Origin of the sequence: Parabacteroides sp. AF17-3, assembly GCF_003635445.1 — a bacterium.
In the GTDB taxonomy this organism is placed as follows: Bacteria; Bacteroidota; Bacteroidia; order Bacteroidales; family Tannerellaceae; genus Parabacteroides; species Parabacteroides goldsteinii.
The window spans coordinates 57,672-115,342 of the sequence record NZ_QTMM01000020.1 but is presented as its reverse complement, the minus strand read 5'-3'; the positions used below and the strand labels follow the sequence as shown (position 1 = coordinate 115,342).

General features: G+C 41.4%; 33 protein-coding genes (2 of these 33 cut by a window edge). 29 read left to right on the top strand and 4 right to left on the bottom strand.

Going from position 1 to position 57,671, the window contains the following annotated elements; genetic code table 11:
- Positions 1-199, bottom strand: the 5' portion of a protein-coding gene (locus DWW91_RS23315; protein WP_122329065.1) for a S41 family peptidase. It extends 3,092 nt beyond the left edge of the window; only the first 199 of its 3,291 coding nucleotides appear in the window; its start codon is at positions 197-199; its stop codon lies off the left edge, out of view.
- A gap of 1,440 nt (positions 200-1,639) precedes the next feature.
- Between DWW91_RS23315 and DWW91_RS23310 the strand changes: the two genes are divergently transcribed.
- The 23 genes from DWW91_RS23310 (at position 1,640) to DWW91_RS23200 (ending at position 43,568) form a co-directional block, all read left to right on the top strand.
- Complete coding sequence (locus DWW91_RS23310) at positions 1,640-4,990, top strand: TonB-dependent receptor (protein ID WP_233584562.1); 3,351 nt, start codon at positions 1,640-1,642, stop codon at positions 4,988-4,990.
- Positions 4,991-5,009: 19 nt separating this feature from the next.
- A complete protein-coding gene (locus DWW91_RS23305; RefSeq protein ID WP_010801412.1) occupies positions 5,010-6,947 on the top strand; it encodes a RagB/SusD family nutrient uptake outer membrane protein in 1,938 nt (645 codons plus the stop codon).
- 246 nt (positions 6,948-7,193) lie between these two features.
- Positions 7,194-10,436, top strand: coding sequence for a S41 family peptidase (locus DWW91_RS23300; protein WP_122329063.1), 3,243 nt, complete (start codon positions 7,194-7,196; stop codon positions 10,434-10,436).
- Between the two features lie 174 nt (positions 10,437-10,610).
- Entirely contained in the window at positions 10,611-11,183 is a 573-nt protein-coding gene (locus tag DWW91_RS23295) for an RNA polymerase sigma factor (protein WP_122329062.1), read from the top strand.
- A gap of 85 nt (positions 11,184-11,268) precedes the next feature.
- Complete coding sequence (locus tag DWW91_RS23290; protein WP_046145662.1) at positions 11,269-12,276, top strand: FecR family protein; 1,008 nt, start codon at positions 11,269-11,271, stop codon at positions 12,274-12,276.
- Between the two features lie 512 nt (positions 12,277-12,788).
- The gene (locus DWW91_RS23285; protein WP_233584561.1) at positions 12,789-15,920 is read left to right on the top strand and encodes a TonB-dependent receptor; all 3,132 of its coding nucleotides are present in this window, start codon (positions 12,789-12,791) and stop codon (positions 15,918-15,920) included.
- 12 nt (positions 15,921-15,932) lie between these two features.
- The gene (locus DWW91_RS23280) at positions 15,933-17,435 is read left to right on the top strand and encodes a RagB/SusD family nutrient uptake outer membrane protein (RefSeq protein ID WP_046145660.1); all 1,503 of its coding nucleotides are present in this window, start codon (positions 15,933-15,935) and stop codon (positions 17,433-17,435) included.
- Between the two features lie 83 nt (positions 17,436-17,518).
- On the top strand, positions 17,519-18,697 hold the full coding sequence (locus tag DWW91_RS23275; RefSeq protein WP_122329060.1) for a sialidase family protein: 1,179 nt from the start codon (positions 17,519-17,521) through the stop codon (positions 18,695-18,697).
- Between the two features lie 90 nt (positions 18,698-18,787).
- Positions 18,788-21,073 carry a family 20 glycosylhydrolase gene (locus tag DWW91_RS23270; RefSeq protein WP_122329059.1) on the top strand — a complete coding sequence of 762 codons (2,286 nt, stop codon included), beginning with the start codon at positions 18,788-18,790 and terminating at the stop codon, positions 21,071-21,073.
- Positions 21,074-21,088: 15 nt separating this feature from the next.
- Entirely contained in the window at positions 21,089-22,111 is a 1,023-nt protein-coding gene (locus DWW91_RS23265; RefSeq protein WP_122329058.1) for a hypothetical protein, read from the top strand.
- 58 nt (positions 22,112-22,169) lie between these two features.
- On the top strand, positions 22,170-23,375 hold the full coding sequence (locus DWW91_RS23260) for a Gfo/Idh/MocA family protein (protein WP_122329057.1): 1,206 nt from the start codon (positions 22,170-22,172) through the stop codon (positions 23,373-23,375).
- 285 nt (positions 23,376-23,660) lie between these two features.
- Entirely contained in the window at positions 23,661-24,215 is a 555-nt protein-coding gene (locus DWW91_RS23255) for an RNA polymerase sigma factor (protein ID WP_044215198.1), read from the top strand.
- A gap of 24 nt (positions 24,216-24,239) precedes the next feature.
- Positions 24,240-25,493 carry a FecR family protein gene (locus DWW91_RS23250; RefSeq protein WP_122329056.1) on the top strand — a complete coding sequence of 418 codons (1,254 nt, stop codon included), beginning with the start codon at positions 24,240-24,242 and terminating at the stop codon, positions 25,491-25,493.
- Positions 25,494-25,647: 154 nt separating this feature from the next.
- Positions 25,648-29,121, top strand: coding sequence for a TonB-dependent receptor (locus tag DWW91_RS23245; RefSeq protein ID WP_233584560.1), 3,474 nt, complete (start codon positions 25,648-25,650; stop codon positions 29,119-29,121).
- A gap of 26 nt (positions 29,122-29,147) precedes the next feature.
- Entirely contained in the window at positions 29,148-30,614 is a 1,467-nt protein-coding gene (locus DWW91_RS23240; protein WP_122329054.1) for a RagB/SusD family nutrient uptake outer membrane protein, read from the top strand.
- A 25-nt stretch (positions 30,615-30,639) separates the two neighbouring features.
- Positions 30,640-32,754 (top strand): nucleoside hydrolase, encoded by a 2,115-nt coding sequence (locus DWW91_RS23235; protein ID WP_122329053.1) that lies wholly within the window; start codon positions 30,640-30,642, stop codon positions 32,752-32,754.
- 169 nt (positions 32,755-32,923) lie between these two features.
- Complete coding sequence (locus tag DWW91_RS23230) at positions 32,924-33,934, top strand: hypothetical protein (RefSeq protein WP_010801427.1); 1,011 nt, start codon at positions 32,924-32,926, stop codon at positions 33,932-33,934.
- A gap of 57 nt (positions 33,935-33,991) precedes the next feature.
- Positions 33,992-34,666, top strand: a complete 675-nt coding sequence (locus DWW91_RS23225; protein WP_122329052.1) for an SGNH/GDSL hydrolase family protein — start codon at positions 33,992-33,994, stop codon at positions 34,664-34,666.
- 145 nt (positions 34,667-34,811) lie between these two features.
- Positions 34,812-35,390, top strand: a complete 579-nt coding sequence (locus DWW91_RS23220; protein ID WP_046146445.1) for an RNA polymerase sigma-70 factor — start codon at positions 34,812-34,814, stop codon at positions 35,388-35,390.
- Positions 35,391-35,461: 71 nt separating this feature from the next.
- Entirely contained in the window at positions 35,462-36,499 is a 1,038-nt protein-coding gene (locus DWW91_RS23215; protein WP_122329051.1) for a FecR family protein, read from the top strand.
- 180 nt (positions 36,500-36,679) lie between these two features.
- Positions 36,680-40,033, top strand: coding sequence for a SusC/RagA family TonB-linked outer membrane protein (locus DWW91_RS23210; RefSeq protein WP_122329050.1), 3,354 nt, complete (start codon positions 36,680-36,682; stop codon positions 40,031-40,033).
- 24 nt (positions 40,034-40,057) lie between these two features.
- Positions 40,058-41,593 carry a RagB/SusD family nutrient uptake outer membrane protein gene (locus DWW91_RS23205; protein WP_122329049.1) on the top strand — a complete coding sequence of 512 codons (1,536 nt, stop codon included), beginning with the start codon at positions 40,058-40,060 and terminating at the stop codon, positions 41,591-41,593.
- Between the two features lie 25 nt (positions 41,594-41,618).
- Positions 41,619-43,568 carry a DUF6259 domain-containing protein gene (locus DWW91_RS23200; RefSeq protein ID WP_122329048.1) on the top strand — a complete coding sequence of 650 codons (1,950 nt, stop codon included), beginning with the start codon at positions 41,619-41,621 and terminating at the stop codon, positions 43,566-43,568.
- Positions 43,569-43,628: 60 nt separating this feature from the next.
- Here DWW91_RS23200 and DWW91_RS23195 read toward each other — a convergent pair whose 3' ends face one another.
- Entirely contained in the window at positions 43,629-44,000 is a 372-nt protein-coding gene (locus DWW91_RS23195) for a hypothetical protein (RefSeq protein WP_122329047.1), read from the bottom strand.
- Between the two features lie 99 nt (positions 44,001-44,099).
- Here DWW91_RS23195 and DWW91_RS23190 point away from each other — a divergent pair, with 99 nt between their 5' ends.
- Positions 44,100-44,627 (top strand): 3'-5' exonuclease, encoded by a 528-nt coding sequence (locus tag DWW91_RS23190; protein WP_007655844.1) that lies wholly within the window; start codon positions 44,100-44,102, stop codon positions 44,625-44,627.
- A gap of 146 nt (positions 44,628-44,773) precedes the next feature.
- Here DWW91_RS23190 and DWW91_RS23185 read toward each other — a convergent pair whose 3' ends face one another.
- Positions 44,774-45,964, bottom strand: a complete 1,191-nt coding sequence (locus tag DWW91_RS23185; RefSeq protein WP_007655843.1) for a dicarboxylate/amino acid:cation symporter — start codon at positions 45,962-45,964, stop codon at positions 44,774-44,776.
- Positions 45,933-47,399: a Na+/H+ antiporter NhaC gene (gene nhaC, locus DWW91_RS23180; RefSeq protein ID WP_122329046.1), complete on the bottom strand. Its 1,467-nt coding sequence runs from the start codon at positions 47,397-47,399 to the stop codon at positions 45,933-45,935. The genes DWW91_RS23185 and nhaC overlap by 32 nt, the downstream gene beginning before the upstream one ends.
- Positions 47,400-47,737: 338 nt before the next feature.
- On the opposite strand from nhaC, the gene DWW91_RS23175 reads away from it, so the two are divergent.
- From DWW91_RS23175 to DWW91_RS23155, 5 genes are all read left to right on the top strand, one after another.
- Positions 47,738-48,736: a FecR family protein gene (locus DWW91_RS23175; protein ID WP_122329045.1), complete on the top strand. Its 999-nt coding sequence runs from the start codon at positions 47,738-47,740 to the stop codon at positions 48,734-48,736.
- A gap of 122 nt (positions 48,737-48,858) precedes the next feature.
- Complete coding sequence (locus tag DWW91_RS23170) at positions 48,859-52,254, top strand: TonB-dependent receptor (RefSeq protein ID WP_122329044.1); 3,396 nt, start codon at positions 48,859-48,861, stop codon at positions 52,252-52,254.
- A 12-nt stretch (positions 52,255-52,266) separates the two neighbouring features.
- Positions 52,267-53,889, top strand: coding sequence for a RagB/SusD family nutrient uptake outer membrane protein (locus DWW91_RS23165; protein WP_122329043.1), 1,623 nt, complete (start codon positions 52,267-52,269; stop codon positions 53,887-53,889).
- 356 nt (positions 53,890-54,245) lie between these two features.
- Entirely contained in the window at positions 54,246-54,809 is a 564-nt protein-coding gene (locus tag DWW91_RS23160; RefSeq protein ID WP_122329042.1) for an RNA polymerase sigma-70 factor, read from the top strand.
- Positions 54,810-54,985: 176 nt separating this feature from the next.
- Positions 54,986-57,671, top strand: the 5' portion of a protein-coding gene (locus DWW91_RS23155; protein ID WP_122329041.1) for a sugar phosphate isomerase/epimerase. It continues 200 nt past the right edge of the window; only the first 2,686 of its 2,886 coding nucleotides appear in the window; its start codon is at positions 54,986-54,988; its stop codon lies off the right edge, out of view.

Here is a 57,671-nt window from a genome sequence, read left to right as displayed (position 1 = left end):
TGTCGTGGGCCGGATGGGTTGTTAACTGGGTAGCTTTACCACCTGTTGTCGGAACGGTATAGATATCCCCCTTGTAAGTAAAGGCGATCATTTCCCCGTTCGGAGATATTGCCGGATAGCGCATCCATAGCGGATCGTTCTCTGCAAATGCCGACCCAGTCAGTAAAAGGGCCGATGTTAAGATCAGTAATTTTTTCATGCGTTTATTAATTTCCGTAAAAATACGAGATTATTTTTATACAAATGTCATATTTAATAATACTTCGGTAAATTTTTACTGAAACTTTAAAGCTGAACCCTGAAAAATGAGAATAAAAGGTGCAATTGGTAGCATTATAGTGTCACCCACCTTCACACAGTAGAGCTAATGGTACTGACACTACTATGCTAGCAAGATGACATAGTAGTACTGGTATAATGGCACAACTAAGTCGTCCATATCGGGTGAACACCTATTAAAGGTCTATCCTCATGGATTTGTCTACTATACCCTATAATGTACATACCGATACAATATAGGATATCGGTATGTACATTATAGGGTATGATCTGCCGGGGTATAGAGAAAAGCCGTATGTATTCCTGGAAAAACATTGCGCTTTTTTCCAACGGATAGGCAGGGAATGGTGAACGGGTAGGCATCCGTTTACCATTCCCTGCTAATTTATATCAATCTATGTTTTTATGAATTTTGGTGTCACTCTTCACTATTTTGATTATTACCCTTTGATTATCTTTGTATAGAGGGGGGCGCTACCTTTTTTCCCGGCGTCACCTTGGCTTTGGAGAGGTGAAGTCGCTTTTTATATTCGGCGTCACCCAAGTGTGTATTGAATATCATACTGTAAAATCATTTAAATGAAGACGTGACTCCGAAAGTTGTAAAAACTTTTATGAGCCTGTTTTTTACTCTTGGCTTTCTATCGGTGAGTCTATTTCTGATATTGTATTTGGTTGACGCATTTAATTTTTTTATTATTTGCAAACAATAAGATAGAGTATTGTTTGCAGCTCATGAGATCTGAAAGTTATGTTAATGGTTGAAGTTTTGTTATTTATTGATAATGAGGATTTTGCTTTTTTAATATAAAGCATGAGAAATAAGGTTAATAACCGCCATAGTTCTAGAAGAACTCTGTCTTTATTTTGGAACAAAACAGAACAGTTGCAAAAATAACGTACAGCATGATATGTCAACATACATTTTTGTCTAATATTGGTGCATTTATTGTCCATGAATAAAAAATTAACAGAATACTAAGAGGCTGTATATTAACAAAGTTCATGAATTATGGTGAATTGTTATCTTATATTAGAACATTGTATACGAAAGAACCAGATGAGCATTTTTTCAAAATTTAGATACACGAATTACTATATTTCTATTAATATTAAATAATAAAGCCTCACAATTTCCTTAAACATACTATAGCTTCAGTGTTGAAATTAATAGGAATAATAATGTTTTGAATTTCAATATTTTATATATTATAAAAATCTTATAGTAAGCCTCATTCTATTATGTACTAATGAATAAACAGACAGAGTTCTTCTAGAACTTAGTAACTTTATATATATTAATATTAAACTTAAAAAACACATGAATTACAAATCTATTTTAAAGCAAAATCGATTTTCTTTGCTTTTAATTGCATTTGCTTTTCCTGTTTCAACAATTACACCTTTTGTGCGCGCGAATACATCAGAGGTATCTATTACGCAACAGAAAAAATCCATTAGCGGTGTAGTTTTTGACGGAGGGATGAATGAACCTTTGATCGGCGCCAATGTGATTGTGAAAGGATCCACAAACGGTACGGTTACAGACATTGACGGGAAATTCTCCCTTGAAGCAAATCCCAATGACATCCTGGTCATTAGTAGCATTGGTTTTAAAACGGTTGAGATCAAAGCATCCGAAGTTGCCAAAGGGAAAGTTACACTACAAGAAGACTCACAAGCACTGGATGAAGTAGTAGTGGTAGGTTATGGTGTGCAGAAGAAAGTTAATCTGACGGGAGCGGTAGCTACCGTGCAGGCAGAAAAATTAGAGAGCCGTGCGACGACCAACTTGTCGAATGCTTTATCTGGTTTGGCAGCCGGTGTGTCCGTAAGTCAAAGTTCCGGAAAACCGGGTAGTGACGGTTCCAGTATTCGTATGCGTGGTATCGGAACTTTCAACAGTAGTTACCTTTCTCCGTTGGTGATAGTAGACGGTTCCGAGGCTAGTATGTCATCTGTAAACAGTGATGATGTTGAATCTATTTCTTTTTTGAAAGATGCAGCCAGCGCTTCTATTTACGGATCACGTGGTGCCAACGGGGTTATTTTGATCACGACCAAGAAAGGGAAAAAAGGTCAGGCTCCTAAAATAACTTATTCGGGTCTTGTCACTAATTCAAAGATGAGCGGTAAGGCATTTCGTTTCGAGGATAATTTTGCTGAGTATATGGAAATGGCGAATCGTTGGAATACGAACCGCAACTATGAGGCCGGTACCAAATATACACAAGCTGATATCGATGAGTGGAGAGAAGGTTTAGTAAAGGCCGCCAGTGATCCGTATGGAACGGATAATCCTTATGGCGTAGCTAATATGTTAGCTTATCCGAGTACGCAGTGGGTGGATGAGATGTTTTTGCCCAGTACGTCGCAAAAACATAATGTGTCGGTTGTCGGTAGCAGCAGTAATACAAACTATTTGCTTTCGTTTGGTTTCCTGGATAACCCCGGTACATTGGATAATACCGGCTTGAAGAATTATTCCGGACGTGTCAACGTGGAGACTGAAATCACGAAGTTCTTGACCGTAGGTACTCAGACGTATGCCACATTCCAGAGTCGCGAACCGGGTAATACGAGCTTCTCGTATATGTTCCAGAATACACCGAACATGACTCCTTATTATAATGGTAAGTATGGCGTTTCTGTTGACGGATCTTCTAGCAACAACTTGCTGGCTACCGTGATGAGTCGTGGAGGTTCTTATGATGATACCCGATTGAACACGACATGGTTTGCGCGTGTGAAGATTATTGACGGGTTAACTGCCGAAGGACGCTATAACTATCAAACGTTGTTTAATGAAGAAGCTACTTGGAGCAATTGTATCGATAAAATGAACTTCCGTAATGGTGAATTGTATCCGGGGACTAGTAGCTCGCAGGCTACAACTAAACGTTCTACTACTCGTTATTGGAATCGTACGATAACCGGAACGGTGAATTATAATAAGACGTTTGGCGACCATGATTTGGGAGTTCTCCTTGGTACAGAACAATACTATTGGAATGTGAAGGGATTTAATGCGACTCGTACCGGTTTGCTGGATCTCTCATTACCTGATTTTACGGCTGCTATGGATTTGCTGGAACCGACAGTGGGAGGAACTGCTCAACAAGATTATGGCGTTATCTCATATTTTGGTCGTTTGAATTATGCCTATAAGAATCGTTATTTGTTCGAAGCCAATTTCCGTCGTGATGGTTCGTCTCGTTTTGGTCCGGACTCTCGCTGGGGTACTTTCCCTTCATTTTCTGCTGCATGGCGTATCAGCGAAGAGCCGTTCATGGAAAGCGTAAAGAGTACGATTTCCAACTTGAAGTTGCGTGGTTCTTGGGGTAAACTGGGGAATACGACTTCCGGTTACTATGAATGGCAAGCCACGTATGGCGGTGTGAATTATTCTTTCGGAGAGAATGTATTCGACGGTTTGCGTCAGGGTAAGATCGCTAATCCGAATCTTCGTTGGGAAGCCAGCGAATCTACAGACATAGGACTTGATGTAGGCGTATTAAACAACCGTTTGACATTGGAAGCAGACTGGTATTCGCGTACCACAAAAGGTATTCTGGCTTCTCCTTCCGTTTATATGACGATGGGTACAGTGAGTGCACCTACTACCAATACGTCGGATATGAGAAACCGAGGCGTGGAATTTACTTTGCGTTGGGCTGACCGTATCAAAGATTTTGAATATAGTGTCAGTGCCAATTTAACGTATAATAAAAATAAGATCGTAAAATACAAAGGTAAATATCAGGAAGGTTGGGAAACAGATGCCGACGGTAATCGTTCGTTTGTGACTAATCGTGGAGATGTTGCTGATATCAGCGGCAATACGATTCGTGTAGAAGACCATATGTTTGATGAGTATTATATTTGGGAACGTCATCAGGGAAATGGTAATATTTATTTGGCAGACGGTGTGACTCCTGATCCTAACGGAGGGCCTCGTGACGGTATGATTCGTACTAAAGCTGATTTGGACTGGGTAAAGGCAATGTTGGCTTATCGGGATGCAGATGGCAATAAAGTCTACGATTTTAACGGACAAAGCGTAGGTGCAAACAACGGCTTGTGGTATGGTGAATTGGTGTATGCCGATATAAATGGAGATGGTTATTATGGTTCAAATGCTAATGACCGTGTCTTTACTGGAAAATCTTCAACTCCGAAATTCACTTATGGTATCAATCTTTCGGCTGCATGGAAAGGATTCGATTTAAATATGACTTGGGCAGGTAATGCCGGTATGTATTATTACATTTACGAACGTGGTTTTAACTCCATGAGTAGCAGTAGTTGGCAAGAAGGAACAATTGTTGCTCGTAATGCCCGTAATATTTTCTACTATTGCGATCCTATGTTGGCTGCAACTGACCCGAATTATGATCCGGCTGCTGACCCGAATGCGAACGTCAATGCTATGTATCCGCGTATAGGTAATGAAAATGGTGCTTATCGTGCCAATACCGGTAATCTTTATAATGCGTCTTATATCAAATTGAAAACATTGCAGATCGGTTATACTTTGCCGAAATCATGGGTTCAGAAGGCTTATATCAGTAATTTGCGTGTGTTTGCTTCTTTTGAAAACTTATTGACGATTACAGATTTTCCGGGTGTTGATCCGGAAATAGGTGGAAGCGGTTTCACTGCTTATCCTATTCCCCGTATGATTTCCGGCGGTATAAATCTTACATTCTAATCATTTAATGAATACAAAAATGAAAAAAATAATATATTCTTTATTAGGGTTTGCGTTTTGTGGGTTACTGGGATGTGTTGACTTAGATATGGCACCCTATAACCAAATAGCATCCGGTAATATGTGGACAAATTCAGCGTTGACCAATCAGGGGGTTGCCGGAGTGTATAATAAATTGCGCAATTGGGGTGTTTATAATACTTCTTATGATATGAACACAACCCCGTTTGAAGCCATGTCTATGACAACAGATGCTTATCGTACGATTCCCTATACAAAAGGTACGGCAGGAGCTGATAATGGTTTTTTCTCTACGGTGTGGAAAAACTTATATGAGGGAATTCATCGTGCCAATGACGCTATTGTGAATTTGTCTGTCGAAGGCGGAGGCGGTGTAGATGAAGACGTTCGACTGCGTTTATTGTCGGAATGCAAATTTTTGCGCGCTTATTATTATATGCGTTTGAATGAACTTTTCGGACGAAACGGATTAGGGGTTCCTGTTTATACTGAGCCATTGGAATCGGTAGAAGATTGTACTAAAGGACAGTCGCCTGAGTCGGAAGTTTGGGATCTGGTCGTAAAAGATTTGACCGATTGTATCAATGAACCTAATTTCCCGAATCATTATACGGAATCCGGCCGTGCTTGTAAAGGGGCTGCTTATGCTTTACGTGGTAGGGCTTATTTGATGCAGGGTGCTAAATATAATTATGACAATAAAGCAGGAAAAGTAACGGAGACTATAATCAACCAAAACTTGTTGAAATTAGCTGTGTCTGATTTTGAAAAAGTACAGGGATGTGGTTTCGGTCTTTTCCAGGGTGGTTATGATAAATTATTTACGCAAGAAAATGAAACATGTGAAGAGATGATTTTCTCTTTGACGAACATTTTTAAAGACGGATATGGGTCTTCTATGCATCGGTATTGTGGCACACGTTCTATGATTGATATGGAAGGTACTACCGGATATTCTTATTACCAACCATCTAATGCTTTGGTTGATCTATATGAATATAAGGATGGTACTCCTTTTGACTGGAATGACATCATTCCCGGTTATTTTGATGTACCGGCCAAAGACCGATTGGTATATTTTCTCCGTGATACCTTAAATGACGGAAAAATACTTGGTGGTCCGGAATTGAGAAAAATGGTCAGAAATAAGTTATCGGGTTCTGTTGTCGATCAATATTTGCCGCAAGGGAATGAAGCTCGTTTGAAAAAAGCTTGGGAAAATAGAGATCCGCGTTTGGGTTATAATGTAATTCTCCCGTATGGAGAACCTTATATGGGTGGTGATCCGAATCGTATGAAAGTGGGTGATTACAGTGATATTCCTTATGTATTCCGTTGGCCGGTAAAACAATCAAGCCACCATGTAGATTCACAAGAAGCCGATGATTGGCAAGTAACGGCTCCTTATGATTTGAAACAAGACGGAAACGGCGAAGCAGAATTTGCATATCGTTATCGTAAGTTTGTCATGACCGGTTATCCCCAGTTCGCTTTACAGGGAGATATTGATGAACCGATTATCCGTTATGCTTATGTTCTTTTGATGTGGTCGGAAGCATTGGTCCAATTGGGGGATTTGCCAGGTGCAGCTGAAAAGGTGAATCAGGTTCGCGGGCGTACATCCGTTGAAATGCCACCTTATACGTTTACGAGTAAACAAGATGGTTTGGAAAAACTACGTAATGAATCTCGTCGGGAATTATGTAATGAAGGTGTAAACTTTTACGAGGAGTTGCGTTGGGGTACACTGCGTGAAACAAAATATTCTAAATACATGAACTATGATGCCGGTTCCCTTACTTGCAATGGTATACAGAGTAGCGGTAATGGTGGTGTAAAATGGTCTGAAACGAATGATTACAGTATTTTTCCTGTTCCCAGTGATGAAATAGAGAAGAATCCAAATCTGACTAAAACCCCGGGATGGCTTTATTAAGTATGTTCATTTCGCGATAATTTCTGTCTAAGGGAAAAGCTTAGATAATAGAAAAATAAAGGGGTTGTCTAAAAAGTATTTTTGACTTTATTTTATTCGGATACCTATCTGAGATTGATTTTAAATATTCAATTCTCAAGGTCGAATGAGTCACTTTTTAGACAACCTCATTTTTCTTTTGAGAAAATAATATAGTCGTACCATAGTAATTTTTTTACCTTTGCCCGTAGACTAAACAAATATAACATGAACAAGAAACTTATTCTTTCTTTGCTAGCTTTAGCCGGTGTCCCTGCCTTGATGATGGCGGCGGACGATGCACGCCTGTTGCGTTTCCCGGCAACGAATGGTAATGAGATTGTTTTCTCGTATGCCGGCGATCTTTATAAAGTTCCTGCAAAAGGAGGTGAAGCTCAACGTCTGACTTCGCATGTCGGCTATGAGATGTTTCCTCGCTTTTCTCCTGATGGTAAAACAATTGCTTTTACAGGACAGTATGATGGAAATACGGAAGTGTTCACTATTCCTTCTACCGGAGGCGAACCTTTGCGTGTAACCTATACGGCGACTAATGCACGTGATGACCTGGGTGACCGCATGGGACCGAACAATATCGTGATAGCCTGGACACCCGACGGCAGTCGTATTGTTTACCGCAACCGCATCAGCAGCGGCTTCGACGGTAAATTATATACAGTAGATAAAGAAGGAGGCCTTTCAGAAGTTATACCTTTGCCTGAAGGCGGTTTCTGTAGTTATTCTCCGGATGGAAAACAGTTGGCTTACAATCGTGTAATGCGTGAATTCCGTACCTGGAAATATTATAAGGGAGGTATGGCTGACGATATCTGGATTTATAATCCGGAAAAGAAGTCTGTCGAAAATATAACGGACAATGTGGCTCAGGATATTATTCCGATGTGGATCGATGATGAAATATTTTTCCTTTCTGACCGAGACCGGACAATGAATATCTTTGTTTATAACACAAAAACGAAACAAACGAGTAAAGTCACTGATTTTACAGAATATGATGTAAAGTTCCCGAGTGCAAATGGTCATACTATCGTATTCGAGAACGGTGGTTATATTTATAAAATGGATGCTACGGCGAAAAAGCCGGAAAAAGTAGAGATCAAACTGACTTCCGATAATATCTATGCCCGTAGTGAAATAAAGAACGGTTCGTCATACCTTACCAATGCTAGTATTTCTCCTGATGGGGAACGTGTGGTAGTAACTACTCGTGGTGAAGTTTTCAACCTGCCTGTAGAAAAAGGCGTGACAAAGAATATTACCCGTTCGCCCGGACAACATGACCGTGAAGCCCAATGGTCGCCTGATGGAAAATATATTGTTTATATTTCGGATGGCACGGGCGAAACAGAACTTTACCTTCAGGATGCCACTGGTGGTGAACCTGTTCAACTGACAAAAGATAACGATACTTATATCCGTTCTTTTGAATGGAGTCCCGATTCAAAATCAATTGTTTATACCGATCGTAAGAACCGGGTAAACCTGCTTGATGTGGTCGGAAAGAAAACAACCGTATTGTTTCAGAACCCGATGGCGGAGATACGCGACGTAACCTTCTCTCCGGATAGTAAATGGCTGACTTATAGCCGTCCGGCGGAAAATCAGGTGAGTATTGTGTATGTTTATGATATTGCTGCACGTAAGGAATATCCTGTTACGGATAAATGGTACGACTCTCATTCTCCGGCCTTCAGTACAGACGGAAAATACTTGATCTTCGCCTCTTCACGTGACTTTAATCCGACTTATGGCTCTTTGGAATGGAACCATGTTTATAATAATATGGGAGGTGTTTATCTGGCGTTGCTTCAAAAAGATACTCCTTCTCCATTCCTTCAGAAAGATGCCGAAGTAAAAGTTGCTAAAGAAGAAACGGCTAAGAAAGAGGATAAAAAGAAAGAAGATAAAGATAAGAAAGATGTTTCGACAGAAACCGGTGTAAAGATTGATCTGGAAGGTATAACCGACCGTATTATCAAACTTCCTTTACCGGGCTCTTATTATGGCAATTTTTATTCGGATGGCGAAAAAGTCTGGTATTATGGTCGCGGCGGAACAAAAGTGTACGATTTGAAAAAACAAAAAGAAGATACTGTTGCTGACGGAGCTTCCATGTCTGTTACTCCGGGAAGTAAAAAAGCCCTTTTCTATAAAGGAAGACAGATCTATGTGACCGACATACCTTCCGGCAGTGTTGATTTGAGTAATGCAGTCGATCTTTCCAATATGAAGATTACGGTGGATTATCCGAAAGAATGGGCACAGATATTCGATGAGGCATGGCGTGCTTACCGTGATGGTTTCTATGTAGAAAACATGCATGGTGTGGACTGGAAAGCGATCAAAGAAAAATATGCCGTTCTTCTTCCTTACGTGAAGACTCGTCTGGATCTGAATTATGTGATCGGTGAAATGATCGGCGAACTGAACTGCGGCCATGCCTACGTGAATCCTGGTGAAACAGATCGTCCGAAACGTGTACAGACCGGTCTGTTGGGTGCTGAGATTTCACGTGACAAGAGTGGATTCTTCCGTCTGGAAAAGATATTACCGGGAGCATCCTGGAGTAAAGACCTGCGTTCTCCATTGACAGAACCGGGTATCGAGGCGAAAGCCGGAGAGTTTATCGTTGCAATCGACGGGATTCCGACTAACAGTGTAAAGGATATGTATTCCTTATTAGTCGGTAAAGCCGGTATCCCGACAGAACTTTCATTGAACAGCAAGCCTGAATTGGGGGGAGCTCGTAAAATAGTGATCTGTCCGTTGGCTGAAGAATATTCGTTGTATCATTACAACTGGATACAGGATAATATCAAGAAAGTGGATAAAGCGACTAACGGCCGTGTAGGATATATCTATATTCCGGATATGGGCGTAGACGGATTAAATGAATTTGCCCGTTATTTCTATCCTCAGCTGGATAAGGAAGGTCTGATCATCGACGATCGTGCCAATGGTGGTGGAAATGTATCTCCGATGATTCTGGAACGTCTTTCCCGCGAACCGTATCGTCTGACCATGCGTCGTGGTTCGAACCATATCGGTACTGTTCCGGATGCCGTACAGGTAGGTCCGAAGGTTTGTTTGATCAATAAATATTCTGCATCGGATGGCGACCTGTTCCCCTGGGGATTCCGTGCTTTGGGACTGGGTAAGCTGATCGGAACCCGTACCTGGGGGGGAATCGTCGGCATTAGCGGCCCACTGCCTTACATGGACGGAACAGATATCCGTGTACCTTTCTTCACCAGCTATGATCCGAAGACGGGCCAGTGGATTATCGAAAACCATGGTGTCGACCCGGATATCCTGATCGACAATGATCCTATTAAGGAATGGAATGGCGAAGACCAGCAACTGAACAAGGCTATCGAAGAAGTAATGAAAGACCTTCAGAACCGTAAACCGTTGGCTCCGGTTCCGGCTCCGAGGGATTTCAGCAAATAATGTTGAAGTAAAATATGGAAGAAAGGATATCTCACAGCATGGGGTATCCTTTTTTCATTTACATGCTTAAATTACTTTTTTACTGCCAGAAGAACATGCAATAAATTGATTTGCCGATGAATGAAGTTTATTATTTTATATATTTGTGACCGTTAATATGGAAATGGAGAAAGCATGCTAGAGGAAAGGAGATTATTAAAAGAGTTAACCGAAGGATCAGAGTTTAGTTTTAATGCTCTGTACAACCTATGGGCCTCCAGACTTTACCATTTTGCGTTCTCTTATTTGAAATCAGACAGTGCGGCGAAAGATGTCGTGCAGGAAACATTTGTAAAGATCTGGTCTAATAGAACGAGTATTAATCCGGATGCCTCTTTTAAGGCTTATTTATTTACTATCTCCTATCATTTTTTATTGAAAGAACTTCGTCGTCAGTTGAATCATCCCCAGATGGAGGATTACCTGGACTTTAAAAAAGAACTTATTTCGACTGATGATGTAGAAGCTAAATATGATTTCGACCTTTTTCTAAAAGAGTTGGAAGCTGCCAAACAAAAACTGACACCCCGGCAAAGGGAGATATTTGTTTTGAATAAGGAATATAATCTTTCCGTTACAGAAATCGCTTCCCGGCTATCTATAACGGAGCAAGTGGTGCGTAACCAACTTTCAGCTGCATTGAAAGTGTTGCGCAACGAATTATCCAACTATTCCTATTTATTTATACTTTTCACGATTTATTTCTGAAAATATGTTTTATAGCATGCAGAAGCGTATGTTATAAATTTAACCTTTCAGGATATTACTCATAAACGAACGAAATTTCCAGCTTATGAGTACATCATTATATAGAAATTTGAAAGATTGGTTAACGAAATATCAGACTGAACAAATTAGTCGGAAAGAATTTCGTGAACTCAGGAAAGAAATCAATAATCATTCGGATGAGGAACTTTTCCCTGTATTGCTTGATAGTTGGAATAGTTGGGATAATAACGGAAGTTTATCGTCTGAAGATGCCCAAAGTTTATTGGTTCGTATCCGGCAGGAGATGAACATAATACCAGCTCCTAAAATTAGAAAATTTAACTGGCGACAAATTGCTGCGGCTATAGCATTTCTGATTATGGGAAGCTTGTCAGTTTATTTATATGTAGATAACCGTGAAATTACTCAGTTGGCGGACCGAATCATGGAAGTTAAAGTCGGAAAAGGAGAGCGGGTTTCAATTACTTTACCGGATGGAACAGCTGTAAAGCTTAATTCAGAGTCTATACTTTCTTATAAACAGGATTTTGGGAAAAAAGACCGGCGTGTATCTCTTTCTGGTGAAGGATATTTTGATGTACAAAAAGACGTGCAAAAGAAATTTGTAGTGAATACCGAATTTATGGATATTGAAGTAACGGGTACTTCGTTCAATGTATATGCTTATTCAAATAAGGATATATTGGAAATGGCATTAGTGCAGGGGAGTGTTACTGTTTCTTCTGTTCGTCCACCTTTTGAGAGGCTGAATGTAGTTCCTAACGAGAAAGTCATTTATGATAAAAAAACGGGGACAATGAAGAAAATAACGACTTCGAATGTATTGGAAACTGCTTGGGTAAGTAAAGAACTGGTGTTCAGGTCTGAATCGATGGATGCAGTATTAAAGAGAATAGGGCGGAAATATGGTGTCTCTTTTGAAATTATGGATTCCTCACTTGTTAAGGATACCTATACCGGTGTGTTTGATAAGGAAGAGATTGAAGAGGTTATAGATATATTGAAAGTGCACTATGGTTTTGATTACAAAATAAAAGGGAATGAAGTTCAACTTTTTGCGACAAATAAATAGAGTGTTAACCTTAAAAAAATAAGCATTATGAAAACATAAGAAAGAGAAAAAATATCCGGAAAGCGGGCAGGCTCTCCGGATAAATCGTCGAATTCAGTTTCGCGAAGCTATGTGATGGCATAGCAGTAAAAAAACTAAAAGTCAACTTTAAATTTTTTATTATGAATGTTATTCAACACTTAATTAAGTTAAGATGTAAAAGTACGAATTTTTGTGTAACAAACTTGTTACTTGTACTAAGTTTTATCTTTTTAACAACTATACCAGCGAATGCGCAAACAGGTAATGTTAACCTGAAACTAAAGAATGTCACATTGCCTCGTCTTTTTCAAGAAATAGAAAAGCAATCAACTTACCGTTTTTCTTATCGGGATGCTGATCTTGTGGGAAAAGCCCCCGTTACAGTATCAGTGAAAGAACGGTCACTGAAAAGTGTTTTGACTGATATACTATCGAAACGAAATCTTCAATATCAGATATCGGGTAATAAAATTTTGATAACTGTTTCTTCTGTGCAAACTCCGAAATCGACAGGAAAAAAAGAAGTTAGCGGAGTTGTTGTTGATGAAAGAGGCGAACCTGTTATCGGTGTCAATATTTCAGAGAAAGGAACGACTAACGGAACTATTACGGATATGGATGGTCGATTTTCTTTCAAAGTAGGCAATAACAGTAGTTTGCTAGTTTCCTATATCGGATATGACGGTCAGGAAATATCCGTTAGAGGGAAAAACCAGTTTAATATTACTCTAAAGGAAAATTCGCAGGCTTTGGATGAAGTAGTCGTGATCGGATATGGTACGCAATCACGTGAATTGTTGACGACATCTGTTTCAAAGGTTGATAATAAGGTGTTGGAAAGCGTGCCTTATGGTAATCTGGCGTCTGCTTTGCAAGGATCGGTTTCCGGTGTGAGGGTGCAAAGTACTTCCGGACAACCCGGTGAAGCTCCCCGTATTGTTGTACGTGGCGGTACTTCTATTCAGAACCCGGACGGGGCTGCTCCTTTATATGTGGTCGACGGTATTACGCGCGACGACATCAATCATTTGTCGAGTAATGACATCGAGTCTATACAAGTATTGAAAGATGCTGCGTCTACTTCCATTTACGGAGCGAAAGGTTCGAACGGTGTTGTTATCGTAACGACTAAGTCGGCTAAGGCTGGTAAGGCTTCGGTTTCTTATTCATATGACTTTACCATATCAACGATAGGGAAGAAATATAAGATGGCGAATGCTAAAGATTATCTGACTATGCATCGTACGGGTATGATCATGCAGGATAAATTCCCGGATGCAAGCAGCGAATTAGGGATGGCACATGGTTATGGTACGGGAAATGATTTAACCAATCAAACAGCATTCACCACACAGTATCTGAATGATTCGAACCGACATAAACTGAATGAGGGTTGGCAAAGCATGCCGGATCCTGTAGATCCTTCTCAGACATTGATATTCCAGGATAATAAGACGTCGGATTTGGCTTATCGCACTGGCTTTTCACATAACCATCACGCCGAAGTGAGTGGTAGTTCCGAACGGGCAAAATTCCTGGCCGGTATAGGTTATCTGAAAAACGAAGGTACATTGCGTGCAACGGATTATAATCGTTTTTCTTTCAATATTAATGGCGAAGTAAAGGTTTTGGATAATTTGAACGTTACGGGAAGAGTGTATTATTCCAATACAAGAACGCATTCATCGCCTTTCGGCACCGATGTTTCATTTTTCAGAAATGCTAGTTTAGCCCCGACTGCCAAGATTTATTTTGAGGATGGCTCGTATGCTCCCGGTGCGCAATGGGGGATGAGTAACCCGTTATATTCTATGTCGATTGCGAAATATACGGATAAATCGGAGAACTATACGTTGTCGTTGGGTGCGGACTGGACGATCTTGCCGGGACTTTCTTTCAAACCTCAAATCGCCTTGTATAAAACGAATACCGATAAAAACCGTTTTATGCCGGCGTATTGGAATGGACCGAGTCAACAGATAAAAACGAGAGAGGCTTCTGCCTATCATACCGAATGGTCGCATTATCAGGCAGACGCTGTACTGGACTATACGAAGACGTTTTGGGAAGATCATAATTTTTCTGCCATGTTAGGATTGAATTATACGGAACGTATTATCGATTCGATCGAAGCTGCCGGTAGAGGCGGGGCTACGGATAATATTACGACTGTGAACGGTATTGCGGAAAGAACCAAGGCTTCAAGTTCGAGTACTACGCATAAGATGATGGGATATTTCGGACGAATTAATTACAATTACAAAAACAAATATCTGTTGACCTTTAGCGCCCGTTATGATGGCGCCTCTAACTTAGGACGTAATAACAGATACGGATTTTTCCCGGGAGTTTCGGGAGGTTGGCATATTGACCAGGAAAATTTCTATCCGGACGGACTGAAGAAAATCGTGAAAGCCAAATTGCGTGCCAGCTATGGTGTGAACGGTAATATCAACGGACTTGCCGATTGGGCCGCTGACGGTAATTATAGTGTGGGACAGACATTTTTCGGAAATCCTGCTATCCGTATCAGTATCCCGGCAAATAATGATGTGAAATGGGAACGCTCGAAGACATTCGATATCGGTGGTGATTTTAAATTCTTGAATGGCCGACTGAATATTACGGCTGATTATTTTAGAAGAAAGACCGATCATTTGATTACAATGCTTACGTTGCCGCCATCTACAGGTCTGGGGGAGGTTTATACTAATCTGGGAAGCCTCGAGAATAAAGGTGTAGAACTGGAAATCAATGCTGAAGTACTCCGTTTTGGGAAAGATGGCAGTTGGACGATCGGGTTTAACGCATCGAGGGTAAAGAACAAGATTTTGGAATTACCGGAAAACGGTGTGGAAAACAATCGTATTGGAGGTGAATATGTATGGGATGCATCCAAAAAACAACATACCTGGCAAGGTGGCTTGCAGGAGGGAGGAACTATGGGAGATATGTTCGGATATAAACAATTGGGTGTTTATTCAACCGATGAAGAGGCAGCCAAAGCTCCGCAAGACATGCTTATAACTATTGAAGACAGAACAAAGTTTGGAGGTGATGTAAATTGGTTGGATGCAGACGGTGACGGTAAGATCGATTCGAAAGACCGGATATATATAGGAAATCAATATCCGAAATGGACGGGCGGTGTTTCCAGTAATTTGTCGTTCAGTGGTTTCGACTTCTATGTAAGGGCAGACTATACAGCCGGACATACGATTTATAACTGGGCGAGGATGTTTATGGATTATACTTTGTTCGGAAGCAATAATATGACGCAGGATGTTGTAAAATACTCCTGGAAAAAGCAAGGAGATGTGACGGATTATCCTCGTTTTTACAGAGGTAATTTTACTCAGTGTAATGCAACGGGAGCAAGACCCGGATCAATGTATTACGAAAAGGGTAATTTCCTGTGTTTCCGTGAGGTGACTCTTTCTTATTCTTTCTTGCCTGAGATATTTAAAAAAGCGAGAATCAGTAATGTACGTGTATCCGTAACAGGTAGCAACCTTTTGTATATTACAAGTTATAAGGGGCTGAACCCTGAAGATGGAGGAACCGATAACGGGCGCTATGCAATGCCTAGAAACGTGACTTTTTCAGCTAATCTTACATTTTAAAAACATGACGTTATGAAAAATAGAATCAGAATAATTAGAAACGCAATAATAGCCGTCTTGTTTACTTCGTTAGTAAGTTGTGATGTGCTGGATGTAGAACTACCGAGTGTAATCAGTGGCAATTCGTTTTGGAAAACAGAAGAAGATATCAAGGCTGCAATTCAGGGAATGTATACTCACTTGAGAGAAGTTGACGAAGAATTGTTTTTATTGGGCGAATCCCGTGCCGAGACAACTGGTTTGAATGCAGCAGGTAGTGCCGGTGGGTATGATATTTATTTTAATAATACGCTTACCTCCGCAACGGTCGGGGCTGAGTGGAAAACCTTCTATTCGTTAATCAATTCGTGTAACTTGATTATCAAATATGCGGAAGGTGTCAATTTTAATTCCCAGGCAGATAAAAACTATTATTTGGCACAAGCTTATGTGATGAGAGCCTGGGCCTACTATGTAATGGTCCGCTCTTGGGGAGACTTGATTATCCGTACCGAACCGGTTGAGGGTACAGACCCTAAAGTGCTTTACAAAGAGAGATCGTCTGTCGCAGAAGTATTCACACTTATCAAAAGTGATATCGATAAATCGATTGAACTCTTTGCCGACCATCCGAATAGCGGCGCGCCTGCCAGTGGAAGAATCTATTGGAATAAACCAGCGGCAAATGCTTTAAAAGGTGATGTTTATCTTTGGACGGGAAAACGGCTGAATGGAGGGGAAAAGGATTTCACAATTGCTTTGAATGCTTTGAAGGAAGTTAAGCAACCGGGAGTTGATTTGATCGCTGATTTCGGTAAAATATTTGATGTAAGCAATAAGTTCAACTCGGAACTTCTATTTTGTGCTCATTATCAGAAAGACGAAAGAAATCATAACTTCTATTGGCATACTTGGATCATCCAGGCAGGCGTTCCGGGAAATATCGATGATGAAACCAGAAATATGCTTTTCCCGACAGGCGGCGGTCAGGCGCTTACTTGCCCCACGAAATTGTTGGTCGACTCGTATGATCCCGATGATACCCGAAAGGCAGGCACATTGTATGAAATATATACCTATGACGAAGCTGGCAACCGGGAATATTATCAAAGCGTGTGTATGAAGGGGAAAGGACTGGTTGAATCCGGACACAGATACTTTATGAGCCATGTTATTCTTTACCGCTATGCTGATGTTCTCCTGATGATGGCAGAAGCGAAAAATGCCTTAGACATGGATCCTTCCGATGAAATCAACCAGATAAGAAAAAGAGCATATGGAGAAAACTTCGACAAACATGTCTTTGTCAACGGTTCAAAAGAATATAATGATGAAGTGATTCTGAAAGAACGCTTGTTGGAGTTTGCCTTTGAATGTAAAAGATGGTGGGATTTATTACGTTTTGACAAAGCGTTCGATTTGGTTCCGTCTCTTCAGAATAAAAAAGGAAAAGATTATCTGAAATTATTCCCTATCAGCGATAATTTGATGAGTAAAGAACCCATGGTAAAACAAAACCCGGGATACGATAACTGACCAATAATAGTAAAATTCTCAAAGAAAAATTGAGTACAAAATTTTATTATTGAAGTCTATAATACAAAACAAATACTAAAAAAATGAGAATATTTTTGATAATACTCTTTGCTTTCTCCTGCTTTTCAGGCAATATACTGGCAAAAGAGTTGAACAAACAGCCGGGAGTACGAAAAATAAAAGATGTGGTTGTATACGACGACCCGCAGTTTTACGTAGCATTTCCTTCTGTTGTAAAAAGCGGTGATGATTATTTGGTCGCCTTCCGCCGTGCCCCTAACAGGGTCATGTTGAAAGAGCCGTACCCGACACATACCGATTTGAATAGTTACTTAGTAATGGTCCGTTCCAAAGATGGTGAAACTTGGACAAAAAATCCCGAATTAATTTATGCACATCCTTTTGGCGGATCCCAGGATCCCTGTCTGTTGAAGTTGAGAGACGGAACGTTGCTTTGTACGAGTTACGGTTGGACACACCTCAGAGAGGATGCGATTGCGAAGTTGAAACAACCTGTTTATCACGAAGGAGGATGGGTAGCCATGGGCGGATATATTATGCGTTCCTTTGATAATGGCAAGACATGGGAAGGACCGATCTATCCTACCGCAGTGAAAGATGGAATCTATAAAGACCCGATGGGAAACCCGTTATCTGCCTATAACAGAGGAGCCTTGTATGAAGGTAAAAGCGGAAGAATTTTTTGGGTAGTGGCTGCCATGGATGACTATCCGCTTACAAAAACATCCAATCACCTGCTTTATTCGGACGACAAAGGGCTGACCTGGCAATACGCAAGTATCGTGGCAACTCATGAGAAATTCATATTCAATGAAGCTTCTGTTTATGAGACACCTAAAGGAGATATAGTCGCATTCATACGTACCGAGAACCCGGAAACACGCGCCTGCATCGCTCGTTCTACAGACGGTGGAAAAACGTTTAAATGGCAACCGATGGGTTTTTACGGACACCCGCTGGCGGCTGTAAGGCTACCGGACCACCGCGTGTTTCTGACATACGGTTACCGGGAGAAACCCTGTGGCGTACGGGCCCGGATTTTAAATGCAGAATGTACAGACTTTGCAACCGCAGAGGAAATCATACTTCGTGATGATAACGGACCCGGTACAGACGTGGGCTATTCATGGCCGGTTGTGCTAGATAATAACAAAGTACTGGTCGTTTACTATATAACCAAAGACGACGGTCAGCGCTATATCGGGGGTACGATCCTGGAAGTAGACCCAAAGAAAAAATAGCATATTGATTTTCTGCTTAAAATAAGAGGGGGAGAGGTCGACAGACCTCCCTCCGCTTTATAACTCCTAACATGTAAGATATAACTCAAAATGAAAAGATACTTCGTATATCTGTTTTTTTATTCTTTCATATCCTGCCATCTTTCTGTGGAAGATAAAGTGTACAATTCCGGAATACATATCATACCGGACCCCTTACAGCTGGAAGTTCGACAAGGCGTCTTTCCTGTCAGCAACTCGACCACTTTATCATTGGAAAATGGTGATTGGGAAAAAGAAGCCTCTGTATTAATGAATAAGCTGGAAGAAGCAAGCGGATATAAACTCTCTTTTTCGGATAACTCTTCCAATAATTGCATTAGGTTCAAAACGAATGAAAACCTGGGAGAAGAAGGATACGAAATAGAAGTAGACGACCGGCAAATATCACTTTCGGCCGCCACAGAAAAGGGTATGTTTTATGCCATACAAACATTCTTCCAACTCTTACCGGCAGAAATCGAAAGTGCGAAACCTTTGAAAATGAAACTATCTGTTCCTGCTGTTAGAATTGCAGACCATCCACGGTTCAGTTACAGAGGAGTGATGATAGACGTGAGCCGCCATTTCTTTACCGTGGAAGAACTGAAAAAACAGATATCCGTGATGGCCATGCTTAAACTGAACCGCCTGCATTTGCATCTGACGGATAATCAGGGATGGCGTATCGCTATCGATAAGTATCCGCAACTGGTTGAATATTCTGCCGTACAGGAAACATATAATGAAGAGTTATACGGTCCTTGCTATTATACAAAAGAAGATATAAAAGAACTGGTAGCCTATGCCGACCGTCATCATATAGAGGTGATACCCGAGATAGAGTTCCCGGGACACAGTTTGTCGGCCCTGGTTCCTTTCCCCGGATTGTCATGTAGCGGCGGACCTTTTAAAAGTGAACAGGTCTTTGGCTATGAAGAGAATGTCTTTTGTGTAGGCAACGACTCCGTATTCACTTTTATGGAAAATGTATTGACGGAAATAGCCGAACTATTTCCAGCCCGCTATTTACACATCGGGGGAGACGAATGTGTTAAGAGATATTGGCAAACATGTCCCCGTTGCCAGGCATTAGCCAAAAGGCTGAACCTCCGCCCAACTCCGGAGCACTCGGTGGAAGAACAATTGCAAAGCTATGCCATCAAACGGATGGAGCGTTTTATCTCCGGTACGTTGGGTAAACGCATGATCGGTTGGGAAGAAATTCTGGAAGGCGGATTGCCTGAAGATGCAACCGTAATGAGCTGGAAAGGCACCGAATGCGGAGCCAAGGCAGCAGCCACAGGCCACGACGTTGTTATGGCTTCCATGGCCGACGGTCTCTACCTATGTGCTGCACAAGGCGCCGATGAAGTAGAACCGGCTGCTATGGGCGGACAATCTTACCTGAAAGACGTATACGATTTCGAGCCGCTTCCAAAAGAGTTGGTTCCCGACAAAAGAAAACATGTAATCGGTACCCAAGCATGCTTATGGAGCGAATGGACACCCTCCGGAGAACTGTTGGAATACATGCTCTATCCCCGAACCATGGCTTTGGCGGAAACAGCCTGGACAACACCCGAAAAGAAAAACTGGGACGACTTCCTGCGCCGTCTGGAAAACATGCAGGTCCGTTTGGATTTGAAAGGCATCAATTACCACATTCCGCTTCCGGAAGGAGAATTGACGACCAACAAAGTCTTTACCGGAGATTCTGTCGTGCTGGAATTTAAAAACAGCCGTTCCTTGCCTATGATCTATACGACAGACGGATCAACTCCCGACATGCATGCTCTCTCTTTGCCGGAGCGGTTAGTACTGCACCAGCCGTGTACACTCAAAGTCTGTACAAAGACTGCAAGCGGCAAACTCAGTCCGATACGTACCATAAACGTTGACAAGCAAACACCCAGACCCGCAGTCGACGGTATCTGCAACGGACGAATCCACCTCCGGCTGGCAAACGGCCTTTTTAAGGATCATAACGACTTTGCAAAAGCAGTATACGAAACAGATACGATAATAAACTCTTTTGCTGCATATAATAACAATAAATTCGATTTCAAAACCCCCGGACTGGCATGCTATTCCGGCGAAATCGAAGTACCGGAGACGGGTATTTACACTTTTAAATCGAACGCGGATGAGTTGTGGATTGCAGAAAGACTAGTAATCTGTAATCCCACCTCTTCCCGCTTTTATGAGCAGAAGACGCAGATCGCCCTCGAAAAAGGTGTTCATTCTTTCGACCTCGTGTTTTCCAACCGCTTGAAAGAAGGATTTGCCACCTGCTGGTACCCAATCGATTTTCAATACCTTCCGCCTTCCGGTGGCGAGTGGATAAAAAGCAATTAAAATTTTGTATAAACCATGAAGCACATATATAAACTATTGTTGGCAACTATCCTGTTGGGTAGTTGCCAAACCGACGGAAGCCAGACGGATTTGAATATAAACAGAAATCCGGACGAACTCTTCCTGAATACGACTCCCCATAAAAAAATGATCGTCGACGTCGATATGTGTACCGATGTAGACGACGCTTGTGCCCTGCGGATCGCAACAGCACTCGACGACGACGGCATCATTGACCTGCAAGGAGTAGCCTTTTCCGTAAACGGCCCCAATAACCTCGATGCCCTGCGCGGTTTTCTCCTTCACGAAGGCAAGCCCGATGTATTGATAGGAAAAAGCGCGGTAGCCAACCCGCCTGAAGAATCACCCTACTGGGATCTGATGGCCGAATATAGCGATGGCAAGGTGGATGCTTACGAAGCTGTAAAAATGTACCGCAAAATACTCGCCGAAAGCGATACCCCGGTCGATATCGTTACAACCGGCTACACCACCAACATCGAGTGCCTGCTGAAAAGTGAACCAGACGAATACTCCGAGCTTACGGGCCAGGAACTCGTCAAAAGAAAATGCGGACAACTCTACGTCGTAGGCGCAACCTATCCGGAAGGGCGTTGCAACAACATCTGGTTTGCCCCCGCAGCCCGTACGGCGGCAGATTATATCAGCAAGCATTGGCCCTATCCGATACTCTTTTTCACCAACAATGTAGGCGGATTGCTCGTATGCGGCGCCGGCTTGCAACAGGTAGACACCGAACGCAAAGACATCGTAACCCGTGCCTTATACGCCTTCGGAACCGATACCGGACGGCTTGCCTGGGACCCTTTCGGCGTATGGTGTGCCGGATATGCCTGTGGTAAAATCAACCGGCTGGGCTTCAAACGAGTAAATATATTCATTGATACCGAAACGGGTCGCAATACATTTACCGATGCAACCGATGGAAAGCATTACGTCATCTATCCGCTATGCAATAACAAAAACTATTATAATGCCATGATGGATCACCTGTTAATTAAAAAAGCCAAACTTTAATTGCTGACCGAATTATTTAATACCCATTTAAAACACATTTTTTAATACATAAAAGAATATGGAAAAGATAAACAGACGACAGTTCATAAGCCAGTTCGGACTGGCCACAGCAGCCATGTGCGTTTCGCCACGCTTCGCATTTGCCAAGCCACTCGCTTCGGATAAGAAAATCCGTCTGGGCGTAGTTGGCGGCAACTTCGGTTTAGGTTTTTTCTTCCACGAACATCCCAACTGCATCGTTGAAGCTGTGAGCGATCTGGACACCCAACGGAGAAACAAACTGATGGAAGTCTACCAATGTAAAAAATCATACGAATCGCTGGAGAAACTGCTCCGTGATCCCAAAATCGAAGCCGTAGCCCTCTTCACCCCGGCACCCGACCATGTGCGCCACACGATCCAGTGCCTCAAGGCCGGCAAACACGTGCTCTGCGCCGTTCCGGCCGCCATGAACGAAGAAGAATGCCATCAGTTGCTTGAAGCCGTGAAGCGTTCAGGGCTCACCTACATGATGGCCGAAACAACCACCTACCGCGAAGAAACCATGATGGCACAGGAATACTATCGCGCAGGCAAGTTCGGAAACATCTTCAGCAGTGCGGCCCACTACTACCATCCCGGCCTGGAAACCTTGTATTTCGACGAAAACAAGAAACCGACCTGGCGACACGGCCTCCCGCCGATGCTATACCCTACGCATGTTACCTCTTTCCTGATCGCCGTCACCGGCGAAAGACTCGTAAGCGTAGCCTGCAACGGTTGGGGCGATGGAAGCCCGCTGTTGAACAACAACCCTTATGGTAACCCCTTCTGGAATGAGACGGCACTCTTCCGTACCGACAAGGGCAACTCCTTCATGGGCGAAGTATGCTGGCGAGGTGCGCTGGTAGGTGTTGAAAGAGGCCAGTGGCATGGCGACAAAATGAGCTACTATTCCGAATACAAAGGCCTGGGCTCGCATCAGGTAGTCGCCAGCGAAATGCAAGGCAAAGACGAAGGCGGCTTCGTTGTCGACGAACCCGAAATGCACTTTGTCGAAATGAAGCCCTTCTGGAAGACCGGTCTGCCCGGAAAGATCAGCCATATCAGCGGACACGGCAACTCGCATTGTTTCATTACCCACGAGTTCATCAGCTCGCTTGTGGAAAACCGCAAGCCCGGGGTCGATGTACATGAAGCGCTGGCTTACACCATCCCTGGTATCATTGCCCACAAATCGGCCATGCACGACGGCGAGTTATTGAAGATACCGGTATTCGATTAAACATTTATACATGTATAAAATATACCATGACTAATACATTTTTACATTTTTTTTCATGCTATAGAATTGTGTGATAACCAATGCAGCCGGTCTGTGACAGATCGGTTGCATTCTTGTATGTTCTGCCTTCAGTGATGTTCCACTTGTAAGGAATGGCGTAATATAGGTAGTTCCCCGACTAATTCTCCTTCTTGGAAATAAAATTTGAAAAATTTCAGTAAGAAATTGAGTACAATTTTTTAATATTAAAGTCTGTATAATAAATAAAGGAAAATGAGCGACCAGATGCACATAGATAGTCTATGGAAGCGCTTTCTTAAAGGCGACGACCGAGCATATACAGAGTTGTACAACCTGTATATAGACGACTTGTTCGCCTACGGCATGCACTTTACCACCAACCGCGAGTCGGTTAAAGATTGTATTCAGGAGGTTTTTATCTCTCTATATAAAGATCGTTCCAAACAAAGGAAAGTAAATAATATAAAAAGTTACCTTTTTGTATCGTTGAAAAATGAACTGTTCGATCTGTTCAAAAAAAGTGTTGAATATTATCAGATAGAGACAATAGAACCTGTTTTTCAAACGGAATATTCCGTAGAAGACCAGTTTCTGAAAAATGAGACTGCTAGTAATAATGTTGCCAGGGTGAAAAAACTTTTGCAGGTCTTGTCGCCCAAGCAAAACGAAGTGATCTATTATCGCTATGTAGAAGAGATGTCGTACGATGAAATAGGAGAACTGATGCACATGAACAATCAATCTGTACGTAACCTGGTTCATCGCTCTATCCTGAAGATAAGAGAACTCATGCATAATGATATATTTGTTCGTTTTTGATAAATTGATTATTGGATTAACAAGATGGAGAAGAAATATAAGAAATATACAGTAGATGAATTATTGCAGGATGATTATTTCATATCATCTATCTTGCATCCTACACAGGAGAGCCGCGAGTTTTGGGATTTTCTGATACAAAGAGGCAACTTGTCGGCACAGGATTTTGAAGAAGCGGCTTTTTTTATCGAGGTAGTACACTCTCCTAAAGAAAAACTCCTTCGTAAAGAAAAAGAAGCATTGTGGAGTAAAATAGAAATAGAAAATAAAAGTTCTCTGAAGAAAAAAATACGGACGCTTTATGCCGCCTGCTTCTCGGCCGTGGCATGTGTATTCATTTTGTTGGGTGTATCGTTCTATTTCTTTTATGAAAGCAACCGGCAGGGAGATAATATGATTGATATGATTGCCGCTTTCAAAAAGGAGAAGAATGTACAGCCCGGATCAGACATTTGCCTGGTGTTGTCGGACAACAAACAAATGAGATTTGAAGAAGACAATACAGATGTCAAATACGACGATAAAGGACAAATCAAGGTCAATTCCCAAACGGTAATGGAGGGAAATAAGGATAAAAAGGCAGTTGGCGATAAAAAAGAAAAAGAGGCGACAGTTACCTATAACCAGTTAATCGTGCCTAAAGGCAAACATTCCACCTTGTTGCTGTCCGACGGCACCAAACTTTGGGTTAATGCCGGGTCGCATGTCATATTTCCCGTCTCGTTCAAAGGCGATAAGAGGGAGATCTATGTAGATGGCGAAGTCTTTCTCGACGTAACCCGCAACGAAGGCAATCCCTTTGTTGTGAAAACAGACCGGATGGCTGTCGAGGTGTTGGGAACCTCCTTTAATGTCAAGTCGTATGGTCATGAAGAGACGGATGATGTCGTATTGGTGACAGGTTCCGTACATGTCCGCACGGAAGCAGGCCGGAAAGCCGAGTTGATTCCCAATCAACGGTTCCGGTGTACATCGGCCGGCGATGTGGATATTCAGACTGTAGATGTATATGATTATATATCCTGGAAAGATGGTTTGTTGCAATATAAAAAAGAACGTCTATCCGTCATATTGCAGCGATTGTCGGATTATTATGGAAAACCGATCCAATGGGAGCCGGAATTGGAACGCCTGACTTGCTCGGGTAAACTGGATTTGAAGGATGATATGGAAAAAGTCTTGAACGGATTAACCAAGATGATTCCCGTAAAGTTCGTGAAACAAGATGATTGCTATTATTTTAGCGTAACCCCCTTAAACAGCAAGCCTATGGAGTAATGAGTATAAAAAACCGGATAACATACCCCTACATTATCCGGCATAATTCAAATTGAAAATTTCACAGAGTATCAACTTAAATCAATACAAATGTATGATAAATAATTTAAAAGGCAGCCATACGCATGCCGTTTTTAGTAGATTCATTCGGATTATGAAACTGATAAACCTATTCTTCATAGCAGGTATATGTTTCGCGAATGCTGCAAGCAGTTATTCGCAGTCCACTTTGTTAACCTTGGAAGCAGACAACAATACCCTGGAAGAAGTATTCAAAATGATAGAAAAAAATAGCGAATATGTTTTTTTCTATAGTGACAAAGCTGTTAACCTAAAGAAAAAGGTCAGTATTAATGTGAAAGATCAGACGATCGACAAAATACTCGATCAAGTGTTGCTGCAAACCGGAAACGCTTATTCGATCGACGACCGCCAGGTGTTCATCGGCGTTGTAGCGAAAAACAAGTCGAATTCCGTCCAACTGCCCGCGGTTGCGCAGGTAGAGCGCATCGATGTGACAGGCGTTGTTCAGGATAAAGCAGGAGAACCTGTTATCGGAGCAACTGTTGTGGAGAAGGATAATCCGACGCATGGTACCATTACCGACCTGGACGGCCGTTTTGAGTTGCGTGGTGTACCTAAGAATGCTGTATTGCAGTTCTCTTTTGTAGGTATGCAAGCAAAGGATGTGGCTGTGAACGGAAAGAAAATATTCAATGTCATTTTGGAGCCAAATACAGTCCTGGATGAAGTCGTTGTCGTTGGATATGGCACACAGTCAAGGGCTACATTGACTACCTCTGTCTCCAAGATGGATACGAAAGCGCTTGAGAGCGTACCTTATTCAAACCTTGTTACAGCGTTGCAAGGAACCGTATCCGGTGTCAGAGTACAGTCTACTACCGGACAGCCGGGTGCAAACCCCCGTATCATCGTGCGTGGCGGTACTTCAATCAACAGCCCCGATGGTGCTGATCCGATCTATATCGTGGACGGTGTGATCCGTAACGACATCGATGGTATTAATTCGGATGATATCGAGTCTATGCAGGTATTGAAAGATGCCGCATCCACTGCCATCTATGGTGCACGCGGATCAAACGGTGTCGTTCTGATTACAACAAAAACAGGTAAAGCCGGAAAAACCAGTGTCACTTATAAATACGACCTTACACTTTCCCAGGTAGGAAAAAGATATGATATGGCATCTGCCCGCGACTATATCTATTATAGCCGTATCGGACATCAGATTGCCGATCAGCGCTGGGGATTCGGCCTGAATGATCTTTATACGGCCACAGGTGCCGGTACGGGTAACGACCTGACAGCGAATACAACTTATACAACACAATATCTGACTCCGGAAAACAAACATAAATTGAACGAAGGATGGGAAAGTATGCCCGACCCGATCGATCCGTCGAAAACCATCATCTTCAAAGGGACAGACTGGCAGGACGTGTTGTTCCGTACAGCCGTTTCACATAATCATAATGTCAACGTTTCGGGTGGTTCCGAAACAGCTACTTTCAATGCCAGTGCAGGCTATATGAAGAATGAGGGTACCGTTATCACTACATACTATGATCGTTTGACATTCAACCTGGGTGGAGAAGTGAAGCTGCGTCCTAACCTGAAGATCGGCGGACGTGCTTCCTATAGTAAGTATACCAATAACGGTGTGAATGAAACAAGTATCTTTGCTCGTGCCATCGGACAGGCGCCGACAACGAAATATACTTTCGAAGACGGTACGCTTTCTCCCGGTATCAAAGGGAACGGAAACCCGGCTTATCATTTGCATCGGAATACCAATAAGAATAGCGATGAGAATATCACGTTCATCTTCGATGGAAACTGGGAGATTATTCCGGGCCTGACATTCGCGCCGTCATTCTCTATTTGGAAAGAAGCTTTGGATACATATTCCTTTACCCCTTCTTACAAGGATGGTGTGAACAACGTGAATACAGTACGCCCGGCTAGTGCCAGTTATTCTAAATGGTGGCAGACACAGGCGGATGCCGTATTAACATACAATAAAGATTTTACGGATCATCATCTGAATGTCATGGCCGGTTATTCCTACTATTTCAAGTCGAGCTATGGCATGTCGGCCAGTGGAGATGGTGCGTTGACCGACTTGATTCCGACGTTGAACGCGGTTTCCAATTACAAGCATATGACCAGCAATTTGTCGAAACAGATTATGTTGGGTTATTTCGGAAGAATCAATTACAACTACAAACAGCGCTATTTGTTGTCGGTGAATGCCCGCTACGATGCTTCTTCTATGCTGGGTAGAGAGCATAAATGGGGGTTCTTCCCCGGTGCTTCTATCGGATGGAATGTGCATGAAGAAGATTTCTGGAAAGATATGGATGCGGATGCTTTCCGTTTAAAACTGAGAGGTAGTTATGGTGTCAATGGTAATATTACCGGCATGGGACCGTATACGGCACAGGGCGAATACTCTGTTGGCCAGGGAAGGTATATGTGGGTAAACGGAATTGCGAATACGGTTTTGCCGAATGAAGATTTGCAATGGGAAGAATCTAAAACGTTCGATGTCGGTGTGGATGTCGGTTTGTTCGATCAACGCGTGGATGTTATTTTCGATTATTTCAGTCGTAGGACCGATAATTTGATTACACAGCTGCCTATGCCTTTGTCGTCCGGTTTTGATGTGATTACCACTAACTACGGTAGTCTGGACAACCGTGGTATCGAAGTAGAGGTAAAGGTGCAGGTAATGCCGAAAAGATCCGAATTGCAGTGGGAGTTAGGTTTCAACGCCTCTCATGTGAAAACCAAGATTCGTAAACTTCCGGAAAACGGTGTGGAAAGAAACCGGGTAGGAGGTTATTATGCCTGGAATCCGGAAATCAATGACTACGACTGGGTAGGTGGTCTTCAGGAAGGTGGCCGGATCGGTGATCTTTTTGCCTGGAAGTCGTTGGGAATCTATGCTACCGATGAGGAAGCGAAGGCCGACCCCGTGGTTGATATGATGGACCCGTATGAAGATAAGACCAAATACGGTGGTGATACCCGCTGGTATGATGCCGATGGTAATGGCGAAATCAATGAGAAAGATATTTGTTACATGGGTAATACCTATCCGAAGTGGACAGGCGGTATTTCAAGCTCCTGGAGTTGGAAGAATTTCGATTTGTACCTGCGTATGGACTATATGACCGGACATACTATCTTTAACGAACAGAAGATTTTCCTTTGTGGACGCTGGGCAGGTAACCTCAATATACCGCAGGAAATGATCGACAAGAGCTGGAAAAAGCAAGGTGACGTGGCAGCACTGCCGGTGTATATACCGAATGAAGATTATAACTTGTGGAGAGGTGGCGATTGGTATGGATTGGGTATGATGAACTCTGAATTTTATGAATCGGGTAATTACCTTTGCATCAGAGAGCTTACGTTGGGTTATAAACTGCCGCTTACAGGTATGATGAGTAGAATTTTTCAGAACCTGAAAGTGAATGTAACCGGAAACAACCTTCATTATTTCACGAAATATTCGGGTGCGAATCCCGAGTTCGGAGGAAAAGATTCAGGGCGTTATCCTCTTCCCAGAAATGTGATTTTCGGCGTATCTGCTACATTTTAATTTAATTTCGTAAAACTCGATAAGTTATGAATAAGTATAGTAATTTATTTATATGCCTGTTTGTTCTGTTATTTTGCTCATCATGTGGGGATCTTTTGAACCAGAAGCCTGAGAGTGCTATTACAAACGAGTCTTTTTGGACGAATCAAGATGATGCAACAGGGGTCTTGACGCATTCGTATGTACAACTCAGGTCGATGTCGTGCGGTGAGTTGTTTACGTTGGGAGAATCCAGAAGTGATGTGATTACGAGGGCAGTCACAGGGGATATCTATGAGCGGTATTATAAAAATACGTTGAGCCAGGAATTACCGGGTCCCGACTGGACTTCACTCTATAAGATTGTCAATGAGGCGAATCTGCTTATTAAATATATACCTCGTATCGATGCGGTTGAGGCCACAAAAAATAACTTGTTAGCAGAGGCTTATTCATTGCGGGCTTATCTGTATTTTGTGTTGGTTAAAACCTGGGGCGGTGTTCCGCTCCGGGTAGAGCCCACCGAAGGTTACAATCCGGAAACCGTACATAAAGGCCGGGCTACAGTGGAAGAGGTTTTCAAAGTGATAAAAGAGGATTTGGATAATGCGATCGCTTTGTTCCAGGACAATACTTTCTGGGCCTCCAGAAACCGTTTCTCCCAGCCGTTTGCCAATGCCTTGAAGGCCGATGTTTATTTGTGGACAGCCAAACGGTGCGGCGGAGGGAATGCCGATCTGGAGACTGCTTTGGCGGCTTGCAATGAAGTGCTGAAGGCTGATGTGGCGTTGCTTCCGAACTTTGCCGATCTGTTTGAATTTGGTAATAAAAGCAATGAGGAGATAATCATGTCTATTGCAAACACTATTTATGATGGTGGGGAGAATTATTTTAAGGATAACTATTCCGGAGCAGACGGCGGTATGATAGATCCGATTAGCGGAGAGGTGATAGGTACTACCGGGAATGGTATGGCTTGGACTGTAAGCGATTTGGTTAAAAATCAATTTACAGATGACGATAGCCGGAAAGAGGCTTCTTTTGTCGATGGGTTGAGATATGGTGAAGATAATGAGATGGAGTATCCGGCTTTGATTCGTAAAGGGCGGGGTGTCGTACAAAATGGTCAGAGGTATTTCAGGAGTGATTTCGTTTTATATCGCCTGGCAGACGTGCTGCTTATGAAGGCTGAAGCCAAGAATGCATTGGGACAGGATCCGTCTGAAGAGATGAACCTGATCAGAAAGAGAGCGTATGGTGATAATTTTGACAAACACATCTTTGTGAACCGGTCTAAAGAATTGAATGACGACGAGATTCTGAAAGAAAGATTGCTGGAATTGGTGTTCGAAGGAAAAAGATGGTGGGATCTCATACGATTCGGAAAAGCATTTGATATAGTGCCTTCATTGAATAATAAGAAAGGGCAGGATCACATGTTGTTATGGCCGCTTAGCTTGACTGTATTGACTCGTGAACCGCAAGTCGGACAGACTCCTGGTTGGGGAGACTGATTCTCTTGAAATATAGAATATAGGGATGAGATATTTACTTGTTAGTGTAATAATAAGTATTGGTATTGGTCTGTTTGGTTGTAAACAAGAACAGAATGCTGGGGAAAATACATCACTTCCCCAGCATGTTCAAGTACGAAACGTGATTATTGATGCCGATACGGATAATGAGCTGGATGACTTGCTTGCAATCGCTGCTGCTTTGAAGTCGCCTAAGCTGGAAGTCATCGGAATGACTGCTGCGCAATGGGATGGAAGGAATAATACGGTGCGGGAAGGACATGATCCTTGGTGGAATGATAATTCTGCCTATACCAGTTGGCTGATGAATGCCGTATTGGTGCAGTTATTAGACCGGACAGACCTCCCCTTACCCGTGGGAAGTGAGAGGAAGATCGTTTATAAAAAAGGGAGTCCTGAAAACAACCCTCGCAGAAGTGAGGCAACGGATTTTATTATCCGCAAAGCATCAGACTTGCCTCCGGGAGAAAAGTTGACAATCATCAGTACCGGAGCCCTAACGAATGTGGCATCTGCTGTAATGGTGAAGCCTGAAATAGCTAAAAAGATAGCGCTTTACTGGCTTGGGCAAACCTATGATTTTGAAAAGGATGTATGGATAGGCGAACATGAATTTAATGTGGCTAATGACTTGGAGGCCTTTGATCTTCTTTGCGATGCAGAAGATTTGGAATTTCATATTATGCCTAATAACGTAAGCGGATTACTGCGTTTTCATAATGCCCATTCGATCAATAAGCTTGAAAAGGTGGAAGGTATAGGAACTTTTATAGCGGATCGGTGGAGAAAGAGGATTGGAGACAATATGACTTCTTCCTGGACCATGTGGGATGTAGCTCTTGTTTATGCGATCACAAATCCGAAATGGGCGGAAGAAAAGATGGTAGATACGCCTCCGGGCACAACCAAAAGAAAGGTCGATATATACACGAATATCGATGCGGAGAAAATGGAGAATGAGTTTTGGAATGCTTTAGGTTGTAATGTCCCTCAGGGACAGCAAGCGGCAGCACAGCCACAGATACGAAAAGTAAAAGATGTGGTTATTTATGAAGATCCTAAATTTCATGCAACATTTCCTTCGGCTGTAAAGCTGGGGCCCAATGAGTATACGGTGGCATTCCGGCGTGCACCGGACAGAAGAGTTTTTGGTGAACCAGGGAATGCGCATGTCGATCCTAACAGCTATTTGGTGCAGGTTCATTCGAATGATGGTGAAAACTGGACGAAAGATCCGGAGTTAATCTACGCCCATCCTTTTGGTGGTTCACAGGACCCTTGTTTATTGCAATTAAAGGATGGAACTTTGCTTTGTGCCAGTTACGGCTGGGCTTTTTCCTCTCAGGAGGGTATAGACAATTTAGGAAAACCTGTTTTGCATGAGAGTTGGCATGGTGGTGAAATTGCATTTTTAGGAGGATATATCTTGCGGTCTTTTGACAAGGGGAAAACATGGGAAGATCCGATTGTTCCTCCAACGCTGGATTCGGAAATTTATATCAGCGCAACGGGAGAGCCTCTGCCGACTTATAACAGAGGGGCCATGTGCGAAGGTAAAAACGGCAAGATTTATTGGATTGTGGCTGGTCATGATCCTGCCCCGTTAGGAAAAACCAGTAATCATTTGCTTGTATCTGAGGACAAAGGCGAAACCTGGCAGTATTCCGGACTGGTTGCTACCGATGATAGTGTTGCATTCAATGAAGCTTCCGTTTATGAAACACCGAAGGGAGATATAGTCGGTTTTCTACGGACTACTTTGTATGATCATGCATGTATTGCCAGGTCGACCGATGGAGGAAAGACTTTCGAATGGAAATCAATGCAATTCCAGGGGCATCCTTTGGCGGCTCTGAGGCTTCCTGATAATCGTGTGTTGTTGACATATGGCTATCGTCACAAGCCTTTTGGCATCCGGGCAAGAATTTTGAATGCAGAATGTACGGATTATGCCATTTCCGAAGAATTTATACTTCGTGATGATGGTGATGGACCGGATTTAGGTTATCCTTGGCCGATTATGCTGGAAGATAATAGAGTTCTTGTAGTTTATTATTATAATAAAAATGGCCATCGTAATATTGAAGGTACCATTTTGGATATAGACTGTAAAAAATAAAGAAATATATACCTTTAAATTCTAAGATCATGTAAAAGAACGCAGACAGAACAGATGACGCGGATAAACGCAAATTTATTTTATTAAATAACTTTGCCGTAATCTGCGTTCTGTCTGCCTTAATATCAATTATCTTCCGGCAGTGAGTGGATAAAAAATGAAATATGAGATGAAAGATAAATTTAAAATAATTTTGTTGGTCATCTTTTTGACCGGTTGTAAGACATACGAGAACCGGCAGGAAGACAGAAACGTGGATGAGCTGTATCTGAATACCACTCCCGGAAAGGAAATGATATTGGATGTCGATATGTGTACGGATGTGGATGATGTATGTGCGGTAAGGATTGCAACGGCACTTGATGATGATGGGACTATCGATTTAAAGGGTGTCGCATATTCAATAGTCGGAAAGAATAATCTGGAAGCATTGAGAGGTTTCCTGTTATATGAAAATAAACCGGATGTATTGATCGGAAAAAGTATGGCAAACAATCCGGATGAATCCCCTTATTGGGATTTGATGGCAGCATATAACGATGGTAATGTAAATGCGTATGAAGCTGTAAAAATGTATAGAAAGATATTGTCAGAAAGTAATACGCCTGTGGATATTGTCACTACCGGGTATACGACAAATATAGAAGCCCTGTTGAAAAGCCAACCGGATGAATATTCTGATTTGTCGGGGCTTGAGTTAGTAAAACAAAAATGCGGACAGTTGTATATCGTCGGTGGAACTTATCCCGAAGGGCGTTGTAATAATTTTTTCTTTACTAAGGAAGCCCGATTGGCTATTGATTATGTAAGTAAGACCTGGCCTTATCCGATACTATTTTTTACAAATGAAGTGGGGGGAATGCTCAGGTGCGGTGGTCAATTACAGGCTGTGGATATAGATAAGAGGGATATTGTAACTCGTTCATTGGTCGCGTTCGGGACTCAAAACGGTCGTCATGCTTGGGACCCTTTTGGAGTATGGTGTGCCGGGTATGCTTGCGGAAAAATTAACCGGTTAGGTTTCAAACGTGTAAATATAGCCATAGATACTGAAACGGGACGTAATACATTTACAGATGCCGCCGATGGAAAACATTTCGTGATATATCGGTTATGTGATGATGATAATTATTATAATATAATGATGGATCATTTACTAATAAAAAAAGCCAAACTTTAATTGTTAACACATCAAGGATTGAATTTAGTAATAACGTAACTTAATAAAAATAGTAGTATGAAAAACGTAAAAAAATGGTTGATACTAAGTATTTGTGTATTGGCCACAACTTCATTATTTGGCCAACAGGCAGTCGACTGGGCCAATTTCGAACGGTATGCAGAACAGAACAAGACTGTAAAAACACCTTCGAAAGTCGTGTTTATAGGAAATTCGATTACCGAAGGTTGGTGGTATGCTGATTCGTTGTTCTTTAAGAAGAATGAGTTTATAGCTAGAGGAATCAGCGGACAGGTCACATCTCAAATGTTGGTTCGCTTCCGCAAAGATGTGATCGACCTTAAACCTAAAGCGGTAGTAATCCTTGCCGGAGCTAACGACATTGCGGAGAATAACGGTTATATCTCTTTGGAGAATATCAAGGGAAATATTGTTTCTATGATTGAATTGGCGAAACTTCATAAGATAGATGTGATTCTGTGTTCTGTTTTACCTGCTTATGATTTTAGTTGGCATAAGGGACTGAAGCCGGCGGAAAAAATTATCGAGCTGAATAAAATGCTTAAAGCATATGCAGACCGTAATAGAATTACCTATGTAGATTATCACTCTAAAATGGCAGACGAACGGAATGGATTACCTGAAAAGTATTCCGGAGATGGGGTACATCCTAATGCGGAAGGATATAAGGTCATGGAAAATATACTTCTGCCGGTGTTAAAACGGTACTAGCGTTGATTCTTTGATCAAAAAACAGTTTTTTTAATCCATAACTACTAAAATGAAAGATGAGGGTATCCGACGGATACCCTTTTTTCTGTTTTTTGTTTTGTCATTTGATAATTCTTTTACCTTTGCACAGGTAACTGCATACGTTATGGATAAGGAATCACAACACATCTGTAATCTTAGGAAAGGAGACACTACATCTTTTGAATATCTTTATACTGTTTGGAGCGGTAAACTCTATAACTTTGTTATGCGTATTTCGAAAGGGGATAGTTATTTGGCGGAGGAAATTGTACAAGCTGTATTTATCAAGGTTTGGGAAGGGAAGGAGTCTCTTGATCCCGGAAAATCGTTTGGAGCTTACCTTTGTACAATAGCCAAAAACCAACTCGTAAATATTTATCAGCACAGAATGCTGGAACAGCTTTATCAGGAAAAAGTAATAGCCTCCGAACCAACAGAAAACACAACTGAAAAAGAAGTCGATTATCACTTACTGGAAGAATACATTGACTCATTGATAGACCAACTGCCCCCTGCCCGTAGGGAGATATTTGTACTAAGCCGCCGGAATATGCTGACTAATAAGGAAATTGCAGAAAAACTCAATCTTTCTGAAAATACGGTAGAATCACAGTTAACCAAGGCTATTTCATTCATGCGTAGCCGGATAAATCAACACTACGGTTTATCTGTTTCTTTACTCCTTTATTTATTAATTGATTAATAAAAGTTAAATACACGAGGGCGGGTAACGGATTTGTATCTGTTGCCTGTATACCTAATAGACACAATAAAATGGAAAAGACTGATTACATACAATTATTTGATAAGTTCCTGTTAAAGCAGGCTTCTGCAGAAGAAATTCAGGTTCTCATCCAATGGCTGAAAAGCGAAGGCTCTTTTCAGGACTGGGCGGAAGAGGAATGGAATATGGCTTCTTCGGAAATAGATGTTGAATTACAACGAAAGCTCTTGGGAGAGATTAAACTGAAAATTTCTGATACAAATTTTTCAACACCGATAAATCAGACGAAAAGATTTACTCTATCCCGAGCAAGATATCGTAGATGGTTTAGCCAGATTGCAGCCGTAGTATTGCTACTTATTATGACCGCGTATGGAGTTTATTCGTATACAAAGAATAAAATGACTATGTCGGATATGATTGTAGCGGTAGAAAAAGGGCAAAAAGCCAATATAACATTGCCGGATGGTTCTTTAGTTTGGATAAATTCTGATAGTAAATTAATATATGGTAGTGGTTTTAATGATCGTGAGCGGGTCCTTCTTTTAGAAGGAGAGGCCTATTTTGAGGTGTCTCCGGATAAAGACCGACCGTTTATTGTTAAGACAAATGATTTGTCTGTTAAGGCTCTTGGAACAAGTTTTGACGTGAAATCGTATACGGATGAATCTGAAATCTCTACGGTTCTGATGACTGGAAAAGTTGAAGTCTGTTCTTTTTCGGATAGGCAGATTTTATTGCCGAATGAGAGGATTGTATTTAATAGGCAGACGGGAAAGTTGAAAAAAAATACAGTATATGATGCAAAAGATTATGCTAGTTGGAAAGATAATATATTGAATTTTGAAGCGGAATCTTTTGAAAATATAGTGCGTGTTTTGGAACGATATTATAATACAAGGATTGTTTTTGAAACGGAATCTCTCAAGCAATATCGTTTTACTGGAACCCTTGGAAATACAAGTTTGGAAAGTATTTTACAGATTCTGTCTTTAACATCACCTCTTGATTATGAAGTAAAGGATAGTGTAATCATATTGCGGGAAAATATAAAAGAAAAAGCTTATTACGAAAAGGCTTTAAAGTGAGAATGTCTGAATTGTTGAACCTTAAAATGTAGAATAGATGAAAAATACATCATAGAATCACGTAAACAAAAATAGGACAGTGAAAGACACTGCCCTATCTGCAACATGTTAATAAAACTGCGCTTTCGTATCTTGCAAATATCAAGCGCAATTCATAAACAATTTTAAATCTACAAAAATATGAAAAAAGTATTTGTAGTGGCAATGCAATTGATTAAAAAACTGCAAATTAAACGTAGTGGATTGTTATTGCTGTTTTTATTTCTATCGGCATCTCTTTATTCACAGATAACAGTTAGTGTACAAAATCAGTCGATTCGGCAAATATTGAAAACAATAGAGCGGAATAGTGACTATCAGTTCTTTTATAATGATGATTTAACAAGTCTTGATGTTATAACTTCTTTGGTTGTAACAAATTCTTCTATAGAATCAGTTATGTCTAAGTTGTTGAATAATACAGATATAACATATAAAAAAGAAAAGGAGAACCTGATTGTCTTAACATTGAAAGCTAAAGCACAGGAAAAGAAAAAAGAAGAACGGGTGATCTCCGGTACGATCACTGATGAAAATGATGAACCTGTGATTGGGGCGAATGTAGTGATAGATGGTACAACACAAGGGACTATAACTGATTTTAATGGTAAATTTTCATTTGAGGTTCCAGTTAATGCTACTCTCCGGGTTACTTATATCGGATACCTGGATCAATATATTAAGATTGGAAATAAATCTGTTGTGTCGATTGTAATGAAAGAAGACTCCCAGAAACTGGATGAAGTAGTTGTCGTGGGTTATGGTACCCAGAAAAAGGTGAATCTGACAGGTTCCGTAGCCAGTGTTAATGTCGAAGAAAAGTTACAAGGACGTCCGATATCTAATATATCAAGTGGACTCTCCGGTTTGGTGGCAGGCTTAGATGTCAGACAATCTTCAGGACAACCGGGTAAAGATGATGCCAGTATCAATATTCGCGGGGTCGGTACGTTGAATAATTCGTCTCCAATGATTCTGATAGATGGAATTATTGGTAGTTTGAATGATGTAAATCCGAATGATATTGAGTCTGTTTCTGTTTTGAAAGATGCCTCTTCTGCTTCTATATATGGTTCCCGTGCAGCAAATGGGGTTATACTTATTACAACAAAAAAGGGGAATAAGGGTAGAATCAAAGTTTCTTATAGCGGTTTGTTTTCCCGTCAGGAAGCAACCAACTTATTCGATGTGGTAAGTGATTATCCGACAACGGCTAGACTGACAAATGAAGGATATAATAATATCTCCCCAGGTAGCATACCTGTTATCCCGGAAGCAACTATAGCAGAATGGGAAGCACATCGAAACGAACCGCTTTTATATCCGAATACAAACTGGTTGGAAGCAATATATAATCCTACCTGGAGAAAGGAAAACAATGTATCGATCAATGGAGGAAATGATGCTTTCCTGTTTAATGTGGGACTCGGATTTTTGAATAATGAAGGGATTCTGAAAGGAACTGGCTATGACCGCTATAATATTAAAGTGAATCTTGAATCGCAGATTAATAAATGGATTAAAGTCGGGTTGAATTCAAATATTCAATATAATGTATTGCGTGAAGCTTATGAGAGTGGCTATATTATGGCTTGTTTGGCAAATTCATCTCCTAGTGCTCTGCCTGTTCATCCGGACGGACGATTTGGTGCCACAATGGCCCAGGGAGAAGATAATCAGGGTAACAACATGTTAGCTTTTAATGATGGTCGTTCTATAAAGACAAATGGAAATAAGTATATGGGGAAAATTTACATTGTGTATGAACCGATCAAAAATCTGGTTTTCGAAGGTAATTATGCATTGAATAATAATGCTTCTTTTACTAAAACACAGCTACACTATACCCCCATGTGGAATTTTCAGACAGAATCTATCATCAGAAGTCCATTCCCTGAAAACATACTTAATCAGATAACCAATAGAGATCTCTGGCAATCATTTTATGCTTCAGTCAAGTATGATTTTTCACTTTGGGATAAGCATAATGTAAAAGTTCTAACCGGATTTAACACGGAGAAGTTTCGTCAGGATTATTCTTTGATAGGAAGAGGAGGCATGCCTGATTTTGATGAATTCCAGATCAATCTTTCTACATCTTCTCCATGGGGAAGTGGTTGGGCAGAAGAATGGTCTTTGGTTTCCTGGTTTGCCCGTTTGAATTATGATTATATGGGTAAATATTTGTTGGAAGTAAATGTACGAAGTGATGGTTCATCCCGTTTTTCGGAAGATTATAGGTGGGGTACATTCCCTTCATTCTCTTTGGGTTGGAGAGCCTCAGAAGAAAAATTTCTGAAAGATAACGCTCGTTTTATCGATAATCTTAAGTTTCGTGTTTCTTATGGAACCCTGGGCAATAATAATATAGGAAATAACTATACGTTCGCGAATGTGTATGGAATGGGAAATGGAGAGTCTTATGTATTCGGACAGAATGTTTCACAGGGTGCTGCACCCTCCGGTGTCCCTAATAAATCTATCACATGGGAAAAAACAAAAATCACGAATTTCGGTATTGATTTTGGTTTCCTGAAAGATTTTGATGTCACCTTTGATGTGTTTAAACGAAACACTGAAGGAATCTTGATCACAGCCCCTCTTCCTGGTGTTTTAGGTGGATTAAGTGCTCCGTATCAGAATTTGGCAAATGTGAAGAATAAAGGGTGGGAGTTATCTCTTAATTATCATAAGAATATCAACCCAAAGGTTTCTGTTGGAGCAAATTTCAATATTTCTCATGTCTCAAATATCGTTACTAAGTATAGAGGAGGAGAACCTATTATTGGCGATAATACTATTATTGGTGACGGATATGAATATGGCGCTTATTATGGGTTTATTTGTGACGGTATATTTCGTACTCAGGAAGATATTGATAATCATGCAAAACAGAAATATGGCAATGAATTGGGAGATTTGATTTATCGTGATTTGGATAATAATGGAACTGTTGATGATAATGACCGTACAGTGATTGGAAAATCTACCCCTGATTATGTATTGGGACTGAATTTAACTGCTTCTTATCGGAATTTTGATTTCTCTGCCTTATTCCAGTCGTTATTAGGATATCAAGTATGGGGACAGGATAACTGGGATAATCCCAATGTGGGAAGAGGTCGTTCATATCGTACGAAGTGGCTGGGACGGTGGACTCCGGAAAATATAAATGCAGAGCTACCCCGTTTGACAGCCGATTATCAGGGAAATACAATTGCTTCTGATTTTTGGCTACAAAATGCAAATTATGTACGATTGAAAAATGTACAAATTGGCTATACTTTCCCGAAATATACTTTATTTCAGCGGTGGGGAGTCGAACATCTGCGTCTGTTTGTCAGTGGTGAGAATTTGTTGACTTTTACAAAATATGACGGATTGGATCCTGAAACGGCATCGACAAGTGCCCAGCGCTATGATACTGAAATTCGTATGGCTAATAACCATCCTAATGTTAGACAGTTTACTTTCGGATTGAATCTGACGTTTTAATTAATATGCTTAATAGAGATAGTTATGAAAAAGATATTATTGTTTTTATCATTATTTGCCGGGTTGTTTTTTTCCTGTGATGATTATTTGACTAAATATCCCTTGAATTATGTAGACGAGTCGAATTTTTGGAAAACTAAAGAGCATGCCGTTCAAGGTGTAACAGCTGTCTATGCATCTTTACAATCTGTATATGGTAATTATGTACTGAACGATATGTATAGTCCGATTGCAGATGAAACTTCCAACGGAGATGTGAATTTGGGACTTCATACTGCACGAAATAGTTCATTTAAAGATAAATGGGAAATTCTTTATCGGGGTATTAACCGGGCAAATGTGGCCATGGAAAAGATAGTGGATATCGATATGGATCAGACTTTGAAAGAACGTTTGATTGGAGAATGTAAATTCCTTCGTGCATTGTACTATTTTAATCTGATAGATTTTTGGGGCGATGTTCCATTATATCTGGAAGAAATTACTGTACAGAATGCAAATAAAGGGCGTACACCTGTAGAAGAAATTAGAAGTGCTATTATAAAAGATCTTGATGATGCGATTAAGGTTTTAGATATTAAATATGAGACATCAGAAACCGGACGCGCTACTAAAGGGGCTGCAATTGCACTAAAAGGTAAAGTCTATTTGTATGCAGGGGATTATCAGAAAGCTGTTGAAATGTTTGAAGAGTTAGTTAACAACTCTGATACTTATCAGTATGGTATATTGGATAATTATGCAGATGTTTTTGATTATCATAATAAGAATAACAAGGAGGTTGTATTTGATGTGCAATATTTGGGACCAAAGACTGGTGAAGGAGGTTCTTTAGATTATTGGTTGGGAAATTTATCCTGTAATGGGACAGGTAGTACCAATACTTCTTGTCCTACCGTAGAACTTCTGGACTCATATCTTTGTACAAATGGGTTACCTATAACCGATTCCGCTTCGGGTTATGATCCTGCAAATCGCTATGCAAATCGTGACAAACGTATGGATATAACAGTAATGCGTCCGGGTACCAAATTTAAGGGACTAGACTATGTTTTTCCGTTACAGGCAGGCGATTATGTAAAAGGTAGAACGCGTACAGGTTTAATGTGGAGAAAATATGTAGTCGAAGATGACGGTTCGGCCTGGGGAGATGATAATCAAAATTATATTGTTATCAGATATGCAGACGTTTTATTAATGTATGCAGAAGCAAAAAATGAATTATTAGGTACTCCGGATGTCAGTATTTATAATGCATTGAATTGTCTCAGGGAAAGAGCAGGAGTCAAAGCGATAGATATTTCATCTAAATCGAAAGATGAAATGCGGCAATTAATCAGAAATGAGAGAATGATAGAATTGGCAGGAGAGGGTATTTATTATTCGGATATTCGTAGATGGAAGGTTGCAGCTTCAATGCTAAATGGACGTTCATTTAAAAATTTATTGGGCGAAGTCTATACGACTCGAGTGTTTGATGAGAAAAAACACTATTTGTGGCCTATTCCTCAGACGGAAATGGAAATGAATAAAGCTTTGATACAGAATCCAGGTTTTTGATGTTTGAAATAGATTTTTGAATGGTATGAAAAAAACAACTTTGAGTTTATTTGTACTGGTAATATGTTTGTGCGTTTTTGTACAATGTAATAACATACCGAAGGAATGTTTTATATTGGAATGTAACGAACAGGGCGCTATTACAAATTTTGTAGAAAATACCTCAAAGATGAAGTGGAAACCCTCTTCTTTTCCTTTATTTGATATTGGAAAAGGAGAGGGGATATCCCCTTCTTTATCGGTTGAGAGTGTAGATAACGGTTGCTATCGTTTGTTATTGGTGCTCACGAATAATGGAAATGATTCTGTTTGGGTTGAACCTCGATTTCCGGTGTTAAAGGATTGGGAAATTACGGAAGTCGAATCTGATGAAATCTACCAGCTCTTTCCCCGTCAGGGAGAGATGGCTAATAACACGGATAGTATTTCTTATGCTGAAGTTTATAGTGGTAATTTCCCTTTCCAATTTATAGATGTTTATCGGATTGGGCATGGAGGTATTATGTTACAGACATTGGATGATTCTAATTATCCGAAGAAATATTATCTGGATAGAAACAAAAATATTTTAAGTATGGGAGTGATATACCGGGCCAAAATGTTGGCTCCCGGTGAGTCATGGTCTCTACCTTCTGCTGAATTGAGTGTCCATCAGGGTGATTGGCATGCTGCTTTTACCCAATACAGGAATTGGTTAAAAAATACGTTGCGACCCATAACAGCACGCAAAGATTGGTTTCGTGATGTATATAATTTCAGACAAACATTTTTGTATGATAATAGTGGAGAGACAGGCGCTCATGATCTGAAAACCGGCAAAGTCGATTTAATAGCCAAAGTGAATGAGTCGGTCAATGCTTTTGGAGGTGTGGATTACCTACATTTATTTGATTGGGGACAAACGCCGGATCAAGGGCGTTGTGGTGATTATTTTCCCTGGCATTATTTGAATAAGAAAGAATTACAGTCACAGGTGAAGAAAGTGAAAGCTTCTGGAATACCAGTTGGACTTTATCATGAAGGATATTTGTTATCTCCTACTTCTAAAGTTTGTAAGGAGCATGGTACAGACTGGCAGATGTTGGATGCGAAATCGAATCGATATGCGCGTTTTGGTGACGGATATTATTATCCTTGTCCATTGGTGGAAGAATGGCGCGAATATATAGCAAATACTGTAAAAAGATCTTCTGAAGAAGTGGGAGCAGACGGGGTTTACATCGACCAGTTCGGTTTTGGATGGCAATATGGCTGTTATAATCCTTCTCATGGTCATGATGTACATCATACTTCCGTGAATAGTGAAATGCAAGTGTTCGCAGAAGCGGGTCTGATGAATCATATTAAAAGAAAGATATCTGCTAATATTGTTACATATACAGAAGAGTGTCCGACAGATATTTCAACCCAATATCAGGATGGTAGTTTTAGTTATGCGATTTGTACCGGAAGAGATTCTGTGAGACATAATCCGGCTGTAGTCAATTTAAACAGGTTTGCATTTCCTGATTATAAATTGTTTGAAATTTTACATATTGATGATCCTATAGGGCATGATACGATAGGTATAAAACATGTTTTTTTTAACGGGGAAGGTCTTTGGCTTTCCGGTCCGTTGAGTAATCCTAAGTGGTTTCCGGAAGACGTGAGGGCAACAATTAGGAAATGTTACTCGATACTTAGCACTCACAAAGAAGCTTTTCGCTCAATGGAACCGGAACCTTTAATTGAAACCAGACAACCATTCATTTATGCCAATTATTTCCCTTCTGAAAAGGAATGTGTGTGGACGTTGTTTAATGCATCAAACAGTATTTACGAAGGTGATGTTTTAGAAATAGAAGCTATGGAGGGTACCCGATTTTATGACGCATGGAATGACCGAATCATAGAACCTAAATTCAAAAATGGAAAGGCGATGATTCAAATGAAATTACTCCCGAAAGATGTAGGTTGTGTTATCCAAATATTATAATTAAATCAAATAATCCCCTTGTATTTCCTAAGACAAGGCAATATAAGGGGATTCATTCAGTTAGTCAAACTCCGTATATAATATCTCTTCGGCATGTTCAACTTGCGATACATGCCCTGTTTTACTTTGGGGATCCAACAAAGTCCAATGCTTGACCACATAAAGTGACACATTTTCTCCGATCAGTTTCTTCAGGCAATCTTCGGTCAGACCTTTTTCTAAACCCCTGTTGATGTATAAATGCCTATCTACGTCTTCCAGACGTAAATAAATGTCTTTCGTTTTAGGGTCACTCTTGACTTTTGCCAGTTTTCCTTGCAGTAAAGAACATTCATCCATTTGAGGGTTACTAATGGGTCTAAAAGTTAACGCACATAAAATAAGAAACAGGCCTGGCAGAGAGAATAATAAAATCATGGTTTTCTTTTTCATACGGTGAGCTTTTAAAGTGTTACTATGATTAATAACGGGCTACAATGTCTTTTCGTATGTTTTTATCTTTATCTTTGCCATAATAACTAATAAACTTATATGGAACGCTTTGCCGCAATAGATTTTGAGACCGCCAATGGGAAACGCAGTAGTGTATGCAGTGTCGGGATTGTCATTATAGAAGATAATCATGTGATCGACCAGGTGTACAGTCTGATCCGCCCGTATCCTAACTATTATACCCAGTGGACTACCGCTGTTCACGGACTGACACCGGAAGATACGAATGAGGCACCTGACTTTGAAGAAGTCTGGGCGAAAATTGCACCGAAGGTTGCCGATTTGCCACTGGTAGCCCACAACAGCCCTTTCGATGAAGGATGCCTGAAAGCTGCACATATGGCTTACGAACTGGCCTATCCCAAATATCAGTTCTATTGTACCTGCCGACTGTCACGAAAAATGTATCCTTTTCTAGTGAACCATCAGCTACATACTGTGGCTGCCTATTGCGGATATGACCTGAGGAATCACCATCATGCAATGGCGGATGCCTATGCCTGTGCACATATCGCTATTACAATGATGCGGGAAAAAGGTGTAAATACTTTACAGGAATTATTATAAAGGTTTTTCGGATACACCTAGGTCTAATTCGATTTAGAGGTAGGTGTAAATGAATTTAGAGGTACGTCTAAATCAAAATAGACGTACCTCTTTTTTATTTTTCATTGGGAAGACTTTCAATGAATAATGTGATGTCTCCTGAAAAACTATTCGGTTATGTCGGGCGAAGTCTGTTGTTTTCCGGCAATCTTATCTACTACAATCGCAATGGCACCGTCTCCGGTTACATTGCAGGCTGTTCCGAAACTATCCATTGCAATGTAAAGTGCGATCATCAGCGCCTGCAATGTCTCATTGAAACCGAGCATACTTTGCAGCAATCCCAATGCCGCCATGATCGCTCCTCCCGGAACTCCCGGTGCGGCTACCATCGTTATACCCAGCATCATGATGAATCCTGCCATTCCGGCAAAGGTGACCGGTTCTCCGGCCATGTACATGATCGCCATGGCGCAGGCCGTGATCTTCATCGTACTTCCGGAAAGATGGATGGTCGCGCAGAGAGGCACTACAAAAATAGCGATTGTCTCGCGGACACCGTTCTTTACCGTCTGGGCAAGTGTCACGGGAATAGTGGCGGCTGACGATTGAGTCCCTAATGCGGTGGCATAAGCCGGCAGCATATTCTTTAACAGCCGGAACGGATTCCTGCCGCTGATGCTTCCGGCTACCGTAAACTGGATGAGCAAAAGCAACACGTGGAGCACGAATATCACAATGATCACTTTCAGGAACATCGTTATGATACTCATTACCTGGCCGCTGACTGTCATATTCAGGAAAATACCGAAAATATGCAGGGGAAGCAACGGGATGATTACCGCTTCGATCAATATGGTGATAATTTTCTGGAAGTCATTAAATGCCTCCCGCAGTGTATTACCACTGATATAGGATAGTCCCAGACCGATTGTGAATGATAGGAGCAGGGCTGTCATTACATCCATCAGAGGCGGCATGGCTACCGTAAAGTAGGGCGTCAGCATGAAATCTTCCGGATTATCCATGGCTGTCAGTTCCGTATTGGCCGGCAGGATATGAGGAAAGATCGCCGAGCTACTGAAAAAGGTAAAGAAGCCTGAAAATATAGTCGAGCCGTAAGCTATCAAAGCCGTAATGGCCAGTAGTTTTCCGGCACCTTTCCCTAAATCGCCGATAGCAGGCGTTACCAGCCCCAGGATGATAAGGGGGATGGAGAACGACAGGAAGTTGCCGAACAACGAATTGAAGGTCACAAAGATACGTGCGATACCATTCGGTAGAAACTGGCCGAATAATACACCGGCAGCAATGGCAATGACTACTTTAGTCAGTAGCGATACTTTCAGCTTTTTCATTTATTCGTTTGATTTTAAACCCGATGGCAGCAACAGTGATGCTCATTAGCGGGCTGATTAGATTAAAGAAACAATAAGGTAAATATGTGAATGTGGCGACACCCAGGATGGTTGCCTGTGTCATACCACAAGTATTCCAGGGGATAAGAACAGAGGTGACAGTCACCGCATCTTCCGTCGTGCGGCTTAACAAACAGCTCTCATATCCTTTTTTCTGGTAAATATCCTTGAACATGTTACCGGTCAGGATGATGGAGATATATTGGTCGGCAGTGCAGATATTAAGGAACAGGCCGGAGGCAACCGTTGAAGCAACCAGTCCGACAGTCCGTTTCATAAAACGGATAAATACGGAAGTAATGCTTCCCAACATTCCGCTGGCCGTCATGGCACCACCAAAACACATAGCGCAGATAATCAGCCAGATCGTATTCATCATACCGCTCATACCCCGTGTGGAAACCAGGTCATTCAAATCCGGATTCCCCGTCTGGACCTGGGTACTGCCATAGAAAGTCATGATCAACCCTTTGAACTGCGATTGCATATCCTGAACCGGCAGGCCGGATATTTCCTGTAACAGGTGGGGTTGGAAAAATAAGGCGAATATGCCGGCCAATGTAGCAGAAATGAACAGGGTGATGATGGACGGTATACGTTTAGCGATCAGAATCCCTGTTATGACGGGTACGATCAACAGCCATAAAGAAATATGGAAGGTCTCTCTCAGCGAGGCAGAATACATGGCGATCTGGTCGGTCGCAGTCGCTTCATGTGCGAAACCGGCTATGGTAAAGATTGTCAGTGTAATGATCATGGACGGCACTGTCGTGATCATCATATATTTGATATGCTTGAACAAAGGGGTATCCGTTACTGAAGAGGCGAGGACCGTCGTATCCGAGAGCGGAGATATCTTGTCCCCGAAATAGGCACCGGAGATAATCGCCCCTGCAATCCATCCGTCTTCAAATCCCTGTGCCTGCCCGATTCCCAGCAGGGCGATCCCGATGGTTGCGATTGTTGTCCAGGAACTGCCGGTCATAACGGATACGATCGCACAAATGATACAGGTTGATGCCAGAAAGAAACTGGGATGAATGATCTGCATCCCGTAGTAGATCAGTGTCGGGACGACTCCGCTAATCATCCAGCTGCCGGATAAAGCACCGATGATCAACAGAATGATCAGCGCGGTAGCCACACCGGAGATATTATTGACCATTGCCAGTTCGATCGCTTTCCAGCGCACTTTGCTGTATCCCATAGCAATTAGGCAGCAAACAGCCGTTGCCGTAAGTAATACTACCTGACTTCCTCCGCTTAGTGCATCACTGCCAAAAGTATGAATTGTAACAAATAAAAGGGTTACCAATACAAGTATGGGAACCAGTGAAAGTAAGGGAGAGGGTATCCTTTTGGGAGTATGATCCATTATTATATATATGCTTATGAATTATTTGCCTGCAAAAATACGGAAAATAATGTATATATTGATATCCTGGATTTCATTATCCCAATGACAGATCATCCAAATAAATAAAATTGACAAAATCCCGAATGCAGTTAAACATTTTTTCGTTTAAAACGAGCTTTATCCCCGTTTAAAACGAATTAAATCTTGTTTTAAATGGATCTTGCCTTCGTTTTATACAAGTTTTTGCGGGATATTCGTTTTTCTTATAAAAAAAGTAGTGCTTCATATACCCTCCTTCCTTTTTTCTGCGCCTTTATTAAATGAGTGAGGAACTCATATACTTTTAATTGGAATAAATGGATCAAATAGACAATTACATACAATCATTCCTGAATGGCACTTTAGATGCTGAAGGTCATGCCGCTTTACGGCAATGGATCGAAGAGGCTCCAGAGAACAGAACTTATTTCCATGATACGGTTGCTGTCTGGAAAGCAGGCGGTATTGTATCTAATGCGGATGATTTTAATGTAGAAAAAGCTATCAGCAAATTTATAAAGGAAAATAAATCATCCAACCGGATAAACTTCTATAAGTATGCATTCAGAGTTTCTGCTGTGGCGATTGTCTTTTTGCTCTGTGGTATTTCTTCTCTATTCTTTTTATGGCAATCGGAGAAAACGGCAGTGGAAGCGGTTGAGGAATACAAAGAATATGTAGTAGAGGTTCCTGCTGGGGCAAAATCTAAAGTTACATTCCCGGATGGCTCTGTTGTTTGGTTAAATGCCGGAAGTAAAGTTAAATATGATTCGAATTTTGCGAAGGAATCAAGAAATGTGGCATTATCGGGGGAAGGATATTTTGAAGTAAGTAAGAATGAAGAATTACCCTTTGTGGTGAATACCGGCAATTTATCAGTTAAAGTACTCGGTACAAAGTTCAATCTGAAATCCTATGAAGAAGACTCTGAGGTGAAAGTAACCCTCAAAGAAGGAGCGGTAAGGGTCGGAGATTTTCTGGCCGATGCCGCCCCGGTCGTGCTGAAACCGAACCAGCGGTTCACATTAAGGAAGGCAGATCTGGCAATGCAAGTCGATTTGGTGGATGCCAGCCATATAGAGAACTGGCGGAATGGAGCGATGATATTTGACAAAGTGTCGTTGGAAGAAATAGCTAAAGAACTGCAACGCCTGTATGATATACCTGTCCGGATAGAGAAAGAATCTTTGAAGAGGATAGTTTACTATTCGGATTTTCAAGAGAACGTAACCGTCGAAAAAGTTTTGGAAATATTATCCTCCGGAAATAAATTCAGATATGAGGTAAAGCCGGAACTTATTAGAATTTATAAATAACATTAAGTCTAATCTTTAAAATGAATGTGAATGAAGTAAAAGCAAATCTAACAAAAGGGGTAATAACCGTAAATACCCCATTTCTTAAGTAATTAAAAAGTTAAATCTTAAACAAGTGAAGTATGAAAAAAACATTTAGAAAATCTGTTCAGGACTTATTGGCTACAAGAGCAGGACGTCTGGCCAATCTTGCCGGTGTATTTCTTGTTGCCGGGACGCTTACATTAAGTGCAAGCACGTATGCGACTGAACATATGCTTTCCTTAAATCTTAAAAATGCCACGATTCGTGAGGCTATTGAATCCATCAAGAGCCAAAGTGAATTTTCATTCAGTCTGGATGTGAAAGACCTGAATCTGGATGAAAAAGTGTCTGTTTCTCTCGATAATAAATCGATCAATGAAGTATTGGCTGTGTTGTTTAACGGACGGAATGTGCGGTATGAAATCAACGATCGTCATATTGTGATTACTCGTGCCGGAAAAGTTGGACCGGAGTCAGTGATGCAACAGACTAAACGGATCACTGGTCGTGTTTTGGATGCAAACAATGAACCTGTTATCGGGGCAAACGTAGTAGTGGATGGAACGACAATCGGTACGGTTACAGATGTGGACGGAAACTTTACATTGGATGTTCCTGACGGAGCTACATTGAAGATCTCCTATATAGGTTATATAGAACAAACTATTCCGGTTGGAAAAAAGTCGGTTATCTCTGTTATTTTGAAAGAAGATTCACAGGCTTTGGATGAAGTCGTTGTGGTAGGTTTCGGTACGCAGAAGAAATTGAATCTGACAGGTGCGGTAACGGCTGTAACCGGTGAAGAAATGACGAAACGTCCGGTTACGAATGCGGCAACCATGTTACAAGGACAAGTTCCGGGTTTGCGTGTTAACCAGGGGTTGGGTGCACCGGGTGCTGAAGCAACCACTTTCCGTGTGCGTGGCCAGGGTACTTTCTCGAATGCCGGTTCCGATCCGCTGGTATTGGTAAATGGTGTTCCGGGCAGTATTTCTAACCTGGATCCGAGCATGATTGAGAGTGTTTCGGTATTGAAGGATGCTGCTTCTGCTGCTATCTATGGTGCGCGTGCTGCCAATGGTGTGATCCTTGTCACAACGAAACAAGGGGCAGAAGGGGATGGCAAAGCGCATATTGCTTATCATGGCAATGTAGCTATTTATAATCCGACCCGTATGTATGATTTGGTGACTAATTCTGCCGAATATATGGAATTGTATAATCTAGCCAAGAAGAATTCCGGTGCCGGAGAACGTTATACCCAGGAACAGATCGATGCTTACCGGAATGGAGGTGGTAGCGCACAATATCCTAATTTTGATTGGTTGGATTATATGTTTGATCCGGCTGTTGTTCAAAACCATAATTTGTCGATCGCTGGCAATGCAGGAAAGACTACATATAATGTGGCTTTGAATTTCGTAGACCAACCGGGTACGTTGAAAGGCTTCGATTATCAAAAGTATAATGCAACGGTCGATTTGACTTCACAAATTACGGATTTTATCAAGATTGGAACGTATACCAATTTGATGTATGGTGATCGTGATGAACCTCGTCAGGGACAAAGTGACGTGTTGTTGTCAACCTTGTCACAGGCCCCGACTTACATGCCGTGGTTGCCTGACGATGGTTCAGGGATGACCCGTTGGACAGGTTCTGCTTATTCGCACGAATCTCACAATAAAAATATGCCGGCTATCATTGGCACGGGTACGAATAAGAATTATCAGGATTTCGATGTGAATGCTCAATTGTGGTTGGATATCAATTTGGCTAAAGGGTTGACTTGGTACACGAAAGGTGCTGTTCGCTTACAATCTAACAAATGGAAGGAATGGGGAGGATCTGATGTCCCTATTTATGATTATCATACAGGTGAACAAACCGGTTATCTGGATAGAGGAGCAAACGGTTTGACGGTAGAAGACCAGCGTCGTTTTTATACGAATTTGTATACCTATTTGAAGTATGATTTTACAACTCCGAACCAGTATCATAACTTCAATATTATGGTAGGTTATAGCCAAGAGTCTGAAAAGTATGAAACGGTACGGGCATTTCGGAAAGAGTATGCGTTCGATTTACCGGTAATCGATGCTGGTTCTAATGCAAATTGGTCGAATTCGGGTACGTTGGAAGAATGGGCTATTCAGTCTGTTTATGCCCGTCTGAACTATAATTTTAAAGAACGTTATTTGTTTGAAGCAAATATGCGTTATGACGGTACGTCTCGTATCTCTTCAGAAAATCGCTGGGGTATCTTCCCGTCATTCTCTGCCGGTTGGCGTATTACCGAAGAAGATTTTATAAAAGATTTGAATCTGAATTGGTTGAATAATGCCAAGATTCGTGCTTCTTGGGGACAGTTGGGTAACCAAAACATTGGTTTGTATCCTTATCAGGCAATGATTGCCGGTGTTTCTAACTATCCGTTTGATAAGAAAACAGAAACAGTGGGTTATCAGCAGAAAGCGTATGCAAACCGTGATATCAAATGGGAAACGACTACAATTACCGACGTTGGCGTTGATTTGCAGGTTTTCAATGGATTGAATGTGACATTTGACTGGTATAAGAAAGTGACTTCAGACATTTTACGCTCTTCCCAAGTATCAGGTATTTTAGGTTTGGATGCTCCGACTGTCAATAATGGGGAAGTGGAAAACAAGGGCTTTGAAATTGCTTTCAATTATAACAACATGATTACGGATGGTGTCTTCAAAGGTTTGCAATACAATGCCGGTGTTTATTTTGACCGTTCAAGAAACAAATTGACTAAGTTTGGCGCGGAAGAAATCAGCGGTTATAATTTGAGAAGAGAAGGACTTCCTTATAATGAATACTATATGTTGGAGTGTATCGGTATTTTTGCGACGGAAGATGAAGTGAAAAATTCACCGAAACAATTTAATGATAATACGTTGCCAGGTGACCTGAAATATAAGGACCAGAATAATGATGGTGTGATTGACAACAATGACCGTGTGCCTATTTCCGGACGTTTCCCCGGATTTGAATATTCTGTAAATGCCGGTGCTAGCTGGAAAGGTTTTGACTTGTCTTTGCAAGGACAAGGTGTTTCGGGTAAGAAATGGTATACAAATGAGTGGGGAATTTATCCATTCCGCCAAGGTTCTGCTCCGACACGTGAATATGTAGAAGGCATGTGGACGGAAGAAAATCCGTATAATGCTAAGCATCCGCGTCTGTATTTTGATAATTTGGGCGGAAATAAGAATACCAGATCAAACACTTATATGCTACAGAATGCTTCTTATTTCCGTTTGAAGAATTTGACGTTCGGTTATACTTTGCCTAAATCAGTTACGGATAAAGTAAAGATGTCGAGAGTCCGGGTTTATTTCTCAGGGGATAACTTATTGACATTTACAAAATTTTATGGTTTGGATCCAGAACGTGAAGGAGATGGACGTGCTGCTGTTTATCCGCAGAATAGAATTTGTTCATTTGGATTGAATGTTGAATTTTAAAAGTAGAATGCAATGAAAAAAATAGTAAATATTATATTGGCTTCAGCTTTGTTGGTGGGTTCTACGACTTCTTGTAGTGATTTTTTACAGAAAGATCCTCCTACATCACCTTCACAGTCTATTTTCTGGCAGAAAAAGAGTGATTTCCAATCTGCATTGGCTGGTAGTTTTTCTATGGTATATGAATGGCCGGGAGTTATGTCGCAGATCGTGGCTTGTTTTGATAACCTGACTGACAACTCCATTTGCCAGCATGATGAGGATACCTACGGTAAGACTAAGACGATTGCTTTAGGTGATTTGGATCCGAATACTTCCGGGTATGTCACTTATATGTATAATCATTGCTATCGAGGCATTGCTCGTGTCCATTTGTTAATGGAAAACCTGGATGCTTATCAAGGAACTGATATGTCTGCTGACGAGAGATCTTTTATGCTTGCGCAAGCGAAAGCATTGAGAGGCTATTTTTATTCTTGGTTGTACCAGTGTTATCGGGAAGTGCCTTTGGTTACAGAGTCTTTGACAATGGATAACATGTATCAGCCAAAAGCTTCACGTGCTGATATTTATGCTCAGATAATGAAAGATTTCGATGATGCCATCGCCGCTTTGCCGGACAAACCTTATTCTGATGCTCAAATGTCCGGATATTTCTCTCCGGGTGCTTTGAAAGCATTTAAGGCTCGTTTGATGTTGGCCGAAGCCTACGATGATAAAGGAAATGCAGATCCTTCTAAAATGGGGGAAATTGTGTCTTTGCTGGAATCAATCAAGGGGTATGATTTGGCAGATCGGATGCGTGATAACTTTATATCTTCCATGCAACTGGCTTCTCCTGAGATTATGTTCTCCGTTCGTTACTTGGCTCCTAATACAACCCATAGTATGGACTTGTATTATGCAGCATGGACTACTTGCGGTGTGACTCGTGATTTGGTAGATGCATTCGAGTGTACAGATGGTCAGAAATGGGGTGAATCTCCGTTGACTGTCCCGGTCAATGAATCTTTACTGGCTACTGGAGAATTGGGAGATGCCAATAAAGCAGAAAGGGCTAAATTGTTCCAAAATCGCGATCGCCGTTTGTATGAAACGGTTTGCCATAGTGGCGAAGCTGATTTCTCGATGGATGGACAAGAAGGAGGTTCGGTGACAGTTACCAATCAGATGCAAACCGGATTTGGTATGATGAAGTTGATTCAGCCGACCAAAGAAATGCCGAGCTATTCGACGATTTCTGATGCCGATGTTATCATTCTACGTTATGCCGAAGTTTTGATGATGATTGCTGAAGCAGAAAACGAAGCAAACGGGCCGACGCAGAAAGTGTATGATGCGGTTAATCAGATCCGCGTTCGTTCCGGTCAACCGGAGTTGCCTGCTGGTCTGACAAAAGATCAGATGCGTGAACGTATTCGTAACGAATGGCGTGTGGAATTTGTATTTGAAGGTCATCGCTATTTTCAGCTGAAACGATGGAAGTTAATGGACAAACTTGTGAATGGTGCGTCAGACCCTGCTTTGCCAACTTATGTAAAGGTCTTTAAGCCGGCATTCTATTATTTCCCATTACCACAAAGTGAAATTGATAAAGCCGGTGGCGTTTTGGTTCAGGATCCGAATTATATTTAATATATAATTTTTTGAAAAGGAATGCCAGGGAGATTTTAAGTTGATTTTCCTGGCATTTTCTTTGAAAATTAAAGTTTTAGTCGTTAAAAAGAAGTGACTAGAAAAAACGTTCCTTTTTTTTAGTCAGTATTTTTTGAGGTTAACTTTTGATTTTTCAGACAGGAAAAAGGTTTTATCTTTCATATTTTTAGTACTTTTAGGGACGATATTAATCTGAAGTCATAGACCGTGAATACTGACTAAAAAAAAGGAACGTTTTTTCTAGTCATTTCTCATGTTTGATATATTGGGGTATTTATGTATATTTTTGAATTACAGGTTGATATATGTGTAAAAGAACAACGTTATAATCTGTTATGATGACTGTTTTTGATGAGATATCAGGGTTGAAGAGTGGGGATCATAAAACTTTTGAGTATTTATTCAAAAAGTATTATGTTTTTCTGTGCTATGAAGCACGCTCTTATGTCACTGAAAAACAGATAATCGAAGAATTGGTCGGAGATGTCTTCCGTTGGTTATGGGAGAACAGAGAAACGTTGGTCATTACTACTTCTATCAGGGCTTATTTGGTGCGAGCTGTTCATAATGCTTGTCTTTCTTATCTTCGGAAGAACCAGTCGGAGTATATAGAACTGGATGCTAATGTGGCAGATAAAAATGCGTTATATTCTTTGGATGAATCCCCGCTCGATTATGTCCTTTCTAAGGAACTGATAGAACGGGTAAATAAAGCGGTGAAAGATTTACCCCCTCAATATAAAAAGGTCTTTGAACTCAGCCGGTATAAAAATCTGACCTACGCGGAGATTTCGGAAGAAATGGGAGTCTCTGTAAATGCGGTGAAATTGTATCAGAAGAAAGCACTGGCACAACTTCGCCAGGTTTTGAAAGAATATCTGCCGGCTTCTCTGGATTAGTTCGTTTTGCGAAATTATCAGCATTAGCCTATAAATGTAATCTATTTAATAGATTATTAGCTTTTTTATGAACGAATAGTAATATTATGTCAAAATATAAATGCATCTTTGTTGCGATAAGAAGTGGTCGGCTTATCGGTTGTGGGCTTGTTAACGCAACAACAATATAAATACTTATGAAAAAGATTCTTACGCTTATTATTTTGTTAGGATTACTAGGTCCTGACCGATCGTTTGCACAGAACAGTATTAAACTGTATCCCTATCAGATGACTCCGTCCCGCCATCCCGATTATCAGCGTCATCATGTGAAATCGCCGGATGCTTCTTTCTTTCATGATAAAATTCAGTTTATAGCACTACGTGACCTTTCCGGCGATTATAAACAAAAACTCGATCAGTGGGTGGATAAGGATAAGCTCGGGGATATCTTGTGGGTTTCCTATCCGCTGGTTTTTCAGGATAATCTGAAAGAAGTCGTTGCCGAGATAAAGAAAAGAAACCTGTATCTGTTTGACCTTTGGGGATATATCCCGGGTTCGGGACCTGGCGGATATTGGACGCAGTTCGTTATTCCCGACGGCGTACTCGATCTTTTTGAGAAAGAACTGGGCGACCGTTGGCTGGGTATGGATAACGGTGAACAGGACGGTCGGTATGTCGGTAGTTTTGCTCCGCGAATGTATCCGTTGGGAGCAGACCGTAAACAACAATACTTTAACTTCCAGCGTCATTTCCAGGAAATGGGCGATCAGCTGGGAAATAAAATGGCAACTCTCGTCTCCCTGAACTTCGGTCATTATTTCCTGAAAGAAGGAGTTTATACATTGATAGGGGCGGAAACGGCCCAGGGATTGCCTAACTCGCAGATTTATTATTCCTTTATCCGCGGAGCCGGTAAGCAATATGGCGTTAACTGGTTTGGAAATGCTTCCGTATGGAACCGTTGGGGATATAAGACATACGATTCGAATGCTACCGGCATAGATGATGACTATAACAGTGGCGGTCCGCTGAAAGGAACCTCGCTCGGGTTGCTGAAACGGTTGATCTATACTCATTTGATGTACGATTGTGTGGCTGTCGGTTTCGAAGGGTCCATGCGGATAGACGACAAGAAGCTGAGTCCCATCGGTAAGATACAGCAGAGTGCGGTTAAATGGGTAGATAAATACGGTGATCCGGGTGTGATGTACACACCGGTTGCTTTGATGACCGATTTCTTTTCCGGCTGGTCTTTCCCGCGTCATCTATATTCCAGGCAGGCTTATAAAGTATGGGGGAATCTGCCGTATGAGTTGCCGGATTATCTGACGGACGGGATGCTCGATATTTTATATCCCGGTTATCAGGATGCTTCCTATTATAAAGATGAAAGAGGGTTTATAGCTCCTAATCCTTATGGCGATATTGCCGATTGTCTGATGAGTGATGCGCCGCAATGGGTTTTGCAACAGTATCCGGTACTGGTCATTGCCGATGAGCTTCGTCCGGGAAAAGAAATCAACGATAAACTGGAAACTTATGTGAATGAAGGCGGGCATCTGATTATCACTGCCGGTTCACTGAAAAACATGCCGGACGGAATTGCCGGTGTCCGTGCCGGAAACAAAACGACCGTGTGCTCAGGTCCGGTGACTTACAAAGGACAGTCGTTAAACGAGCGTGTTCCATATACCTTGTCAGAACTGATTTATCCGGCATCTGCGACAATCCTGCAAAAATCGAACGAACTGCCGGCCGCTATCGAGTTGAATGCCGGAAAAGGAAAGATTACTGTTATTGCATCACCTTACGGTGTTACCGAACAACCGCAATGTGAACTTCCTGTCAAGGTGAAGGAAGAAATGCCGCTGGATAAACCTTACCCGATATTAAACCATGTGAAAGCATTGATGGGAGATATTTTCTCTTCCGTACAACTGTTCGAAACCAACCCGGAACTGAGTCTTGTAACCTGTTCCAGAGGCAATGGCGAATATACTGTTCTGATATCCAACGAACACTGGACGCCGAAGGACTTTTCCATCCGGACAAAGACCGGAAAAATCGTTTCTATGAAAGAATTACCGACAGACTGTTCAGAAATGAAAGCCGTTGGATATACGCCTAAAGTGGCTGTAAATACCTCTTTCGGTAAAAATACCTCCAATACGATTGCCGGCGGTAATGTGCGCATTTTCCGTGTCCGGTTGAATCATGAAGCGGATATAACCGTTATGCCGGAAAGTACCCCGGTACCGAATGTTACGGGGCGTTCGCTTGTTTTACGCAATATCTCGGATGTAAAGGAAGAGATTTTGTCGCGTCCGACTTTCTTCGAACATTATGACCGTGTGGTGATTGACTGGCGTTATCTGAATAATAAGGAAAAAGAAGCGTTGAAGCATGAATCCGGTTGGCTGAGACGCCAGAAATTGAAAATAACGGTGGATTTGACTTCCGGATTGAACCTGTATCCCGATTTGAGGATCGTAAATAATGATCCTCCTTTCTATCAGAAGAGCATGGATATCATGAAGCGTGTTATTGATAAGATGGAAATATTGGGTGCCGATGAATTACTGATTTCTACCCAGCGGACCATTGAAAATAATTATACGATGGAACAGTTCTATGCATCCCTGAAAGAATCGTTCCAGGTTCTGTCTGATTATGCTGCGAAAAAGAATATCCGGTTGGTATTGCGGCAAGCTGTTTCCCGTACTCCGGATACCATAGAGGGGTTGCAGAAACTGGTAAATGAGGTGAACCGTCCGAACTTTACCTTGGCTCCGGCTTTATCTTTGTTGTTGAACGATGAAGCGAACCTGGACGGTAATCTTTCCCGGTTGAAACGGATGGATATAAAGGATCTTCTTA

What these genes read in the sequence shown, in the direction of transcription:
- DWW91_RS23245 (WP_233584560.1), top strand. Translation starts at nt 25,648, where the DNA reads ATGAAACTGATAAACCTATTCTTCATAGCAGGTATATGTTTCGCGAAT.
- DWW91_RS23185 (WP_007655843.1), bottom strand. Translation starts at nt 45,964, where the DNA reads ATGAAAAAGCTGAAAGTATCGCTACTGACTAAAGTAGTCATTGCCATT.
- DWW91_RS23200 (WP_122329048.1), top strand. Translation starts at nt 41,619, where the DNA reads ATGAAAAAAACAACTTTGAGTTTATTTGTACTGGTAATATGTTTGTGC.
- DWW91_RS23240 (WP_122329054.1), top strand. Translation starts at nt 29,148, where the DNA reads ATGAATAAGTATAGTAATTTATTTATATGCCTGTTTGTTCTGTTATTT.
- DWW91_RS23270 (WP_122329059.1), top strand. Translation starts at nt 18,788, where the DNA reads ATGAAAAGATACTTCGTATATCTGTTTTTTTATTCTTTCATATCCTGC.
- DWW91_RS23275 (WP_122329060.1), top strand. Translation starts at nt 17,519, where the DNA reads ATGAGAATATTTTTGATAATACTCTTTGCTTTCTCCTGCTTTTCAGGC.
- DWW91_RS23280 (WP_046145660.1), top strand. Translation starts at nt 15,933, where the DNA reads ATGAAAAATAGAATCAGAATAATTAGAAACGCAATAATAGCCGTCTTG.
- DWW91_RS23295 (WP_122329062.1), top strand. Translation starts at nt 10,611, where the DNA reads ATGCTAGAGGAAAGGAGATTATTAAAAGAGTTAACCGAAGGATCAGAG.
- DWW91_RS23165 (WP_122329043.1), top strand. Translation starts at nt 52,267, where the DNA reads ATGAAAAAAATAGTAAATATTATATTGGCTTCAGCTTTGTTGGTGGGT.
- DWW91_RS23190 (WP_007655844.1), top strand. Translation starts at nt 44,100, where the DNA reads ATGGAACGCTTTGCCGCAATAGATTTTGAGACCGCCAATGGGAAACGC.
- DWW91_RS23255 (WP_044215198.1), top strand. Translation starts at nt 23,661, where the DNA reads ATGCACATAGATAGTCTATGGAAGCGCTTTCTTAAAGGCGACGACCGA.
- DWW91_RS23305 (WP_010801412.1), top strand. Translation starts at nt 5,010, where the DNA reads ATGAAAAAAATAATATATTCTTTATTAGGGTTTGCGTTTTGTGGGTTA.
- DWW91_RS23235 (WP_122329053.1), top strand. Translation starts at nt 30,640, where the DNA reads ATGAGATATTTACTTGTTAGTGTAATAATAAGTATTGGTATTGGTCTG.
- DWW91_RS23300 (WP_122329063.1), top strand. Translation starts at nt 7,194, where the DNA reads ATGAACAAGAAACTTATTCTTTCTTTGCTAGCTTTAGCCGGTGTCCCT.
- DWW91_RS23170 (WP_122329044.1), top strand. Translation starts at nt 48,859, where the DNA reads ATGAAAAAAACATTTAGAAAATCTGTTCAGGACTTATTGGCTACAAGA.
- DWW91_RS23250 (WP_122329056.1), top strand. Translation starts at nt 24,240, where the DNA reads ATGGAGAAGAAATATAAGAAATATACAGTAGATGAATTATTGCAGGAT.
- DWW91_RS23195 (WP_122329047.1), bottom strand. Translation starts at nt 44,000, where the DNA reads ATGAAAAAGAAAACCATGATTTTATTATTCTCTCTGCCAGGCCTGTTT.
- DWW91_RS23210 (WP_122329050.1), top strand. Translation starts at nt 36,680, where the DNA reads ATGAAAAAAGTATTTGTAGTGGCAATGCAATTGATTAAAAAACTGCAA.
- DWW91_RS23290 (WP_046145662.1), top strand. Translation starts at nt 11,269, where the DNA reads ATGAGTACATCATTATATAGAAATTTGAAAGATTGGTTAACGAAATAT.
- DWW91_RS23160 (WP_122329042.1), top strand. Translation starts at nt 54,246, where the DNA reads ATGATGACTGTTTTTGATGAGATATCAGGGTTGAAGAGTGGGGATCAT.
- nhaC (WP_122329046.1), bottom strand. Translation starts at nt 47,399, where the DNA reads ATGGATCATACTCCCAAAAGGATACCCTCTCCCTTACTTTCACTGGTT.
- DWW91_RS23260 (WP_122329057.1), top strand. Translation starts at nt 22,170, where the DNA reads ATGGAAAAGATAAACAGACGACAGTTCATAAGCCAGTTCGGACTGGCC.
- DWW91_RS23205 (WP_122329049.1), top strand. Translation starts at nt 40,058, where the DNA reads ATGAAAAAGATATTATTGTTTTTATCATTATTTGCCGGGTTGTTTTTT.
- DWW91_RS23215 (WP_122329051.1), top strand. Translation starts at nt 35,462, where the DNA reads ATGGAAAAGACTGATTACATACAATTATTTGATAAGTTCCTGTTAAAG.
- DWW91_RS23220 (WP_046146445.1), top strand. Translation starts at nt 34,812, where the DNA reads ATGGATAAGGAATCACAACACATCTGTAATCTTAGGAAAGGAGACACT.
- DWW91_RS23230 (WP_010801427.1), top strand. Translation starts at nt 32,924, where the DNA reads ATGAAAGATAAATTTAAAATAATTTTGTTGGTCATCTTTTTGACCGGT.
- DWW91_RS23225 (WP_122329052.1), top strand. Translation starts at nt 33,992, where the DNA reads ATGAAAAACGTAAAAAAATGGTTGATACTAAGTATTTGTGTATTGGCC.
- DWW91_RS23265 (WP_122329058.1), top strand. Translation starts at nt 21,089, where the DNA reads ATGAAGCACATATATAAACTATTGTTGGCAACTATCCTGTTGGGTAGT.
- DWW91_RS23175 (WP_122329045.1), top strand. Translation starts at nt 47,738, where the DNA reads ATGGATCAAATAGACAATTACATACAATCATTCCTGAATGGCACTTTA.